The 56,238-nt window shown below is 70.4% G+C and carries 51 protein-coding genes, 3 tRNA genes and 3 pseudogenes (1 of these 57 only partly in view); 29 read left to right on the top strand and 28 right to left on the bottom strand.

Features of this window, described 5'->3' with window-relative positions:
• Window positions 1-241: 241 nt before the first annotated feature.
• Window positions 242-332 (top strand) — tRNA-Ser (locus ACWCXX_RS07700).
• A 109-nt stretch (window positions 333-441) separates the two neighbouring features.
• On the opposite strand, the gene ACWCXX_RS07705 is transcribed toward ACWCXX_RS07700, so the two are convergent.
• Window positions 442-1,839, bottom strand: coding sequence for a DUF7507 domain-containing protein (locus ACWCXX_RS07705; protein WP_451125385.1), 1,398 nt, complete (start codon window positions 1,837-1,839; stop codon window positions 442-444).
• Between the two features lie 652 nt (window positions 1,840-2,491).
• Between ACWCXX_RS07705 and ACWCXX_RS07710 the strand changes: the two genes are divergently transcribed.
• A tRNA-Arg gene (locus ACWCXX_RS07710) sits at window positions 2,492-2,564 on the top strand.
• Window positions 2,565-2,713: 149 nt separating this feature from the next.
• On the opposite strand, the gene ACWCXX_RS07715 is transcribed toward ACWCXX_RS07710, so the two are convergent.
• From ACWCXX_RS07715 to ACWCXX_RS07725, 3 genes are all read right to left on the bottom strand, one after another.
• The gene (locus ACWCXX_RS07715; protein WP_451125639.1) at window positions 2,714-2,968 is read right to left on the bottom strand and encodes a tyrosine-type recombinase/integrase; all 255 of its coding nucleotides are present in this window, start codon (window positions 2,966-2,968) and stop codon (window positions 2,714-2,716) included.
• Window positions 2,969-3,016: 48 nt separating this feature from the next.
• Window positions 3,017-4,768: an NHL repeat-containing protein gene (locus ACWCXX_RS07720; protein WP_451125387.1), complete on the bottom strand. Its 1,752-nt coding sequence runs from the start codon at window positions 4,766-4,768 to the stop codon at window positions 3,017-3,019.
• Window positions 4,769-5,163: 395 nt separating this feature from the next.
• Window positions 5,164-5,637: a hypothetical protein gene (locus ACWCXX_RS07725; protein ID WP_451125389.1), complete on the bottom strand. Its 474-nt coding sequence runs from the start codon at window positions 5,635-5,637 to the stop codon at window positions 5,164-5,166.
• Between the two features lie 768 nt (window positions 5,638-6,405).
• On the opposite strand from ACWCXX_RS07725, the gene ACWCXX_RS07730 reads away from it, so the two are divergent.
• The 7 genes from ACWCXX_RS07730 (at window position 6,406) to ACWCXX_RS07760 (ending at window position 15,194) form a co-directional block, all read left to right on the top strand.
• Entirely contained in the window at window positions 6,406-6,774 is a 369-nt protein-coding gene (locus ACWCXX_RS07730; RefSeq protein WP_451125391.1) for a hypothetical protein, read from the top strand.
• A 126-nt stretch (window positions 6,775-6,900) separates the two neighbouring features.
• Entirely contained in the window at window positions 6,901-7,830 is a 930-nt protein-coding gene (locus ACWCXX_RS07735; protein WP_451125393.1) for a DUF2797 domain-containing protein, read from the top strand.
• 118 nt (window positions 7,831-7,948) lie between these two features.
• A complete protein-coding gene (locus ACWCXX_RS07740) occupies window positions 7,949-8,827 on the top strand; it encodes an amidohydrolase family protein (protein ID WP_451125395.1) in 879 nt (292 codons plus the stop codon).
• Between the two features lie 90 nt (window positions 8,828-8,917).
• The gene (locus ACWCXX_RS07745; protein ID WP_451125397.1) at window positions 8,918-9,715 is read left to right on the top strand and encodes a response regulator transcription factor; all 798 of its coding nucleotides are present in this window, start codon (window positions 8,918-8,920) and stop codon (window positions 9,713-9,715) included.
• 49 nt (window positions 9,716-9,764) lie between these two features.
• Entirely contained in the window at window positions 9,765-11,291 is a 1,527-nt protein-coding gene (locus tag ACWCXX_RS07750; protein WP_451125399.1) for an ATP-binding protein, read from the top strand.
• A gap of 244 nt (window positions 11,292-11,535) precedes the next feature.
• Window positions 11,536-12,912, top strand: a complete 1,377-nt coding sequence (locus ACWCXX_RS07755) for a glycosyltransferase (protein ID WP_451125401.1) — start codon at window positions 11,536-11,538, stop codon at window positions 12,910-12,912.
• Window positions 12,909-15,194, top strand: a complete 2,286-nt coding sequence (locus ACWCXX_RS07760; protein ID WP_451125403.1) for an ArnT family glycosyltransferase — start codon at window positions 12,909-12,911, stop codon at window positions 15,192-15,194. The genes ACWCXX_RS07755 and ACWCXX_RS07760 overlap by 4 nt, the downstream gene beginning before the upstream one ends.
• A 60-nt stretch (window positions 15,195-15,254) precedes the next feature.
• Here the strand turns inward: ACWCXX_RS07760 and ACWCXX_RS07765 are convergent, their stop codons facing one another.
• On the bottom strand, window positions 15,255-16,154 hold the full coding sequence (locus tag ACWCXX_RS07765; protein ID WP_451125405.1) for an endonuclease/exonuclease/phosphatase family protein: 900 nt from the start codon (window positions 16,152-16,154) through the stop codon (window positions 15,255-15,257).
• Window positions 16,155-16,285: 131 nt separating this feature from the next.
• On the opposite strand from ACWCXX_RS07765, the gene ACWCXX_RS07770 reads away from it, so the two are divergent.
• Window positions 16,286-17,809: an MFS transporter gene (locus ACWCXX_RS07770; protein ID WP_451125407.1), complete on the top strand. Its 1,524-nt coding sequence runs from the start codon at window positions 16,286-16,288 to the stop codon at window positions 17,807-17,809.
• Window positions 17,810-17,997: 188 nt separating this feature from the next.
• Window positions 17,998-18,756, top strand: coding sequence for a TetR/AcrR family transcriptional regulator (locus tag ACWCXX_RS07775; RefSeq protein WP_451125409.1), 759 nt, complete (start codon window positions 17,998-18,000; stop codon window positions 18,754-18,756).
• A 126-nt stretch (window positions 18,757-18,882) separates the two neighbouring features.
• On the opposite strand, the gene ACWCXX_RS07780 is transcribed toward ACWCXX_RS07775, so the two are convergent.
• The 3 genes from ACWCXX_RS07780 to ACWCXX_RS07790 form a co-directional block, all read right to left on the bottom strand.
• Window positions 18,883-19,698 (bottom strand): YceI family protein, encoded by an 816-nt coding sequence (locus tag ACWCXX_RS07780; RefSeq protein WP_451125411.1) that lies wholly within the window; start codon window positions 19,696-19,698, stop codon window positions 18,883-18,885.
• 203 nt (window positions 19,699-19,901) lie between these two features.
• Window positions 19,902-22,394: an MFS transporter gene (locus ACWCXX_RS07785; protein WP_451125413.1), complete on the bottom strand. Its 2,493-nt coding sequence runs from the start codon at window positions 22,392-22,394 to the stop codon at window positions 19,902-19,904.
• A gap of 23 nt (window positions 22,395-22,417) precedes the next feature.
• Complete coding sequence (locus ACWCXX_RS07790) at window positions 22,418-22,939, bottom strand: MarR family winged helix-turn-helix transcriptional regulator (protein ID WP_451125640.1); 522 nt, start codon at window positions 22,937-22,939, stop codon at window positions 22,418-22,420.
• A gap of 511 nt (window positions 22,940-23,450) precedes the next feature.
• Between ACWCXX_RS07790 and ACWCXX_RS07795 the strand changes: the two genes are divergently transcribed.
• Entirely contained in the window at window positions 23,451-23,660 is a 210-nt protein-coding gene (locus tag ACWCXX_RS07795; RefSeq protein WP_148837043.1) for a hypothetical protein, read from the top strand.
• Between the two features lie 48 nt (window positions 23,661-23,708).
• Here ACWCXX_RS07795 and ACWCXX_RS07800 read toward each other — a convergent pair whose 3' ends face one another.
• The 10 genes from ACWCXX_RS07800 to ACWCXX_RS07845 form a co-directional block, all read right to left on the bottom strand.
• On the bottom strand, window positions 23,709-24,488 hold the full coding sequence (locus ACWCXX_RS07800) for a hypothetical protein (protein WP_451125415.1): 780 nt from the start codon (window positions 24,486-24,488) through the stop codon (window positions 23,709-23,711).
• Window positions 24,489-24,555: 67 nt separating this feature from the next.
• Entirely contained in the window at window positions 24,556-25,419 is an 864-nt protein-coding gene (locus tag ACWCXX_RS07805) for an RNA polymerase sigma factor SigF (protein ID WP_451125417.1), read from the bottom strand.
• A 235-nt stretch (window positions 25,420-25,654) separates the two neighbouring features.
• Entirely contained in the window at window positions 25,655-26,560 is a 906-nt protein-coding gene (locus tag ACWCXX_RS07810) for an RNA polymerase sigma factor SigF (RefSeq protein WP_451125419.1), read from the bottom strand.
• A gap of 270 nt (window positions 26,561-26,830) precedes the next feature.
• Window positions 26,831-27,124 carry a Dabb family protein gene (locus ACWCXX_RS07815; protein WP_451125421.1) on the bottom strand — a complete coding sequence of 98 codons (294 nt, stop codon included), beginning with the start codon at window positions 27,122-27,124 and terminating at the stop codon, window positions 26,831-26,833.
• 10 nt (window positions 27,125-27,134) lie between these two features.
• On the bottom strand, window positions 27,135-27,299 hold the full coding sequence (locus tag ACWCXX_RS07820; RefSeq protein WP_451125423.1) for a hypothetical protein: 165 nt from the start codon (window positions 27,297-27,299) through the stop codon (window positions 27,135-27,137).
• Between the two features lie 482 nt (window positions 27,300-27,781).
• Entirely contained in the window at window positions 27,782-28,708 is a 927-nt protein-coding gene (locus tag ACWCXX_RS07825) for an FAD-dependent oxidoreductase (protein WP_451125425.1), read from the bottom strand.
• A gap of 103 nt (window positions 28,709-28,811) precedes the next feature.
• Window positions 28,812-28,896: transfer RNA gene (locus ACWCXX_RS07830), tRNA-Ser, on the bottom strand.
• Window positions 28,897-29,010: 114 nt separating this feature from the next.
• Window positions 29,011-29,511 carry a tRNA adenosine(34) deaminase TadA gene (gene tadA / locus ACWCXX_RS07835; RefSeq protein WP_451125427.1) on the bottom strand — a complete coding sequence of 167 codons (501 nt, stop codon included), beginning with the start codon at window positions 29,509-29,511 and terminating at the stop codon, window positions 29,011-29,013.
• A gap of 9 nt (window positions 29,512-29,520) precedes the next feature.
• Window positions 29,521-30,102, bottom strand: a complete 582-nt coding sequence (locus tag ACWCXX_RS07840) for a tRNA adenosine deaminase-associated protein (RefSeq protein ID WP_451125429.1) — start codon at window positions 30,100-30,102, stop codon at window positions 29,521-29,523.
• A gap of 252 nt (window positions 30,103-30,354) precedes the next feature.
• A complete protein-coding gene (locus ACWCXX_RS07845) occupies window positions 30,355-30,582 on the bottom strand; it encodes a hypothetical protein (RefSeq protein WP_451125431.1) in 228 nt (75 codons plus the stop codon).
• Between the two features lie 105 nt (window positions 30,583-30,687).
• Here ACWCXX_RS07845 and upp point away from each other — a divergent pair, with 105 nt between their 5' ends.
• On the top strand, window positions 30,688-31,323 hold the full coding sequence (upp, locus tag ACWCXX_RS07850; protein WP_451125433.1) for a uracil phosphoribosyltransferase: 636 nt from the start codon (window positions 30,688-30,690) through the stop codon (window positions 31,321-31,323).
• A gap of 104 nt (window positions 31,324-31,427) precedes the next feature.
• Here upp and ACWCXX_RS07855 read toward each other — a convergent pair whose 3' ends face one another.
• Window positions 31,428-31,580: a hypothetical protein gene (locus ACWCXX_RS07855; RefSeq protein WP_451125653.1), complete on the bottom strand. Its 153-nt coding sequence runs from the start codon at window positions 31,578-31,580 to the stop codon at window positions 31,428-31,430.
• Between ACWCXX_RS07855 and ACWCXX_RS07860 the strand changes: the two genes are divergently transcribed.
• A complete protein-coding gene (locus ACWCXX_RS07860; RefSeq protein ID WP_451125641.1) occupies window positions 31,507-31,689 on the top strand; it encodes a DUF1272 domain-containing protein in 183 nt (60 codons plus the stop codon). The two genes, ACWCXX_RS07855 and ACWCXX_RS07860, sit on opposite strands and share 74 nt — an antisense overlap.
• A 49-nt stretch (window positions 31,690-31,738) precedes the next feature.
• On the opposite strand, the gene ACWCXX_RS07865 is transcribed toward ACWCXX_RS07860, so the two are convergent.
• Complete coding sequence (locus ACWCXX_RS07865; protein WP_451125642.1) at window positions 31,739-32,332, bottom strand: LytR C-terminal domain-containing protein; 594 nt, start codon at window positions 32,330-32,332, stop codon at window positions 31,739-31,741.
• Between the two features lie 236 nt (window positions 32,333-32,568).
• On the bottom strand, window positions 32,569-32,865 hold the full coding sequence (locus ACWCXX_RS07870) for a type II toxin-antitoxin system VapB family antitoxin (protein ID WP_072488263.1): 297 nt from the start codon (window positions 32,863-32,865) through the stop codon (window positions 32,569-32,571).
• 425 nt (window positions 32,866-33,290) lie between these two features.
• On the opposite strand from ACWCXX_RS07870, the gene ACWCXX_RS07875 reads away from it, so the two are divergent.
• A complete protein-coding gene (locus ACWCXX_RS07875) occupies window positions 33,291-34,112 on the top strand; it encodes an eCIS core domain-containing protein (protein ID WP_451125435.1) in 822 nt (273 codons plus the stop codon).
• An 88-nt stretch (window positions 34,113-34,200) separates the two neighbouring features.
• Here ACWCXX_RS07875 and ACWCXX_RS07880 read toward each other — a convergent pair whose 3' ends face one another.
• On the bottom strand, window positions 34,201-35,523 hold the full coding sequence (locus ACWCXX_RS07880) for a COG1470 family protein (protein WP_451125437.1): 1,323 nt from the start codon (window positions 35,521-35,523) through the stop codon (window positions 34,201-34,203).
• A 209-nt stretch (window positions 35,524-35,732) separates the two neighbouring features.
• Between ACWCXX_RS07880 and ACWCXX_RS07885 the strand changes: the two genes are divergently transcribed.
• The 7 genes and pseudogenes from ACWCXX_RS07885 to ACWCXX_RS07915 all read left to right on the top strand — a co-directional run bounded on the left by ACWCXX_RS07885 (window position 35,733) and on the right by ACWCXX_RS07915 (window position 44,314).
• Window positions 35,733-36,359 carry a response regulator transcription factor gene (locus tag ACWCXX_RS07885; protein ID WP_451125439.1) on the top strand — a complete coding sequence of 209 codons (627 nt, stop codon included), beginning with the start codon at window positions 35,733-35,735 and terminating at the stop codon, window positions 36,357-36,359.
• 372 nt (window positions 36,360-36,731) lie between these two features.
• Window positions 36,732-38,705: an HYR domain-containing protein gene (locus ACWCXX_RS07890; protein ID WP_451125441.1), complete on the top strand. Its 1,974-nt coding sequence runs from the start codon at window positions 36,732-36,734 to the stop codon at window positions 38,703-38,705.
• Between the two features lie 28 nt (window positions 38,706-38,733).
• Window positions 38,734-39,465: pseudogene (locus tag ACWCXX_RS07895) on the top strand (DUF4255 domain-containing protein); the annotation flags it as partial.
• 167 nt (window positions 39,466-39,632) lie between these two features.
• Window positions 39,633-41,747, top strand: a complete 2,115-nt coding sequence (locus ACWCXX_RS07900) for an ATP-binding protein (RefSeq protein ID WP_451125443.1) — start codon at window positions 39,633-39,635, stop codon at window positions 41,745-41,747.
• A 118-nt stretch (window positions 41,748-41,865) separates the two neighbouring features.
• A complete protein-coding gene (locus tag ACWCXX_RS07905) occupies window positions 41,866-42,651 on the top strand; it encodes an alpha/beta fold hydrolase (RefSeq protein WP_451125445.1) in 786 nt (261 codons plus the stop codon).
• Window positions 42,648-42,956, top strand: a pseudogene (locus tag ACWCXX_RS07910) (cytochrome P450); the annotation flags it as partial. The gene ACWCXX_RS07905 and the pseudogene ACWCXX_RS07910, both read left to right, overlap by 4 nt.
• A 335-nt stretch (window positions 42,957-43,291) precedes the next feature.
• Window positions 43,292-44,314 (top strand): MarR family transcriptional regulator, encoded by a 1,023-nt coding sequence (locus ACWCXX_RS07915; RefSeq protein WP_451125447.1) that lies wholly within the window; start codon window positions 43,292-43,294, stop codon window positions 44,312-44,314.
• A 15-nt stretch (window positions 44,315-44,329) separates the two neighbouring features.
• On the opposite strand, the gene ACWCXX_RS07920 is transcribed toward ACWCXX_RS07915, so the two are convergent.
• From ACWCXX_RS07920 to ACWCXX_RS07945, 6 genes and pseudogenes are all read right to left on the bottom strand, one after another.
• Window positions 44,330-44,530 carry a DUF397 domain-containing protein gene (locus ACWCXX_RS07920; protein ID WP_451125449.1) on the bottom strand — a complete coding sequence of 67 codons (201 nt, stop codon included), beginning with the start codon at window positions 44,528-44,530 and terminating at the stop codon, window positions 44,330-44,332.
• Window positions 44,487-44,657: pseudogene (locus ACWCXX_RS07925) on the bottom strand (XRE family transcriptional regulator); the annotation flags it as partial. The gene ACWCXX_RS07920 and the pseudogene ACWCXX_RS07925, both read right to left, overlap by 44 nt.
• A 226-nt stretch (window positions 44,658-44,883) precedes the next feature.
• Window positions 44,884-45,201 carry a helix-turn-helix domain-containing protein gene (locus ACWCXX_RS07930; protein WP_451125451.1) on the bottom strand — a complete coding sequence of 106 codons (318 nt, stop codon included), beginning with the start codon at window positions 45,199-45,201 and terminating at the stop codon, window positions 44,884-44,886.
• On the bottom strand, window positions 45,198-45,581 hold the full coding sequence (locus ACWCXX_RS07935; protein ID WP_451125453.1) for a type II toxin-antitoxin system RelE/ParE family toxin: 384 nt from the start codon (window positions 45,579-45,581) through the stop codon (window positions 45,198-45,200). The genes ACWCXX_RS07930 and ACWCXX_RS07935 overlap by 4 nt, the downstream gene beginning before the upstream one ends.
• Before the next feature lie 692 nt (window positions 45,582-46,273).
• Window positions 46,274-46,969, bottom strand: a complete 696-nt coding sequence (locus ACWCXX_RS07940) for a hypothetical protein (RefSeq protein WP_451125455.1) — start codon at window positions 46,967-46,969, stop codon at window positions 46,274-46,276.
• Window positions 46,970-46,987: 18 nt separating this feature from the next.
• Window positions 46,988-50,464 (bottom strand): hypothetical protein, encoded by a 3,477-nt coding sequence (locus tag ACWCXX_RS07945; protein ID WP_451125457.1) that lies wholly within the window; start codon window positions 50,462-50,464, stop codon window positions 46,988-46,990.
• Window positions 50,465-50,699: 235 nt separating this feature from the next.
• On the opposite strand from ACWCXX_RS07945, the gene ACWCXX_RS07950 reads away from it, so the two are divergent.
• From ACWCXX_RS07950 to ACWCXX_RS07980, 7 genes are all read left to right on the top strand, one after another.
• Window positions 50,700-52,250, top strand: a complete 1,551-nt coding sequence (locus ACWCXX_RS07950; RefSeq protein WP_451125459.1) for a phage tail sheath family protein — start codon at window positions 50,700-50,702, stop codon at window positions 52,248-52,250.
• An 83-nt stretch (window positions 52,251-52,333) separates the two neighbouring features.
• Window positions 52,334-52,777, top strand: a complete 444-nt coding sequence (locus ACWCXX_RS07955) for a phage tail protein (protein WP_148833117.1) — start codon at window positions 52,334-52,336, stop codon at window positions 52,775-52,777.
• Window positions 52,777-53,238: a hypothetical protein gene (locus ACWCXX_RS07960; protein ID WP_451125462.1), complete on the top strand. Its 462-nt coding sequence runs from the start codon at window positions 52,777-52,779 to the stop codon at window positions 53,236-53,238. Before ACWCXX_RS07955 ends, ACWCXX_RS07960 begins: the two co-directional genes overlap by 1 nt.
• Window positions 53,235-53,378 carry a DUF6760 family protein gene (locus tag ACWCXX_RS07965; protein WP_093896703.1) on the top strand — a complete coding sequence of 48 codons (144 nt, stop codon included), beginning with the start codon at window positions 53,235-53,237 and terminating at the stop codon, window positions 53,376-53,378. The genes ACWCXX_RS07960 and ACWCXX_RS07965 overlap by 4 nt, the downstream gene beginning before the upstream one ends.
• A gap of 29 nt (window positions 53,379-53,407) precedes the next feature.
• Window positions 53,408-55,237: a hypothetical protein gene (locus tag ACWCXX_RS07970; RefSeq protein ID WP_451125464.1), complete on the top strand. Its 1,830-nt coding sequence runs from the start codon at window positions 53,408-53,410 to the stop codon at window positions 55,235-55,237.
• A 75-nt stretch (window positions 55,238-55,312) separates the two neighbouring features.
• The gene (locus tag ACWCXX_RS07975) at window positions 55,313-55,750 is read left to right on the top strand and encodes a phage tail protein (RefSeq protein WP_148841589.1); all 438 of its coding nucleotides are present in this window, start codon (window positions 55,313-55,315) and stop codon (window positions 55,748-55,750) included.
• Window positions 55,751-55,754: 4 nt separating this feature from the next.
• A protein-coding gene (locus tag ACWCXX_RS07980; protein WP_451125466.1) for a CIS tube protein crosses the window boundary here: on the top strand, window positions 55,755-56,238 show its 5' portion. The gene runs 323 nt beyond the window's last position; the window shows 484 of its 807 coding nt (coding positions 1-484); the start codon lies at window positions 55,755-55,757; the stop codon falls past the right edge of the window.

A 56,238-nucleotide genomic window follows, 5' to 3' on the forward strand; every position in this document is an offset into this window, starting at 1 on the left:
CAGTCAAGCCCCCACCCTCCGGATAACGCATACCACCGGCATATCGCAGGGATCATGAACCGTCACTACCCGACGACAACCCGAAAACCTCAGTAACGGTCCGCACGCCGCGGCGTTGCGCAACCGCAAACGCTTTGCCCTCGTGCCCGACTGCCTAGTACCGTGGGCGGCGATTGGTGACAGGGCGCTCAGCTGTGTCATCATCTGCACACACGGCTCGCGCTCGCGCGAGAGGTGTACTGGAGGCGTCGCCTAGTCCGGTCTATGGCGCCGCACTGCTAATGCGGTTTGGGTCTTAAAGCCCATCGAGGGTTCAAATCCCTCCGCCTCCGCTCTCTGCTCGGGGAGTTCGGCCCACTTCGGCCGAACTCCCCGAGTCGTTTCCGATTGTTTCCGAAGCCGTTTCCGGAGCTGTCCCGCCGGCCCTGCGCCGACCGACGGCTACTTCCGTGCGGCACAGGGGTCGCAGCAGGTCGGGGCCGGCTCGACGCAGATGGTGACGGTGTCGGTGTTGTCGCCGGGGTCGGGGTCCTTCTCGTTGCCGGTGACGGTGGCGGAGTTGTGGACCGGACCGGGGGCGGTGGCCTTGGCGCGCAGCACGAGGGTGGCTCCGGCGCCGTCGTCCAGGGCGCCCACGGCCCACCGCCCGGTGGCCGGGTCGTAGCTTCCGGGGCCGTCGGCGGACAGGAGGGCGAGGCCGTCCGGGAGCCGGTCGGTGACGGTGACGCCGGTGGCCCGGTTCGGCCCGGCGTTGCGAACGGTGATGCGGTAGGTCACCGTCTGGCCGACGGTGACGGTGCTCGCGTCGGCCGCCTTGACCACGGACAGGTCGGCGGCCGGGTCGACCTGAGTGACCTGTTCGTCGGAGGTGGACGTCAGCGGCTCCGGGACGTCGCCGAGCCGGTTCTCGTAGGTGGCGGTGGCGGTGTTCCTGATCTGCTTGCCGCCGGCGGCGCGGTCGATGGTGACCCGGTACTCGGCCGTGGTTCCCCCGGGCAGGGTCTCGGTGTTGGGCAGACTGCCGCCCTCCCCGGCGGTGGTGGTGTTGCCGAGTCTGAAGACGACCTCGTCGGCCGCGGCGTCGTAGTACGCCTGGTCGCCGTCCTGTGCGTCGGTCTTCACGCCGGCGTTCGGGCCGTCGACGATGCGCAGGGAACCGGGCAGATACGTCGTGCCCGGCGGGATGACGTCGGTCAGGACGAGGTTCTCGGCCGCGCCGCAGCCCTCGTTCCTGGCGTTGACGCGGTAGGTGATGACGTCGCCCACCTCCAGCGGTCCCATGGGCGCGGCGGTCTTGGTGAGCACCACGTGGGGGGCGGTGCCGAAGAAGATCCCGTCCAGGAAGTTGCCGATGCTCTGGTTGCCGCCGGCGGCGGAGACGGAACGGAAGGCGAAGCGCGTCAGCGTCTGACCGGCCGGGACGGTGTAGGTGCCGGTGTAGTGGCCCCAGGCGGTGTTGCCGTCGGTGAAGCGCCGCTGCTGCACCGCGGCGCCCGGCGCGCCGATGTCCAGCGCCATGGTGTCGTCGCCCTGGCGGCCGCGGTGGTACAGCCGCCAGTACAGCTTCGTTCCGGGGGTGGTGGGCAGGTCCTGGTAGAGCGTGGAGACCTGGTTGGCGTTGAGCTCGGCGAACTGCGCGCCCTCGGCCGCCGCCACCCCGTTGAAGCCCGAGTGCCACAGCTCGATCAGGTGGTCGGAGGCGGTGGTGCGCCAGCCCGGAACGTGCTTGGGTGCCTGCGTCTGCGAGGCGTCCGGCAGGAATTCCATGCTGGCGACGGCGGGCTGTTCGAAGCTGCCGTTGGCCAGGTTGACCCGGAGCGGAGCAGGAGGTGTGGACATGGTTCTTCCCCTCAAGTCGACGCTGCTGGAATGCACCGCCGTCCGGCCGCACGCCCGTGCGCCGCGACGGAACCGACACACCCGGTAGCGCAATACATTCGGGGAGCTACGTAAAGTGACGATCGGAGTGGTTCGGTCAATCCCGCACGACGGGTTTACGCCCCCGCCCCCCGGCCGACGCCCGCCGCGCCGCCACCCGGCCCGCCCCCCGTCGCGCCGCACCCATCGCGCAGGCCCCCTGAACCCCTCCCGTCCACCCCGTCATGGCCGGAAACCTTCACCACACCTCCGGCGCCCACCCTTGCGCAGGGTGAAACCTTCCCCAACGGAGTTGACGCTTCCGACGCCGCGACGACACCCGCGCGGAGAGGTCCGTACGGAAACGGCGCCACGATCGCGGCCTGCCGCGGCCTTCGGCGTTCCGGTCCTGGTGGCGACTCCGCGAGGGCCTCGAGTCGGCCCCGCGCGGCACCCCGGACCCCGCAGCGCAGAGACCCGCCCGAGCCGCCCGCCAACCGCCCCGCGTAGTCGCGAATCGAGGCGTTTCTGCAGGTAGGGGTGGGTTTGGTTAATGGATTTCGCGCTACGGCGCAGGTCATGTAATGTTGTTCTCGCAACGCCGACCGGGAAGAAAAAAGCCCGGGACGCACAAGCACTCGTAGCTTAACGGATAGAGCATCTGACTACGGATCAGAAGGTTGCAGGTTCGAATCCTGCCGAGTGCACAACAAATCAGAGGCCCTGTGGAGTGATCCACAGGGCCTCTGGCTTTTGCCGTGACGGCAGTGTTTGACGGCAACCGCCTCAGGGGGGCGGGAGTGCGTTCGATCAGATGGCTACCGGGACGCCCGCCGCGCCGTCGTCATCGTCCGGCTCATTGCCGTCGCCCCTCGGCAGATCCCCGACGCGGTCGAAGGCGGAGCGCTGGGGCCGGCCGTACGAAGGTGTAGATGTCCATGGTCACCCGGATGGAGCTGTGGCCCAGGACTTCCATGATCATGCGGGTGTCGGCGCCCTGCTCGTGGAGGAGCGAGGCGCACGTGTGGCGCAGGTTGTGGAAACGCACCTCACGGACGCCGGCGCGGGCGCACAGCGCCTCGAAGGAGCGGTTCAGGTCGGGAAGCTTCAGTCTGACGAGATGGCCTCATGGACGTGGGTACAGCCGTGCCGCCGCACCTTACTTCGGGCAGGCGTTCGTGCTTGTTGACGAGGGGCGCACGGGCAGTGGGGTCAGGGGGGTGCAGACCGGGGCAGCGACGCCGACGAGTTCGACCAGTCCCACGCCGCCGGTGGGCGGGACAATTTTCGACCAGTTGTTGGCCACCCAGACGTTGCCCGAGGGGTCGACCTGCACCGCGGTGAGGTGCTGGATCGCCTTGTTCTTGAAGCCTCGCGCGGGAGACAGGACGGTGCCGGCGGAAGCCCCGGGCGGGCAGGCTGCGCTGTTCACTCCGCACAGGAGTGACACGGAGGAGTCACCGAAACCGGCGACCCACACGCGGTCCTGGCCGTCGATGGCGATCGACCAGGGGAGAACCCTTCTGGGCAGAGGGTGCACGCCCGCCACCGTTCCGTTCGGTCCGATCTCGGTGACCGTGCTGCTGAAGAAGCTGGGGACCCAGGCGTTTCCCTTGGAGTCCAGGGCGAGCCCCAGCGGGCCCTGGAGCGAGCTGCCGGTGGTGGTCTTGATCGGCTTGAAGTCGGGACCGATGATCGTGACACTCCCCCCGACGTTGTTCGGGCGTCGTGATTGCCGGATTTCTTCCAGGGAGAAGTGGCTGTTGGTCACCCAGGCGCGCCCTTGGCCGTCGATCTGGACGGCGAACGGGTGGTTGAAGCTCTTGTCGTTGATGACGATGGCCTTGTCCGGGTCGCCGTGGGGGTAGACGACGACGCTGCCCACCCCGGGTTTTCCCTTGAGGCCGTAGGAGTTGGCGATCCATACGTTGCCTCGTTGGTCGACGGCGACTCCCTGCGGCTTGTTCAGTCCGCCGTTCGTCCAGCCGTTGGCGGGGGACAGTGGCGTGCCGGAGGAGGAGTATTTCGACATCGCGTTGCCGCCGTAGCTGGGTGCCCACACGGAACCGTCGTGATCGATCGCGAGTCCCCACGCTCCGCCCTTCATGCCGCCGCCGCTGATGGGACTGCCCAGGGTCGGCCGGCCGGTTGGGTCCTGCACGGTGACGTACCGGCTGGGATCCCGTGTACCCGGCTTCCAGTTGTTCGACGCCCATATGTTGCCTTTGGCGTCGAACCCGATGCGGCCCGGCGCGTAGACCTGCGGCGCGCTGTGGCGCAGGGCAAGGATCCAGTCCGCAGGAGCTGAAGCGAGGGCGGGCGTGAAGACGTTCGCGGAACGCGCCAGGGCCTCCAGGCCGTCTGGGGACAGCGTCGGATTGTGTACGAGGTTGAGAACCGCCTGCACCGTGTCGGCAGGCCTGGTTCCGCCCTGGGGAGTCGCCATTTGGAGGAGCTTGGCGCAGCGCGCGTCGTCCGTCGCGCAGAGGGAGACGAGGTTGGCCAGTGTGTTCTGTGTCGCCAGCGTGTCGCTGTTGGCGCTGTCGCCGGTAATGGGACCGCCGACCTTGCCCGTTGCTGGATCCGCCAGGTTGAACGAGGTCGCGGCGGCGTTTTGCAGCCCCGGGCTGGGCCCGGTGATACCACGCTGGTCACTGAACTGGGCAAGGGCGTACGTCGCGGCGACGGTGGTCAGTTCGTTGACCGTCACCTTGCTCAGTGTCCGCTCGGGCACCGCGCCGCCCGCACCGAACCCCACGACCGAGCGCAGCCGGAGCTTGTGCGCCTGCGCGGGCGTGGCCTCGACGTACAGCACGCCGTCAGCAGGATTGGTGTACGTCATCCGGAAGGAACCGTGCGCGTCGGCCGTTGCCTGGCCCAGCTTCGTGACTCCGGAACGTGAACCGGCCATGAGCGTGATCTGAGCACCTCCGAGCGGCTTCCCTGCCCCCGTGACGGTCCCCTGCACGGCGACCGGCGCGGCACCGAGAGCAGGTGCCGCAGTGCCGGCCGCCGGCAGGGCGAGGGCCGCGCAAGCCGCTGCGGTGGTGGTTGACGTCCACCGCAGAGCCCTGGACCGTCTTCTTGCCCCTCGCCTCAACGGGGAGGCCGACCTGCGAGCACGTATGCCTGGAGTGCTCATCGTTCTCGAACCCTTCGCTCTGAATTCCTGAACTGGGAAGAGAATCGGCGCAGCGCTTCAACCGTCCGAAAATTCCTCGTATCGGCATCTGCGTACACCTGGCGCCTGCAGTGTCGGCGAGGATGCCGGCGTTCCGCATGAGCGCCGCCGGCCGATCGGCCGAATCATGCGGTTTCGGCTTCCTTCACTGCGGTTGCTTCGGCGCTTTCCGGCACCCTCAGTGAGAACCAGGCAACCCTGGCGCCCAGCAGCCAGACCACGCCCAAATACAGTCCAGGACTCACTTCGCGCATTTCATCGCGAACCCCGCGGGCAACCAGTGAGATTTTGGAGTAGTCGATGACGATGCAGTCCTGACTGTCCACCAGGCTCGGCCCGATATAGACCTGGGCCACGATGCCGAGGACGTCGAACGCGGTCAACCGGTTGCTCAGGTAGCCCTCGGGGACGAAGACCTTTCCCCGCCACAGGACCAGGGGCACCAGTCGGGTGAGAGACCTGGCCGGCCGGCCACCCCACCGGACGATGGCGGTGCCCTCCAGTGGTCCCTTCGGAATGTCCCCCGGCGGACTGGAGCGGAACAGCTCCACCAAACCGGCATCGTCGATCTTGAACAGATCCGTTTCGGTGAGTGCCACGGTCGACCTCCCGGCCGTCGTCAAGACGCATGATCCGCGCCTGAACGCCGATCCGACTCCTGTGGTGACGAACTGCCCATGGCCACTCCGCCGACTCACACCGGCCCGTGGAACGGATTGTCGGAGACGCGAATATTCTGGGAATGGTGGGTGCTAATCCGTAGCCCGAGCCTCCTACCGATGACGACTTCCATCGCGCAAAGCATCGCTCGGCATGGCATCCGGCCATCAACCTCCATTGTTGAGGCTCCGGGACGAAACCGCCAACGCTACAGGGACGAACGGCCGTACCGCTTGCTCCAGATCGTTGCCCCGGTTTCGTCGACCGCGGCGAGCCAGTCGGTGCCACCGTTCAGCGCTGACGGCAACCCTGACGGCAACGACGGCGCACAGAGACCGTTGATCACGACCATCAGCGATCAGCGGAGAGGAAGGCGGAGCCCCCGCCCAACCGCCTGCCCGATCCTACGGATCAGAAGGTTGCAGGTTCGAATTCTGCCGAGTGCACAGCAAGCAAGAGGCCCCGGAGAAATCCGGGGCCTCCTGCGTTGGTCGTACGGTGATGGCCACGTTGATCAGGGCGGTCGGCGCACGGGGAGCGGACTCTCCCGGTGCCGGGGTGCCGCGGCTCGATGGTGTCGGGGGAGCGGTCATGTCGGACGCCATCTGCGGCGGCACGGACACGCGTCCCGGCTCGCGGTGGTGGACCCGGAGAACTCGGCCCACTTCCCGGCGTGGGCGAGCGGGTGCGGTGACTACGCCACGGGGATGCCCTCGCGCATACCGGGCATCGGCCGCCCGCGGACCGAGCCCGGTTTCCTGCCGACGGTGATGGATCTGGTCATCCCGGTACCGGACGCGGCGTCCATCGCCGCCACCCGGTGGCTTCGCACCGTCACCGGGATCGAGGCGGGGCCCGCCACCGGCACCAACCTCTGGGGGATCTGTCACCTGACGGCCCGTATGCGGGAAGAGGGGGTGCGGGGCAGTCTGGTCACCGTCATCGGCGACACCGCCGACCCGTACCGGAAGACGTGCCTCGACCCGGACCGGGCGCGGGGGCAGGGGCTCGACTGCGCGCCCCACGAGGCCGGGCTCCAGGAGTTCGCCCGCACCGGGCGGTGGCAGGGCGTGTGATGTCGTCGGCCGGCCGGCCGGGCGGGAGGCAGGGGTCAGGAAGTGTGGTCCCCCGGGGTGGAGTTCTCCTGGGAACCTTGGGGTTCTTCTTCATCGGCTTCATCGGTCCTGCGCGGGAGTTCGTACATGGGATGGCGGTGCACCGGGCTGCGGTGGCCCGAGGCGCAAGGAGCGCCCGTGCTGGGGTGGCGGCGGGGCGGGGAGGTGCGGGCGAGCGCGTTGGCGTACGGGACGGAGCTGGGGTTCCGGGCCGAGGGGGAGCGGGGCTGTGTGGGGGCCCGGGGGAACGTGTGTCCGGTGGGGGCCGTGGTGCCGGGGCGGAGCACGGGGGCGCGGTGCCCGGAGTGCACGCGGCTGGACCGGGCGCACTCGGTGGCCGCCGACACGATCATCGACGACCCGAGGACGTACCGCGTGTATCTGGCCTGGTTCGGGCCCGGCATGGTGAAGGTCGGGATCACGGCCGAGGAGCGGGGAGCGGCCCGGCTGCGGGAGCAGGGGGCCGTGGTGTTCAGCTGGCTGGGCCGGGGGCCTTTGATGGCGGCGCGCCGGACCGAGGAGGTGCTGCGGTCGGCGCTCGGGGTGCCGGACCGGATTCCGTACGCGAGGAAGCGCGCCGTGCGCGGGGCGTTGCCGGGGGTGGCGGAACGGGGTGCCGAGGTGGCGGAGCTGTACGGGCGGGCCGCGGCGCTGGAGGGGGCGGGGTGGCCGGAGTCGCTGGAGCGGTTGCCGTTCGAGGCGGTCGATCACGCCGGGGTGTTCGGGCTCGACGACGGGGTGGAGGTGGCGTGGGCGGTCACCGAGCTGGTGGACGGGGGCGCGGTCGTGGGGCGGCTGGTGGCGGCGGCCGGGCCCGATCTGCATCTGGAGACGGCGACGGACGGGCCCGTGGTGCTGGACACCCGGCTGATGACCGGGTGGGAACTGGTGGCCGTCGGCGCACGAGCCGGGGCGCGGGGTGATGTACGGGCCGACCTGCGCGGTGACGTACGGGGCGGGGTGCGGGTGCCGTTGACCGACATCGGGGGTGGCGGGGTGCAGGGCGGGCTGTTCTGAACAGCTGGACAGCTGGACAGCTGGACAGCTGGACAGGGGCGGTGGGGCGAGGGGCCGGGTGTTCTGAGATCGTCGGTCCAGGGCGGTCCGTCCGACGGCCGGGTGAGAGGGGCACAGGATGAGCGGTGACATCGACGACGTCGTGCGGTTCCGGGAGCGGCTGGGGCTGCCCGGACTCATCGACGTCCACACGCACTTCATGCCCGAGCGGGTGCTCCGCAAGGTGTGGGCGTACTTCGACTCGGCCGGGCCGCTGACCGGGATGGAGTGGCCGATCGCCTACCGGCACGACGAGGACGAACGGCTCGCGCTGCTGCGCTCGTTCGGCGTTCTCCGGTTCACCTCGATGCTGTACCCGCACAAGGCCGGCATGGCGGCCTGGCTGAACGGCTGGGCGGCCGATTTCGCGCGCCGGGTGCCGGACTGCCTGCACACCGCGACCTTCTTCCCGGAGGAGGGCGTGGAGCGGTACGTGCGCGAGGCCGTGGAGGCGGGGGCGCGGGTCTTCAAGTCGCACGTCCAGGTCGGCGCGTACGACGCCAACGACCCCCTGCTGGAGCCGGTCTGGGGGCTGCTCTCGGAGGCGGGCGTCCCGGTGGTGATGCACTGCGGCTCGGGGCCGGCGCCCGGGAAGCACACGGGGCCCGAACCGGTCGGCCGGCTGCTCGCCCGGCATCCGCGGCTGCCGCTGGTCGTGGCCCACATGGGGATGCCGGAGTACACGGAGTTCCTGGACCTCGCGGAGAAGTACCCGGGGGTGCGGCTCGACACGACGATGGCGTTCACGGACTTCACGGAGGACTTCACCCCGTTCCCGGCGGCCGAGCGGGGACGGCTCGCGGCGCTCGGCGACCGCATCCTGCTGGGCACGGACTTTCCGAACATCCCGTACCCGTACGTGCATCAACTGCACGCGCTGGAACGGCTGGAGCTGGGGGACGACTGGCTGCGGGCGGTCTGCCACGACAACGCGAGCGCGCTGTTCGCCGTCGACTGAGCCGCCGGGGCGGTCCGTCTTTCGGTTTTTCTCAGGGAATTCACAGAATCGGGAAAGATCCCTCTCAGAGGGGCCTCACAGGGTTGGGGCATGACGACGACGACCTCGCCCCGGACGACGGCTCCGCCCCGGACCACCACGGCTCCGCCCCGGACGACGCCCTCGCCCCACGGGCGTACCGAACTGCTGAGGGCGGACCGCAGCCCCGTCCGCGTGCTGGTGGTGGACGACGAGGCACCGCTCGCCGAGCTGCTGTCCATGGCCCTGCGCTACGAGGGCTGGGAGGTGCGCAGCGCCGGGGACGGTGCCGGGGCCGTCCGGATGGCGCGCGACTTCCGGCCGGACGTGGTGATCCTCGACGTGATGCTGCCCGACACGGACGGGTTCGCCGTGCTCGGCGGGCTGCGCCGGGAGCTCGCCGAGGTCCCGGTGCTGTTCCTGACCGCGCGCGACGCGGTGGAGGACCGGATCGCCGGTCTCACGGTGGGCGGCGACGACTACGTCACCAAGCCGTTCAGCCTGGAGGAGGTCGTGGCGCGGCTGCGCGGGCTGATCCGGCGCTCCGGCACGGCGACCGTGCGCAGCGGCTCGACGCTCACCGTCGGCGACCTGGTGCTCGACGAGGACAGCCACGAGGTGAGCCGGGCCGGTACCTCCATCCACCTCACCGCGACCGAGTTCGAGCTGCTGCGTTTCCTGATGCGCAACCCGAGGCGGGTGCTGAGCAAGGCGCAGATCCTCGACCGGGTGTGGAACTACGACTTCGGCGGACAGGCGAACGTCGTCGAGCTGTACATCTCGTACCTGCGCAAGAAGATCGACGCCGGGCGGTCGCCGATGATCCACACCCGGCGCGGGGCGGGGTACCTCATCAAGCCCGGTGAGTGACGCGGCGCGAGCCACGGGACACGTGGGGCGGGCCGGGCGCCCGAGGCGGTTGCGGAAGGGCCCGTGGACGCTGCGGACCCGGCTCGTGGTCTCGGCGGTGACGCTGATCGCCGTCGTCGCCGCGGTCATCGGCTCGGTCACCACCATCGCCTACCGCAGCTACATGTACGGGAAGCTCGACGACCAGTTGAACGCCATCGCCGTACGGGCCGCGAAGCCGCCCGGCGGCGGGCTGCCGATGCCCGGCGGCGACGTGCCGCGGATCCACGACCCACTGGCCTTCGTCGACGCGCGCGGGCTGCCCGTCGGCGCCTTCGGAGCCGTGGTGACGGACGGCACGGTCACCGCGTCGCGGGTCGTCGTGGAGAGCGCCACCGCGCCGGGGCCCGGGGCCGAGGACGGCGGCCGGCCGATGACCGGCACCCAGCGAAACGCCCTGGCGGCGGCGGGCGTCACCGCCGGGGACGGGGCACGGAGCGTCGATCTGCCGGGGCTCGGCGCCAACCGGGTGCGGGCGGTCACGGACCCGGACGGGACGATCCTCCTCGTCGGGCTCCCCGCCGCCGAGGTGGGCTCCGCGCTCACCACCCTGATCCTCGTCGAGGTCTGCGTCACCGGAGCCGGTCTGATCGCGGCCGGCATCGCGGGCGCCGTCATGGTCGGCGTCGCGCTGCGGCCGTTGCGCCGGATCGCCACGACCGCCACCCGGGTCTCCGAACTCCCGCTCCACAGCGGCGAGGTGGCGCTCCTGGAACGGGTCCCGGACGCCGAGGCCGACCCGCGCACCGAGGTCGGTCAGGTGGGCGCCGCGCTCAACCGGATGCTGGGCCACGTCGGTTCGGCCCTGGAGGCGCGCCAGGAGAGCGAGACGCGGGTGCGCCAGTTCGTCGCGGACGCCAGCCACGAGCTGCGCACCCCGCTGGCCTCGATCCGCGGGTACGCCGAGCTGACCCGGCGCGGGCGCGAGGAGACCGGCCCCGACACCCGGCACGCCCTGGGGCGGATCGAGTCCGAGGCGGAGCGGATGACGGGCATGGTGGAGGACCTGCTGCTGCTCGCCCGGCTGGACGCCGGACGCCCGCTCGCCCTGGAGCGCACCGATCTCTCCCCGGTCGTCGTCGACGCCGTGAGCGACGCCCGCGCCGCCGACGGGGGCGGCCACCACTGGCGCCTCGAACTGCCGGACGAGCCCGCGACCGTGCACGGCGATCCGACCCGGCTCCATCAGGTGCTGGTCAACCTGCTGGCGAACGCCCGCGCCCACACCCCGCCCGGTACGACCGTGACCGTCGGGGTGCGGTTCGCGACCGGCCGGCCACGGGTGACGCTGGAGGTCCGGGACGACGGGCCCGGCATCCCGCCGGAGCTGCTGCCGCACGTCTTCGAACGGTTCGCGCGCGGTGATGCCTCGCGTTCGCGCGGCGCGGGCTCGACCGGTCTCGGGCTCGCCATCGTGCAGGCCGTCGTCACCGCGCACGGCGGCCGGGTGGAGGTGGAATCGGTGCCCGGACGCACGGTCTTCGCCGTGCACCTGCCGGCCCCGATGCGGCACGCGCCGACGCCGTACGTGCCGTAGCCCGCCCCGCCGACGCAGCACGTGCCGATGCCTGTCCCGCCGACGCACACCACGCCGTCGCAGCACGTGCCGATGCCTGTCCCGCCGACGCACACCACGCCGTCGCAGCACGCGCCGACGCCCGTCCCGCCTACGCCCGTCCCGCCGACGCACACCACGCCCATGTAGTACGCGCCGACGTACTCACAGGTGGGGGACAGGTTCAACACATTGGCATGACAGCACGGTTGGCGAACGTCGGGGCATGCGAACCGACACTCCCCGGAGCACCCTGCCCGCCCGGGACCACCTGCTCGCCGAGGCGGCCGACACGGCGGGTGCCCCCGTGCTCGACGTGGTGGTACCCGTCCACAACGAGGAGAAGGACCTCGAACCCTGTGTGCTGCGTCTGCACGAGCATCTGATGCGGACCTTCCCGTACGCCTTCCGGATCACCGTCGCGGACAACGCCAGCACAGACCGGACGCCGCAGGTGGCGGACCGGCTCGCGGCGGAGATGCCCCGGGTGCGGTCGTACCGGCTGGAGGAGAAGGGGCGCGGGCGGGCGCTGCGCACCGTCTGGTCGCACTCGGACGCCCCGGTCCTGGCGTACATGGACGTCGATCTCTCGACCGACCTCAACGCGCTGCTGCCGCTGGTCGCGCCGCTGATCTCGGGCCACTCCGACCTGGCCATCGGCTCCCGGCTGACCCGCAGCTCGCGGGTGGTGCGCGGGCCGAAGCGGGAGTTCGTCTCGCGCGCCTACAACCTCGTCCTCCGTTCGTCGCTGGCCGCCCGGTTCAGCGACGCGCAGTGCGGGTTCAAGGCCGTCCGCCGCGAGGTGGCGCAGCGGCTGCTGCCGATGGTCGAGGACACCGGGTGGTTCTTCGACACGGAGATGCTGGTCCTCGCCGAGCGGGCCGGGCTGCGCATCCACGAGGTGCCGGTCGACTGGGTCGACGACCCGGACTCCAGTGTCCACATCGTGCGGACGGCGACGGAGGACCTGAAGGGCGTGTGGCGGGTGGGGCGGGCGCTGGCGGTGGGCGCGCTGCCGCTGGACCGGCTGGCGAGACCCTTCGGGGACGATCCGCGCGACCGCACGCTGAAGGGGGTGCCCGGCGGTCTGGCCCGCCGGCTCGTCGGGTTCTGCGTGGTCGGCGCGCTCTCCACGCTCTTCTACCTCGCCCTGTACTCGCTCTTCCGGCTGGGCGGCGGCCCGCAGCTCGCCAACGGCGGCGCCCTGCTGGTCTCGGCCGTCGCCAACACGGCGGCCAACCGGAGGCTCACCTTCGGGGTACGCGGTCGGAGCGGGGCCGTCCGCCACCAGGCGCAGGGCCTCGTCGTTTTCGCCATCGGTCTCGCCCTGACCAGCGGCTCGCTGGCCGCGCTGGAAGCGGCGTCCGGATCGCCGTCGCACGGGACGGAACTCGCCGTGCTGATCGCGGCCAACCTCGCGGCGACGGTCCTGCGGTTCCTGCTCTTCCGCGCCTGGGTCTTCCCGGACCGGACCACTGGGGTCGCCGGGGCTGCTGAGGCAGGCCGGACTGTCGGGGCCACCGGGGCCACCGGGGCCGACCGGACCGCCGGGACCACCGGCGCCGCCGTCGGCACCCAGCACGAACAGGGGAACGTCCGATGACCACACTGCCCCCCGACGGTTTCCCGCTCCCGCAAGGAGCTCCAGTACCCCCACCGGGAGCACCGGAGGCACCGGCGGGAGCACCGAAGCCCCCGTCCCCGCCGCCGTCCTCGCCCCTGCCCGCCGCCGCGCCGGGCCACGGGCGTCCGGGCGGCCCGGCGTACCGCCGTGTCCTGCGGGGCAGGCCCGAGGACCCGCGCTGGGCGCGCCCGGCCTTCCTCGGGCTGCTGCTGGTCGTCGCGCTCGCGTACTTCTGGAACCTCAGCGCCTCCGGCTACGCCAACTCCTTCTACTCCGCCGCCGCCCAGGCGGGCAGCCGCAGCTGGAAGGCCCTTTTCTTCGGCTCGCTGGACGCGGCCGGCGCGATCACCGTCGACAAGCCGCCCGCCGCGCTGTGGCCGATGGCCCTCTCGGTGCGGGTCCTCGGCCTCGGCTCCTGGGCGATCCTTGCCCCGCAGGTGCTGATGGGGGTGGCCACGGCCGGGGTGCTGTACGCGGCGGTGCGGCGCCGTTTCAACGCCGTGGCCGGGCTGATCACGGTGGCGGTGTTCGGGCTCACGCCGGTCGCCGCGCTGATGTTCCGCTTCAACAACCCGGACGCGCTGCTGGCGTTGCTGATGACCGTCACCGTCCACTGCGTGCTGCGCGCGATGGAGAACGGCCGGACGGCGTGGCTGGTGGGGGCGGGGGCCGCGGTCGGGACGGCCTTCCTGACGAAGACCCTCCAGGCGTTCCTGATCCTGCCGCCGCTGGCCGTGCTGTACGCGGTGTGCGCGCCGGGGCCCGTCCGCCGGAGGTTCGGCCGGCTGGGGCTCTCGGCCCTGGCGGCGGTCGTCGCGGGCGGCTGGTGGGTCGCGGTCGTCGAACTGTGGCCCGCCTCGTCGCGCCCGTACATCGGCGGCTCGCAGAACAACTCCTTCCTGGAGCTGACCTTCGGATACAACGGCCTCGGCCGGATCAACGGCAACGAGACCGGCAGCGTCGGAGGAGGCGGAGGCGGCCGGGGCGGCGGCCCCGGTGGCGATTTCGGCGGTGGTGGCGGCCAGTGGGGGGAAACCGGCATCGGCCGGATGTTCAACTCCGAGACCGGCGGCCAGATCTCCTGGCTGCTGCCCGCCGCGCTGATCCTGCTCGTCGCGGGCCTCGTGCTGACCTGGCGGGCGAAGCGCACCGACACCGCCCGCGCGGCGTTCCTCGCCTGGGGTTCCTCGCTGCTGATGACGATGGCCGTCTTCAGCTTCATGGCGGGCATCTTCCACCAGTACTACACGGTCGCCCTGGCCCCGTACCTCGCCGCGCTCGTCGGCATGGGCGTCACGGTCCTGTGGGAGGAACGGGCCAGGTGGTGGGCGCGTGGGGCGCTGGGCGGCTCGGTCGCCGTGACCGCGCTCTGGGCGTACGTCCTGCTGGGCCGGACCCCGGACTACCTGCCGTGGCTGCGCTGGGCGATCCTCGTCGGCGGTCTGGTGGGCGCGACCGGGCTGCTGTTCGTCGCGCGGCCGGGGCGCAGGCCGGCGGTCGTGGTGACGGCGGTGGTGGCGGTGAGCTTCGCCGCATCGCTGGCGGGCCCGGCGGCGTACACCCTCAGCACGCTGAACACCGGGCACCAGGGCTCGATCGTCACGGCGGGACCGCCCGGTGGCGGCGGCCCGATGGGCGGTCCCGGCGGGCGCGGGGACGGCGGCTTCCCCGGCGGCATGCGGCCCCCGGGCCAGGGCAACCAGCAGGGCGGCACGGGCCGGTCCCAGGACGGCGGCTTCCCGGGTGGCTTCCCCGGCGGGCAGCAGGGCCGGACCCCCGGCGCCTTCCCCATCCCCGGCGGCGCACCCGGTGGCATGGCAGGTGGTATGCCCGGCGGCACGTCCGAGGGCGGTTCCGGCAAGGGAGACGGCGGAGGCGGAGGGGGCGGCATGGGCGGTCTCCTCAACGGCTCGTCCGTCGGCTCCGCGGCGAAGAAGCTCCTGGAGAAGGACGCCGGAAACTACACCTGGGTCGCGGCGGCCATCGGCTCGCAGAACGCCGCGAGCTACCAACTCGCCACCGAGGAGCCGGTGATGGCGATCGGCGGCTTCAACGGAAGCGACCCGTCCCCGACGCTCTCCCAGTTCAAGAAATACGTCGAGGACGGCCGGATCCACTACTTCATCGCGAGCGGCACGGGCGGTATGGGCGGCATGGGTGGTGGCGACAGCACCTCGTCCTCGATCTCCTCGTGGGTGGAGGAGAACTTCGAGAAGGTCGCGGTCGGCAGTGCCACCTTCTACGACCTGACCACGACCTGACCACGACCTGACCACGACCTGACCGCCGGTCCGAAGAGCGACGCGTAGGAGCTCAAGGGCTCAGCGCCGCAGCAGCAGGTCCGCGACGACCGGGCGGTGGTCCGAGGCGAGCGTCTCGGCCACCGCCGCGTCGCGTACCCGTACGGAGTCCTTCGACACCGCCACGTAGTCGATCCGCTGCGCCGGGGCCGATGCCGGGTACGTCGGCCCGCCCGGATCGACGTCCGTCAACTTCTCCCACAGCGGGGCGAGTTCGGGGGCGGTGGGCGCCGCGTTGAAGTCGCCGAGCAGGATCTGCCGGGCAGGCCCCCGGCCTGCCCCCGGCCCGGCCGCCCCGCCCCCGTTCTCGTCCGCGGCCATGATCCGCCGGGTGTCGGTGACCTGGGCGGCCCGGACGGACGGATCGGCCCGGTAGTCGAGGTGCGTCACGTACACGTGCACCGGCAGCCCCTCCACCCGCAGGGTCACCTCGCCGAAGCCGGGGGCGGGGGCGGGCACCGGGTCGGGGTCCTGGGTGGAGAGCCGGGTGATCTCGTGGTTCTCCGCGCTCACGATGCGGTACCGGGACAGCACCGCCACCCCGAACTCGCGCCGGGGCGCCCCGGCGGTCTGCGGATCGAGGCTGTAGATCGGGGCGAACGACACCCGCATGTCCAGCCGTTCGGCCAGCTCGGTCGCCAGATCGCGCCACTCGCTGCGGGCGCCCCAGTGGGAGTCGACCTCCTGGAGCCCGATCACATCGGCGTCCAGCGCGCGCAGTTCGGCGGCCTGGCGGGCCACGTCGAAGACGTTGTCCGCGCCCGCGCCCGCGTGGATGTTGTACGTCACCACGCGCAGCGGCACCGCATGCCCCGAACCCGAGCCCGCCCCCGCCTCCGCGGCCGATGCGGGAGGCGCCAGAACGGCCCCCACCAGCCCTGCCGCGACGAGCACTTCCACCGTACGACGACGCAGTGACATACCACTCCAGCCCTTGTCGGATCAGCGGCGAGCACGGTACCGCGAACAAAGGAGTCGTACACCGTACAAGAAGTCTTGTACGGTGTACGACTGCTGCCTCCTATACGCCGTACAAGAAAGCAGGGACCCGTATGACGGCGACTGCCGCAGAGCAGAGCCCCCTCTCGTCGCCGAGCCATCCGCAACGCTGGCTGATCCTCGGCGTCATCTGTCTCGCCCAGCTCACCGTGCTGCTGGACAACACCGTCCTCAACGTCGCGATCCCCTCCCTCACCCGGGAGCTGGAAGCCTCCACCGCCGATGTGCAGTGGATGATCAACGCCTACTCGCTCGTCCAGTCGGGCCTGCTGCTCACGGCCGGCAGCTCCGCCGACCGCTACGGCCGCAAGAAGATGCTGATCACGGGGCTCGCCCTGTTCGGCATCGGTTCGCTGGTGGCCGGGCTGTCCCAGTCGTCCGCACAACTGATCGCGGCCCGCGCCGGCATGGGCATCGGCGGCGCGCTGCTGATGACCACGACCCTGGCCGTCGTCGTGCAGGTCTTCGACGACGGCGAGCGGGTCAGGGCGATCGGCATCTGGTCGACCGTCAGCTCGCTCGGCTTCGCCATCGGGCCGCTGGTCGGCGGCGTGATGCTCGACCACTTCTGGTGGGGATCGATCTTCCTGATCAACATTCCGGTCGCGGCCCTCGGCCTGGTCGCCGTCGCCCGGCTCGTCCCGGAGGCCAAGAACCCCGGCGGCGACCGCCCCGACCTGCTCGGCGCCCTGCTCTCCACCATCGGCATGGCGGCCACCGTGTACGCGATCATCTCCGGCCCGGAGCACGGCTGGACGTCGGGCCGGGTGCTGCTGACCGCGGCCGTCGGCATCGTCTTCGTCGTCGGCTTCGTGCTGTGGGAGCTGCACATCCCGTACCCGATGCTGGACATGCACTTCTTCCGCGACGAGAAGTTCATCGGGGCGGTCGCGGGCGCGATCCTCGTCGCCTTCGGGATGGGCGGCTCGCTCTTCCTGCTCACCCAGCAGCTCCAGTTCGTCCTCGGCCACGGGCCGCTGGAGGCCGGGCTGCGCACCGCCCCGCTGGCACTGAGCGTCATCGCCCTCAACCTCACCGGCCTGGGCGCCAAGCTGGTGCCCAGGCTGGGCACGCCGGTCACGATCGCGGCCGGAATGAGCCTGCTGGCCGCGGGCCTGGCCGCCGTCGCGCTGCTCGGCGGCAACGGCTACGGCGGGATGCTGCTCGGCCTGGTCGTGATGGGGGTGGGCATCGCGCTCGCCATGCCCGCCATGGCCAACGCGATCATGAGCGCCATTCCGCCGGAGAAGGCGGGCGTGGGCGCCGGGGTCAACGGCACGCTCGCCGAATTCGGCAACGGCCTGGGCGTGGCCGTGCTCGGCGCGGTCCTCAACTCCCGGTTCGGGGCCCTCGTGCCGGCCGCCGTCGGGACCGCCTCGCTGCCCGTCGCGCTCGCCTCGGCCGAGGACGACGGCGAACGGGCGCGGATCACGGACGCCTTCGCCTCGGGGCTGGAGACCAGCCAGCTCGTCGGGGCTGCCGCGGTGCTGGCCGGCGGCCTGCTCGCCGCCCTGCTCCTGCGCCGTGCGGAGCGGGCGCAAACGGCTCGGGGAGCTTCGGCCGGGGCCGCGGCATAGCATCGTGACGGGGCGTGCGGGACCTGCCGCGGGTTCCACCGCGTACACGTGCGCGCGCAGGCGTACGCGGCGGGGCCGCCCCGGAGGCAGGGTTCCGTGTCCCACGGACAACGTCCCGCGGGCAATGTCCCCCTGGGCAACATCCCCACGGGCAGGGTCCCCCACGGGCAAGACGAGGAGAGAACGTCATGGTGTCCGCGACCGAGCGCGTGAAGAACCCCGCCAGGCCCAGTGTGTGGCTGGACCGGTCGACACCGTCGCGCACCCGCAAGGCGGACCGGCAGCCCGGCCTCGACCGGGACAGGATCACCGCGGCCTCGGTCCGGCTGCTGGACGCCGAGGGCCTCGCCAAGTTCTCCATGCGCCGGCTCGCCGCCGAGCTGAACGTCACGGCGATGTCCCTCTACTGGTACGTGGACAACAAGGACGACCTGCTGGAACTGGCCCTCGACGCGGCCTTCGGCGAACTCCCGCCCCCGTGCGAGGACGCGCACTGGCACGACCGGCTGCGCGCACTGGCGACCGAGTACCGCAACCTGCTGGTCCGGCACGTCTGGGTGTCCACGCTCGCCGGGCACTACCTCAACATCGGCCCGCACGCGCTGCTGATGTCGCACTCCATCCAGGACGTGATCCGGGCGACGGGCCTGCCGCTGGAACGCCAGGCCGGCGCGCTCTCCGCGGTCTTCCAGTTCGTGTACGGATTCGGCACCATCGAGGGGCACTTCGCGCAGCGCAGCTCGGCCGCGGGCATGACCCAGGAGGAGTACTACCGGTACGCGCTGGGGACCATCCGGGACCAGCCGCAGGCGAGCCGGATCATGGAGTCCTCGCAGGAGCTGATGGAGGCCCGCGGCGACGACACGGTCGAGGAGATCCGCGACCGCGACTTCGTCGTCGCCCTGGACCTGCTCATCGCGGGCATCGAGGCGCTGCGGGACCGGTAGAGGGGGCGGCGGCGCCGAGAGCCGACGGCCGAGGGCCCCGGGTCTCCGGTTGTCGGCCGTCTGCCGGCCGTCGGCCGTCGGTGTCCGCGGACACCGACGGCGGGAGCCCGCCCCGCACGGCCCGGGTCAGGACGGCAGGGACTCGCCCTGCACGGCCTGGATGTCGAGGTCCACCCGCAGCTTCGTACCGATCGCCGAGATGCCCGCCCGCACCACCTGGTTGTAGTTCATCGCGAAGTCCTCGCGGTGCAGTTCAGCCGTCGCGTTGAAGGCCGCGCGCACCCCGCCCCACGGGTCCGGACCGGTCCCCAGGTAGCTCAGGTCCAGGTCCACCGGGCGCACCACGCCGTGCAGCGAGAGTTCGCCGTGGACCAGCCAGCGGTCGGGGCCGACCGGGGTCAGCCCGTTCGAGCGGTACGTGATCTCCGGGAACCGGTCCACGTCCAGGAAGTCCGGCGAGCGCAGGTGCTTGTCCCGCATGCCGTTGCCGGTGTCGATGCTGGCCGCGCCGATCACGGCCTCCACCCGGGACAGCTCGACGTCCTTCGAGATCTCGATCCGGCCGCTGAACTCGCTGAACCGGCCGCGCACGCTGGAGATCCCCAGGTGCTGCGCCGACGCGCACACCGAGGAGTGCGCCGGGTCCAGCGACCAGGTGCCCGGCGCCGGCAGTTCCACACCGCCCTGGCGGGCCAGCACCACCGTGCCTGCCTCGATCCGCCCGCTCGCCGTGACGAGGGCGGTGGAGGCGGCGGGGGCGTACCCGATCGCCGTGACGATCACCGTGTACGCGCCTGCCTGGAAGGGGGTGTCGGTCCGCACCGCCCCGTCCTCGTCGACCGCGGCCCGCAGCACCTGCGCGCCGGTCATGTCGGTGACCGTCACGACCGCGTGCTGGACCGCCCAGCCGTCCCGCGTCCGTACCTGTGCGCGAAGTCCCATCCGTTCTCTCCCTGCTCTCCTTGCTCGTACTGCTGCTCGTCGTGCTCGTCCCGCCGGCCCTGCTCGCCCCGCCCGGTGACTCCATGAGTCGGGCCCCGGGGCGACGACGGCAGGCCGTCCCCTGCCTGCCGTCCCGCCACCGGGGCCCTTTTCCACCCGCGGGTCGGCGCCTCCGCTCGAAGCGCCGGCCCGCCGGAGGTCCGTTACTCGCCGGGGTGGGCGAGCTCGATGTCGTGGCCGTCGACCCCGTGACCGGCCACGGTCAGCGCGCCGGCCACCGGCGGGTAGCCGGTCGCGATGACCGAGTACTCGCCCGCGTCCAGGTCGGCGAAGGCGTACGCCCCGTCCTCCCCGGTCGTCGCGGTGGCGACCACATTGCCTGCCGCGTCCACCAATGTCACCCGTGCGTCCGGCAGCGGTCGCCCGGCGGCACCGGCCCGCACGACGCCCCGCACCAGGGCGCCGGTCTGCAGCGCGGCCTCGATCCGGGTGACGCCCTGGCTGCCGATCTCCACCGGCAGCGCCAGCGGACGGAACCCGGCGGCGTTCACCGCGACGGTCACCGAACCGGGAACCAGTTCCCCGAAGACGAATTCGCCCGTCTCGCCGGACGTGCCGGTGGCCAGCACGTCGCCGCGCACATCGGTCACGACGACCATGGCGTCCCGGATCGGCGCGGCGGTCTCCGCGGTCCGCACGGTCCCGGCCAGTCCGCTCGTACCGGAGAGCAGGATGTCGAACGCGACCGGCTCCTCGCCGACGACCACGGTGGACGCCTGCGGCTGGAAGCCGTCGGCGGACGCGATCAGGACGTAGCTGCCGGAGCCCGGCGCGTCCAGCTCGTAGCCGCCGTCGGGCCGGGCGACGGAGCGCCCCAGCTGCCGGCCGGCCAGCGAGATCAGTGTGACGGCGGCACCCGCCAGGGGCGCGCCCTCGGCACCGCGGACCACACCGCGCACGGCCGTGCCCCGCAGGGTGGCGACCGGGGCCTCCACAGCAGTGACCGTGGCCTCCGCCGCGGCGGCGACGGGGACCAGGTCCGTGACGGTGGCCTCGACGGCAACGGGGGCCCCGTCGACAGCGGTGGCCTCGTCGGTGGCGGGGGTCTCGCTCACCGTGCTCGACTTCAGCGCGACCTCCTTGATGAAGATCGTGATCAGGAAGGCGATCAGCGCGGCCGGGGCGGCGTACAGGAAGACGTCGGCGACCCCGTGCCCGTAGGCGCTCTCCACGACCGTGCGGAACGGCTCGGGCAGCTTGTCCAGGTCGGGGATGCCCCCGCCGCCGGTACCGCCGTGGCCCATGGCCGCGCCCTGGGGACCGAGCTCCGCGAGGCCGTCCTTGACGTAGTGGGTGACGCGGTTGGCCATGACGGCGCCCAGCGCCGAGACGCCGATCGCACCGCCGAGGGAACGGAAGAAGGTGACGACGGAGCTGGCGGCACCGAGGTCGGACGGGGCGACCTGGTTCTGCGTGGCGAGCACCAGGTTCTGCATCATCATGCCGATGCCGAGCCCCATCACGGCCATGTAGACCGCGATGTGCCAGTACTCCGTGTCGTACCGGATGCTGCCCAGCAGTCCGAGCCCGGCGGTGACCAGGAAGCCACCGCTGACCAGCCAGATCTTCCAGCGGCCGGTCTTGGTGATGATCTGGCCCGAGACGGTCGAGGAGATGAACAGGCCCGCGATCATCGGGATCGTCAGGACACCGGACATCGTCGGCGACTCGCCGCGCGCCAGCTGGAAGTACTGGCTGAAGAAGACGGTGCCCGCGAACATCGCGATGCCGACGAACAGCGAGGCCAGCGAGGCCAGCGTGATGGTGCGGTTGCGGAAGAGGCGCAGCGGGATGATCGGCTCGCTGGCCCTGGTCTCGACGGCGACGAAGATCGCGCCGAGGACGACGGAACCGATGACCATCGCGGCGGTCTGCCAGGACAGCCAGTCGTACTTGTCACCCGCGAAGGTCACCCAGACGAGCAGCAGCGACACGGCGGCGCTGATGAAGAACGCGCCCCACCAGTCGACCTTGACCTCACGCTTCACGACCGGGAGCTTCAGAGTCTTCTGGAGCACGATCAGCGCGATGACGGCGAACGGCACACCGACGTAGAAGCACCAGCGCCAGCCCATCCAGCTGGTGTCGGTGATGACGCCGCCGAGCAGCGGGCCGCCGACGGTGGCGACGGCGAACACCGCACCGATGTAACCGCTGTAACGACCGCGCTCGCGCGGGGCGATCATCGCCGCCATCACGATCTGCGCCAGGGCGGAGAGCCCGCCGACGCCGATGCCCTGGATCACGCGGCAGGCGATCAGCATGCCGCTGCTGGTCGACAGGCCGGCCACGACCGAGCCCGCGACGTAGATGACGAGGGCTATCTGGACCAGCAGCTTCTTGCTGAACAGGTCGGCGAGCTTGCCCCACAGGGGGGTGGTGGCGGTCATCGCCAGCAGTGAGGCCGTGACGACCCAGGTGTAGGCGCTCTGGCCGCCACCGAGGTCGGAGATGATCTCCGGAAGAGCGTTGGAGACGACCGTCGACGACAGGATCGCGACGAACATGCCGAGCATCAGCCCGGCCAGGGCCTCCATGATCTGCCGGTGTGTCATCGGCGCGCCGGACGAGGGGTCGGGCGACCCCCCGTGCTTGGCGTGGCCGCCCCGCACACCGGTGGGTGTGGTCGTAGCCATTGAGTTCCTTGTCTTTGCTTCTGTTACACGGGTGTACGGGTGTGCACGTCGTTGTCGCTGCCGGCATGCCGGGAACGGCGGTCGCCGCCGTGCTTTCCGGGGCCGTTCACACCGGGACCGCGACAGGCGAAGCTGTCGCGCAGCCGGGCCAACAGCGTGTTGAGCTGTCCGACCTCGTCGTCGGACCAGTCGGAGAGGTGGTGGGCGAACATCTCGGTGGTCCGCCGGTTCAGATCGCTGAGGACGGAGATCCCGTCAGGGGTCAGCCGCAGGATGCGGGACCGCTTGTCCGCCGGGTCCGGCGACCGTTCGATCCAGCCACGCTCGGCCACGTGGGCGACATGACGGCTGGTCACAGACATGTCGACGTCCAGCAGCTCGGCCAGTCGGCTGATCCGCATCTCGCCGTGCCGCTGGAGAAGGGCCAGTACGGCGGCGGAGCCGCCCGGACAGTCGGCGGGCAGACTGCGGACGAGTCCCCGCTTGACGGCCCCTACGGCGCTGAGCTGCCGGGCCAGTTCTTCGTACTGACTCCGTGCGGCCACGGGGCCCCCAGACATCTCGTCATCTCATCTTGTTGCTTAGGGCAACCATATGGGCCATTGGTTGCTGCAGGCAAACGAAAGGGGGCTTGCAGAAGTAAAGGAACGCAAAAGGCTCCGTAGGGCGCGGGTCAAAGGCGCAGCGTGCGAGGGGCGCCTCGGGGCGGGTGTGTCTCGTGCCACAGGAGGGGCGCCGGGGGCGACGGCAGGAGGCTTCCGCGCTGACCCGGGGGGCTTTTGCACGGCGCCCCGTGCGTGAGGGGCTTCCGTATCGACCTGCGGGGGCTTCCGCGCCGACCCGTGAGGGGCTTCCGTATCGACCCTGCGGAAGTCCCTTTTACCGCCCCCGGGGGAGGCTTCCATGCCGACCCTGCGGGAGGCTCTCGTGCCGCCCCCCCCGCGGGGGCTCCCGCACCGGGTCCCGAGGTTTCCCGTCCCGGCCGTCGGGCCCGGCTCCGGCCCTTCGTGGACCCGGGGTTGGGCGGTTGTGCCGAGTTCGCTAGGGTCCTGGCCCATGGCACACAACCCCCACGCCCCGCAGGGCCCCGAGGGCAACCACGACCCGGCCGGCAGCACCCAGATGTTCCGCGCCTTCGTCGACGAGGGCGAGCCGCAGCGTCGGCAGCAGCCTGCCGCGTCGAGCGGACCGAAGGTCGGAGTGATCGCCGCGGTCGTCGCGGTGGTCGTCGTCCTCGGCGCGGTCGCCTGGCTCGCGCTCGGCTGACCGGAGCCGGACCGCTCCACCCACTACCGCCCCGCCCGTCCCCATCCGTCACTCCGATACGGCGGTGACCTCCCTGGTCTCGACATGCATTCCCAGGGGCACCCGCCAGGCGTCCACGCAGACGGTGTACGTCTTCGTCCGCGCCGCTCCCGCGTCGATCGGCGCGGGCAGCGGCCCGCTCGACTCGATGGTCCCCCAGTCGATTCCCAGCCCGCCGATGATGTGCGTGGCGAAGGTGACCGTCCCCGAGCGCGCCGGAGATCCTCCGGTGTTCCGGAACTCCACGGTCACCTTCTCGCACCAGCGCTCGTCCGCCGCCGCCCGCACGGGGGCGCCCACCATGAGTACGGCGGGCTCCGCCGGGGTGGTGGGCCCGGGGCCGGGACGAGAGGGGGACGGGGGCCCGTTCCCGGACCCGGGCGTACTGGGAGCGCTGGGCGTGCCGGAGACCCCGCCGCTCGCGGTGTCCTTGCCGTCCCCCGCACCGCCTGTCGGCCCGCCGCCCCGCGCCGACGGCCCCGGCGAGGCCTCCGGCCCCCCGGAACGCCCCTCGGTCCTCCGGTCGCCGTTTCCGTCGCCCCCGCTCCTGTCGCGGTCGCTTCGGCCGTCCCGGTCCAGCGGGATCAGCGTCACCTTCCCCGACGGCGCCACCGCCCCGGCGGGAGCCCGCTCGGGACCCGCTCCCGCCGCGCCGACCGCTGTGTAGCCGTCGCCCGTCGCGCCGCCGCAGCCGGTCAGCGCACCACCCAGCCCCAGACACAGCACAGCCGCCGAGGCGGCTGTCACGGTGCCTCGGCGGCCGTTCGAATCGAGCATCTGACGTCGCATCGCGCCAGTGTGGCTGACGGATCGTCAAATCTGAACCCTCGTGCTCCGGTACGGGAGTCCACGGTGATCAGTCGGCGATGAGTCCTTCCCTGAGCTGGGCGAGCGTACGGGTCAGCAGGCGCGAGACGTGCATCTGCGAGATGCCGACCTCCTCGCCGATCTGCGACTGGGTCATGTTGGCGAAGAACCGCAGCATGATGATCTGGCGCTCGCGCGGCGGCAGCTTGGCCAGCAGCGGCTTGAGCGATTCGCGGTACTCGACGCCTTCCAGCGCCGAGTCCTCGTAGCCGAGCCGGTCCGCGAGGGAGCCCTCGCCGCCGTCGTCCTCCGGGGAGGGCGAGTCCAGCGAGGAGGCGGTGTACGCGTTGCCGACGGCCAGCCCGTCGACCACGTCCTCCTCGGAGACCCCGAGCGCCTTGGCCAGCTCGGGCACGGTCGGCGACCGGTCGAGCTTCTGGGCGAGCTCGTCGCTGGTCTTCGTCAGCGCGAGCCGCAGCTCCTGGAGCCGGCGCGGGACGCGCACCGACCACGAGGTGTCGCGGAAGAACCGCTTGATCTCCCCGACGACGGTCGGCATCGCGAACGTCGGGAACTCCACGCCCCGTTCGCAGTCGAACCGGTCGATCGCCTTGATCAGCCCGATCGTGCCGACCTGGACGATGTCCTCCATCGGTTCGTTGCGGCTGCGGAAACGCGCCGCGGCGTACCGCACCAGCGGGAGGTTGAGCTCGATGAGTGTGTCCCGTACGTAGGCACGCTCCGGGCTGTCCGTTCCGTCGGGTTCGGCAGGGCCCAGCGCGGCGAGCCGCAGGAACAGGGAGCGGGACAGAGTGCGGGTGTCGATGGCTTCCGGCGAGCTGGTGAGCGCTGCGGGTGCGGGTTCGTGCTTGGTGAGCGTGAGCACCTTCGAGCTGCCCTGTTCTTCGGACATGCCACCCCCTTGAGGTCGCGGACGGTCGCGTCGAGCCGCGACCATCGGAGGAACGCAGCCTCCACCTGAATACCGGAGGCGAGGCCACGGCAAACGCGGTTCCCGCAGAATGTCACATGTCGGCAACACGCTGTAGTGACAAGTCGACAAGTCTTTGTGGCGTCTGCGCAGTTAACAGGGGGTGTGGCGGATTCTGGTCGCCCGAAACAAACTTGGGGAGCTCTAACCGATCCGGTTAGGCCTCGATCCTGTTTGCGGATCGGAGTCGGGCAAAGCTTCTGGCCAACAGTCTTGACACATGCATCTGGGATACGCCCAGTTCGGCGCTGATCTGTGACTGCGTCAGGTTGCTGTAGTAGCGCAGCAGGAGGATGCGCTGTTCGCGTTCGGGGAGCTGTACGAGCAGGTGCCGGACGAGGTCGCGGTGTTCGACCCCGGCGAGGGCGGGGTCCTCGTAGCCGAGCCGGTCCAGCAGTCCGGGCAGCCCGTCGCCCTCCTGGGCGGCCTCCAACGAGGTCGCGTGGTACGAGCGCCCCGCCTCGATGCAGGCGAGCACCTCGTCCTCGGAGATCTTCAGCCGTTCGGCGATCTCGGCGGTGGTGGGGGAGCGGCCGTGGGCGGTCGTCAGGTCCTCGGTGGCCCCGGTGACCTGCACCCAGAGCTCGTGCAGCCGACGGGGGACGTGGACGGTCCGCACGTTGTCGCGGAAGTATCGTTTGATCTCGCCGACGACGGTCGGCATCGCGAACGTCGGGAACTGGACGCCGCGGTCGGGGTCGAACCGGTCGATGGCGTTGATCAGCCCGATCGTGCCGACCTGGACGACGTCCTCCATCGGCTCGTTGCGGCTGCGGAAGCGCGCCGCGGCGTACCGGACGAGGGGGAGATTCGCCTCGATGAGCGCCGCCCGTACCCGACCGTGCTCGGAGGTCCCCGGCTCAAGCTCCTTGAGCTGGCCGAAAAGCACCTGTGTGAGGGCCCTGGTGTCCGCTCCCCGACTCCTGGCGGGCGCAGCCACCTCGCCCCGCTCGTCGAGAACGCTCTGACTGCCCTGACTGGTCCGACTTACCTGACTTGCCTGACCCGCCTGGCTTGCCTGGACGGACTGGGGAGGCACTTGAGGCGCTGTACTGGCCGGCATGATGAGGCCACCCCTTTGCGGTCAACTTTGGTCAACTCATCCGTCAAAAGCGGTCATAGCATCACAAGACATGTCCACTGTGTGCAAGCACCGTATAACATCGTGTTGGGGTCAACCTGTTTCAACTTGGTTTAAATGCCAAAAAAGCCTCTCACCGTGATGGTGAGAGGCAGAGGGCGGCGACGCCCCGTCAGGCGTATCGCCCATTGGGCTCATCGGGCTCATCTGGGCTGCGGGTCATCCGCCCGGCCCCGTCCCGACCCGTCCGGATCAGAACGGATAATCGGCGATCACCCAGGTGGCGAACTCGCGCCACTGCCCGGCGGCGGCCTGGTGGGCGGGGTGCTCGATGTACCGCTTCAGGGCGTCCTCGTCGGCGACCGCGGAGTTGATGGCGAAGTCGTAGGCGATCGGCCGGTCGGTGATGTTCCAGGCGCACTCCCAGAACTCCAGCTCGGGGATCTGCCCCTCCAGCTCGCGGAAGGCCTGCGCCCCGGCCACGACCCGCGGCTCGTCCCGCTCGACGCCGTCGTTCAGCTTGAACAGGACCAGGTGGCGGATCATGGGGGTACTCCTAATTCACGAGCGCGGACATGAAATCGCCGACGCCCTGCGCGGCACTCGAAACGCCTTCGAACCCTACCTGGACCAGATCGGCCGCCCGTGCCGGAGAGGTGATGATCGTGTACAGCACGAAGACGACTATCACGTAGAGAGCTATCTTCTTCGCTTGCACCATCAGCCCCTGCCTCCCCTTCGATCCCCTGTGCAGTCGGGCGATTCTATCCGTACGTATGACCGGACCCCCGTGAGGATTCCGCCCCTCACACGACCTTTAAGGACGAAGGACCCCCCGATCAAGGCCCTTCGCCCGCCCGCCGGCCATCTCCGGCGCAGCAGGATGGGGAGTGAGCCCGACGGGTCCGGCAGGAACCCGAAGGGCGGGAACAGGCCCTCACCACGGGACCCCACCGCGAGATCCCCCCTGACCGCGCCAGGGCCCCGAGAGCCCAGTTCCCCGGGGGAAGCGGCTTGTCCCCCCGATACCGCTTCCCCCGCCCCGTTCTTCCCCGCCCGCCAGCGGGGCCCACCCTGCGGGCTCGGCGACCGCAACCAGGAGCACGGGACCACCTCCGCACGCACGGGGACCACCAGAGGTCGCCGAGAACAAGGTGTGGGTCAAGTTCACCCCGTGCGCCCGAGGCGTCCCGTACGTCCCGTTCACCCCGTGCCCCCGGCCGACAGGTCCCGCGCCGTGTAGTAGGCCTGGAGTGCGGCCTCGCTGCCGGAGCCCATGGCCGTCATGATGCGTTGGTAGCGGGCCGAGCGGAGGTTGCCGGCGACGATGAGGCGAGGGTGCTGGGTGGTGGGAGGGCAGTAGCCGGAGGGGGCGTGGATCAGGTCTCCGGGTGGGGACGCGGGGGTGCTGCCGAGGGTGAGGAACACGTCGTCGGCGCTCAGCGGGTGTCGATTGCCGTTCCGGTCCAGGAGTCCCGCTGTCACGGACATGGTGTCCGACGGGTGCAGCGTCAGATGTTCGGTGGGGAGCAGGGTGACGCGGGGGTCGTCGCGGATCTCCTCGACTTTGTAGTCGTCGGCCGCCGGGTACGCCACCAGCAGGCGCGTATCGGTGTCCGGGTGGGCGCGCAGGAACGTGCCGATCGGGCGGTCGCCGCCCAGGACGAGGAGGGTGCGCCCCTCCGCCTCCTCCGCTTCGGCCCGCCAGAGCGGGGGCAGGGTGAGGCCGGGCGGGGCGGTGATCCAGGGGACGTCGCGGGGTTGGAGAGGGCCGACTCCGGTGGCGACGATCGCGTGGGGCGCGGTCAGGTGGCGGCCGTCGTCGAGGGTGGCGGTGACGTGGTCGTCGGAGGCGCGCAACTCGGTGACGTAACGGCCGAGTTCGATGCGGCACAGCTCGGTGCCGTGCAGTTCCGCCGTGATGGCGGTGGCCAGGGAGGCGCCTTCGGTGTGGCCGCCGAGGACGTTGTTCAGCGCCGGGATCCGGTACAGGTTGCGGCACAGGGCGTCCGGCTCGACCAGGACCGAGCCCATGCCCACGCTCGCCGCCGTACGGGCCGCCGCGCAGCCGGCCGGCCCTCCGCCCACTATGAGGAGGTCGGTGTCGAAGGGGCGGGACGGGGAGGGCATGAGGTCATTCCAGCACCTCGGTGCCGGTGGGGCGGGCCGTTCCGGGGATGCGTGAGGAGAAACTCGAAGGGCCCGACGCCATGCGCCGGGCCCTTCACAAGAGCGGTAGCGGAGGGATTTGAACCCTCGGTGAGTTTCCCCACACTCGCTTTCGAGGCGAGCTCCTTCGGCCGCTCGGACACGCTACCGAGAGAGAGCTTAGACCATCCCGGGCCGTGGACAGAAATCGGTTCTCGGGGGAGGTGGGAGAAGGGGGTGGGGAGAGGGGGAGGGAGGGTGCCAGGGGGTGCGGAAGAAGGGCGTCAGGGCGTGCGGAAGAAGGTGGTCAGGAGGCTCGCGCACTCCGGTTCCAGGACGCCCTGGATGACTTCGGGGCGGTGGTTGAGGCGGCGGTCGCGCACGAGGTCCCAGAGGGAGCCCGCCGCGCCCGCCTTTTCGTCGCGCGCCCCGTAGACCACCCGGTCCACGCGGGACTGCACCAGTGCGCCCGCGCACATCGTGCAGGGTTCGAGGGTGACGACCAGGGTGCAGCCGGAGAGCCGCCACCGGCCGAGTGCCGCCGCGGCCCGGCGTACGGCGAGGACCTCGGCGTGCGCGGTCGGGTCGCCGGTCGCCTCGCGTTCGTTGTGGCCCGTGGCGAGCAGGGCGCCGTCCGGGCCGAGTACGACGGCGCCGACCGGCACATCGCCGGCCCGCGCCGCCAGGTCGGCCTCGGCCAGGGCGCGGCGCATGTGCGCCCGCCACGGGTCTCTCACGGGGTCGTGCGGTTCCGACGGTCCTTGCGGGTGCGGTGCTTCGCTCACCCGCGGACCTTAACGGACGGTCTCCAGGACCTCGGCCGCGCCCAGCGCGTCCGCGATCTCCGCCAGAGCGTCCGTGCGCAGCATCAGAAGTTCCGCCTCGGGGAGTCCGAGGTCGGCCAGGATCCGGGTGTCGCCGAGGGGCCCCGCCGGTACGGCGTCGGCGTCGAATCCGTCATCGGTATCGGTGTCGGTATCGGTGTCGGTGTCGGTGTCGGTGTTGTTGTCGGGGGCGGTGTCCGGGTCGCCGTCCTCCGTGCCGTCGAGGCCGACGAGCTCCTCGAGGGCGGCGATCGTGTCCTCGGCCCCGGGTTCGCGGCCGAGCAGTTCGTCGGTGAGCAGGATCTCCCCGTAGGAGGAGCGGGCGGCGGCAATGGCGTCCGAGACGAAAATACGGGGGTCGTCCTCACCGTCCACCCGGACGACGCCGAACCAGGCGTCCTCCTGTTCGATGAAGACGAGCACCGTGTCCTCGTCCGCCGAGGCGTCGCGGGCCAGATCCGTCAGGTCGGACAGGGTCTCCACATCGTCGAGTTCCGTGTCGCTCGCTTCCCACCCGTCTTCGGTGCGCGCGAGCAGTGCGGCGAAATACACCGTGACTCTCCCACTTGTCTTAGGGGTGTCGGTCCGGCGGGAGGGCATCCGGTGGCCCGGCTGTCCTGTGCCCCGCCCATCGGAATCGTGGCAGAAACATGGGCTTTGCGAGAGGAGTTCGGCCGTTGAGTCGGCCATCAGTTCTGTCGGACGCCGCCAGCAGGGGGACACGAGCGGCCATTGGGCTCACCAGGGAGGGTGTGCGCCGCACGGTCCGGGTCGCCAGGGGAGGGTGTGCGCCGCACGGCCCTGTCACCAGCGGAAGGTGCGCATGCGCATGGCCTGACGCATCCGGGCGGCCCTGGCCCGGCGTGGCTGGACCCGGTCGCGGAGTGCCTTCGCCTCGTGCAGCTCGCGCAGGAACTGGGCACGCCTCCTGCGGCGCGCCGCGTCGCTCTCCTGATCGTCCTGCGGGACCTGTGTGTCCTGCGGGGCCGGTGCGTCAGGCTGGTCCCGCTTCGACTTTTCCGCGTCGGGCATCGGCTCATCACCCCAAGGCTGGGTCCGGTATGCCCCCACCTTCCCTCCGAACGTGTGGTTGATGCCAGCGCACGAGTGCGGAGGGGCCCGGTTACTGTTGAACGCATGCGGATCCACGTCGTCGACCATCCACTGGTCGCGCACAAGCTCACCACCCTGCGCGACAAGCGCACCGACTCCCCGACTTTCCGGCGGCTCGCCGACGAGCTGGTCACCCTGCTCGCCTACGAGGCCACCCGGGACGTGCGCACCGAACAGGTCGACATCGACACCCCGGTCACCCCGACGACCGGCGTGAAGCTGTCGCACCCGCGCCCGCTGGTCGTGCCGATCCTGCGGGCAGGCCTCGGCATGCTCGACGGCATGGTGCGACTGCTGCCGACCGCCGAGGTGGGCTTCCTGGGCATGATCCGCGACGAGGAGACGCTCCAGGCGTCCACGTACGCGACGCGGATGCCGGAGGACCTCTCGGGCCGCCAGGTGTACGTCCTGGACCCGATGCTGGCCACCGGCGGCACGCTGGTCGCGGCCATCAAGGAACTGATCGGGCGCGGCGCGGACGACGTCACCGCGGTCGTGCTCCTCGCGGCGCCCGAGGGCGTCGAGGTGATGGAGCGCGAGCTGGCCGGTACGCCGGTGACCGTGGTCACCGCCGCGGTCGACGAGCGGCTCAACGAGAACGGCTACATCGTTCCGGGGCTCGGTGACGCGGGCGACCGCATGTACGGCACGGTGGACTGACCGACCGACAGGACTCACTCCGCCGGCACTGTTCGGGACCGCCGGTCCCGGCAGTGTCGGCGGATTTTTTTGATGTGTCCGAAACATCCGGGCTGTTCGGTCGATCAGGCCGGGCGGCCCGGCCCCGTTGGGAGAGCCGTGGCCCTGGAGATGCGCGACCGCTGCGAACGGTGCGGGAGCGCGGTGCCGCCGCAGGACGCGGCCGCCCGCATCTGCTCGTACGAGTGCACCTTCTGCGTGCCCTGCAGCGACCTCATGCGGAACATGCGCCCCAATTGCGGCGGCGAACTCGTGGCGCGCCCCCGGCGCGCACCGGCCCCCGCCACGGCATGGGGAACGGAATCAGGACGGCCGAGGGCCCGGTGACCGTCGGCGGGCCGGCTGTCGGTCAGGACGGTCGGCGGCAGGGTGGTCGTCAGCAGGACGGGGCGGGAGCCGGCTTCGTCAGGGCGGCGAGGGCTGCGGCGGCCGACTGCGGCGTGTTGAACGCCTTGAACTTCGTACCGAGGATCAGGTCGACGTCCGCCGTCTTGCGGGCGTCCGTCTTCGGGGTGGCGCCCTGCAACTGCGTACCGAGGACCGGGAACGAGCCGCTCGTCGCCGACGGGGCGCCCAGCAGCACTCCGGGGCCGGGGACCTTCTTGTCGTACGCGGCCGAGGCGTTGCCCACCTTGCCGATGGTGAAACCGCGCTTCTTCAGTTCGTCGGCGGCCTTCTTGGCGAGCCCGCTGCGGGGCGTCGCGTTGTAGACGTTGACGGTGATCTTCGCGGGCTTCGGCAGCACCTTCGCGGGTGCGGACGGCTTGGCGGACGGGCAGTCCGTCTTGTGGTCGGCGGCACTGGCCTTCGGGTCGCCGCCGGTGAAGACATCGATGAGCTGCATCGTTCCCCAGCCGGCCAGCCCGAGAGCGACCACGGAAGCGGTGGCAGCGAGGATCAGTTTGCCGCGACGCCGGGGGCGGCGCATCCGGGGGTACTTGTCACCCGTGATGCGGTACTTTCCGCCCATGCCGGGGGGAGTGAGCATGCTCATGGGCGCAGCGTAGTGCGACCCGGTGATGATGCCTACTAAATGATCAATGGATCGCGCCCGTCCGAGTGCGAAAGCACCCGAACGAACCCCGGGGGTCCGCGGAGGCGTGCAGCCGCCGTGGTCCGTACGTCTCGTGGCCCGTATGTCTCGCGGGACGTACGGGCCTGCCCGAGGGGCGGTGGCCGGGGGCCGGGGGCGGAAGCCCGCTCCGGTCAGCCGAGTTCGAGTACGCGGGCGTGCAGTACCTGGCGCTGCTGGAGCGCGGCGCGGACCGCGCGGTGCAGACCGTCCTCCAGGTAGAGGTCGCCCTGCCACTTCACGACGTGCGCGAACAGGTCGCCGTAGAACGTCGAGTCCTCGGCGAGGAGGGTTTCGAGGTCCAGATTGCCCTTGGTGGTAACCAGCTGATCGAGGCGGACCGGGCGCGGCGCGACGTCCGCCCACTGCCGGGTGCTTTCCCGGCCGTGGTCGGGATAAGGCCGCCCATTTCCGATGCGCTTGAAGATCACACGGAAAGCCTACCGGGCAGGAGCCTCCGGGCGCAGCCGCGGGGTGGCACTGCGCCGTCGGCGGCAACTCCGCAAAAGCACCCATTGCGGCCATTCCGGGGTGGGGTCCGGGACGAGTGAGGGCGGCGGCACGGGAGGAAGGCGTGCTTCCGGACGAGGGTGACGGTTCCGGCGCGGAGTCGACGCCGGGCAGCAGTTCGAAGAGCAGTGGTTCGAGAGGCGGCAGTGCGACCCCGTCTTCGGGCGGTGATCACGGTCCTGGGCGAGCACGGTGCCCCGTCCTGTCGCGATCCCGGTGCCCGAAGGGGCAGTGGTGGCTGCCCCCGGCCGACGGGGTCCGGGCTGGACGGGGCGTCGGCCCGTCGTGAAGGTGGAGTGGTGAGGCCATCGCGACGTGCCCTCGACCGGGGGCGCGGTCAGGGGAGATGACGATGCACGCACAGGAATGGGACCAGGAGCACGACCACGAGCGGGATCCCGGACATGATCACGACCACGACCACGACGAGGCGCTGCACGCGCCGAGGGCGTCCGAGGAGCGGGGGGCGGCGGACACCCCGCACCTCTACCGTGCCGCAGCCGCGGGGCGGTCCGATGTGGTCGGGACCGGCGGCATGAGCGTGCTTCAGCGCGCCGTCGGAAACAGTGCCGTGGGGGCGATGATCCAGCGGAAGGAGGAGGAGCAGGAGGAACGCTCCCCCGTGCACGACGTGGTCTCCTCCGGCGGAGGGCAGCCCCTGGACACCGACACCCGTGTCGACATGGAGCAGCGGATGGGTGCGGACTTCTCCGACGTGCGCGTCCATACGGACTCCGCGGCGCACGAGTCGGCGAAGGGCGTGGGCGCCCACGCGTACACGGTCGGCAACAACGTGGTCTTCCAGCGGGACGCCTACGACCCGTCCTCGTCGCAGGGCCGCACCACGCTGGCCCATGAGCTGACCCATGTGATCCAGCAGCGCAACGGCCCGGTGGAGGGTACGGAGGCGCCGGGCGGCATCCGGGTGAGCGACCCCTCCGACCGGTTCGAGCGGGAGGCCGTGGCCAACGCCGACCGGGTGCTCTCGGACCCGGCCCCGGCCTCTGATCCGGCCCCGCCCGCGACGGCGGGTCCGGCCGCCGCCCCGGCGCCCGCCGTGCAGCGGGCCGCGACGGAGGACGAGGACGAGCAACCGGCCGACGTGCAGGGCTCGTTCGTCCAGCGGGAGAAGAAGGGCACCGAGGAGGAAGAGGTCCCGCCCGAGTGACGGGGCTTCGGGCGGGCTGCGGCACCTCGCGGTCCGCCCGCCGTGTCCGTTCGGTGCGCAGGTTCGGGACTTCGGCCCGCCTGCCGCGTCAGTCCGCCGTGTCCGTCTTCATCGTGCCGCCGAGGAACAGGGACTCCGCGCACCGCGAGGGGGTCGGGGCGTTCACCGGCTTGCCCACCTTGTGGCAGTCGACGGTCATCGTGACCTTGCCGCCCGCCGGGACCAGGATCGGCGTGACGAAGTGGTAGTCGGAGTCCCGGAAGTTCTCCAGCGCCAGCCGGAGCACGGGCGCGTCCCGGCCGGAGGAGACCACGAGCGTTCCCGCGTCGCCCTGCGGGTTCTGGACCACGATGTCGGTCAGCCGGAAGGTGTGCCCCGCGGGCACCTGCAGCGCCGTCGAAGTGTTCGACCCGCCACCCACCGAGTCCCTGACCTGCACCTGCGCACTGGTCGGGGCCGTGCCCGCGGCGTCCGACGAGCCGTCGGAGCTCGACGAGGGGCTGGGCTTCGGCGAGCCCCCGTTCGCCCCCGAGGAGTCGCCGCCGCCCGACCCCGTCCCGGCCGAGGAACCCTTCTCCGGGGCCTTGCTCTTGTCGGCCGCGGCGGCGGACCGGACCACGTCCGGCGTGACCGCTTCCCGGGCCGCCGACTTCACGGTGGGGCGCAGCAGCGCGTACCAGAGCCCGACCAGCGCGATCAGCAGGACGGCCGCGGTGATCAGGGCCCGGGGCAGCCAGCGCGGCAGGATCGGTTCCTGCTGGTAGGAGCCGTCCACGAGCACCGCGGCGGCCGGTTCCTGACCCTCCGCCACATCGGGGGTGGCGACCACCTGGAAGGGGTGCGTGACCGCCGTGCCGCGCCACACGCGCTTGGCCGGTCGTATCCGCACCTTCCCGAACTCCGCCCGGCCGGCCTCGATCCGCAGCTCGTCGGAGGCGAACGAGACCCGGGCCCGTTCCGTACCCGACCGGGACCCCAGCCGTACCGTGACCGGGGCGTTTCCCCGGTTGTCCACGGCGATCCGGTGCCGGCCCCGCCAGGCGCCGTGCGAACTGCGCGGCACCAGGTCGGCGGTCGTCTCGATGAAGGGCAGTACGGTCACCCGACCCTCGGGCACCACCGTGTCGCCCTGCTCGCTGGTGGGCACCACCCGTATCCCGAAGGGCGTGTCCCCCGCGGGCACGGTCGAATCGCGGGGCGGGCGCAGCACGAAGGAGACCGTCTGCGAGTCGCCCGGATACAGGGACAGGGTCGCCGGCTCGACCGTCGACCAGGCGGCGCACGCGCCGACCACCTCGAAGCGGTACTCCTCGACGGTGCTGCCGGAGTTGAGGATCCGCAGGGGGATGGCCGTCTCCTCGCCCGGTGCGGCGGTGACGGACGAATCGTCGAGGCTTGCCGTGAGACTCATAGGGCGCACCGTAGGATCGCCGCAGAACGCCGCCATCGGCCGGGAAGGAACACTTCCGGGCAGATTCTGTGCCCGGATCGGCTTTCTTGTTTCCCTGTAGGGATACGCGGGCATCTTTTGACCGCCTCAGATGATTGAGGCATACGAAAACAGCCGTGTCGGTTGTGTTCGCTGTGACGTCATGGCTGTTGCCCAGGGGGAGCATTGCCATGGAGCGAACAACTGTCGCGTTGAGAGCCCAGGACCCGATTTCGCAGGCGGGCGTGGCCAGCCAGTTACGTACCCGACCCGAGGTAAGTGTCACGGAATGGGGGGAAGGCGATGCCTCCCCCCAGATTGTTGTTGTCGTCGTGGACGCGGTCGACGAGGAAGTGCTGACGATGCTGCGCCACATCCAGCGCACCAGCACCTCGCGCACCGTCCTGGTCACCACGGACATCGACGAGCAGAAACTGGTGAGCGCCGCCGAGTGCGGGGTCGCCGGTGTGGTCAGGCGCTCCGAGGCGACTCCGGAGCATCTGGTGCAGGTCATCGGGACGGTGGCGCGGGGCGAGGGCCATCTTCCTTCCGACCTGCTGGGAAGACTGTTGGAGGAGGTGGGCCGCCTCCAGGGACAGGTGCTCGGCCCCCGCGGGCTGCATTTCACCGGGCTCGCGGCGCGTGAGGTGGATGTGCTGAGGCTGGTCGCGGAGGGGTACGACACTGCCGACATCGCGACGAAGCTGGCCTACTCCGAGCGCACGATCAAGAACGTGCTGCATTCGGTGATGACCCGGCTGCAGCTGCGGAACCGGTCGCACGCGGTGGCGTACGCGATGCGGCAGGGGCTGATCTGACCCCCATCTGCACACCCGCCCGCACGCCTGTCCGCGCGCCCGTCCACGCGGGTGCGGGCGGTACTTCGGCAGGTCCCGTGGTAGGCCCCGTTGCCCTTTCGTGCAGCGGGGCCTACCCAGGGATGTGACTCCCGCACCGCTGTGCGCGGGCCGCGCCTGCGGGACCGTGAGGTCCGGTATGCCGGTCGGCGAGGGTGGGGGAGGACTTCCGTGCGCTGGTTCCAGCCACTTCAGCGGGGACCGCGGCCGGGTCGGCCGGCCCGGCCTCGACTCCGGCCTCGGCCTCGGTCTTGGTCCTGGACCCGGCCCCGACTTCGCTCCCGGCCGTCTGCTTCGCGCCGCACTCCTGCCGCGTTCCGTGTCCCGGCCCTCGTGCTGCTTCTCGTGGCGACCGGGATCGCTCCCGGATCGGCCGTCACGCCCGGGGTGCCGACGGTCGCGGTGCCCGAACCCTGGGTCACCCCGGCCGAGTTCACCGACGCGGTCGACCCGGGCGGCTCCACGGGCGTGGACAAGCAGGTGCGTACCCCGGCGATTCCGCCGAGGCCGGACGTGATCCTGCTGGTGGACGGCACGGGCAGCATGGATGTCCCCATCCGGCGGGTGAAGGAACGGATCCCCGAGATCACGAAGGCGATCCGTGACGAGCAGGAGGATTCGCGCTTCGCCGTGGCCACCTTCGGCGACGAGAAGGCGGACCCGCCCGAGGCCGGCTTCAAGGTGCTGCAAGGGCTGACCTACGACCTGGGCGAGGTGCAGACGGGCGTCAACCAGCTCAAGGCCGACATGGGCGCCTACAGCATCGGTCCGCCCGAGGACTGGATCTACGCCCTGTGGAAGCTGGCCAACGGCGGTGACGGGAAGACCGTGTTCCGCCCCGACTCCAGCCCCGTTGTCGTGCTGGTCGGTGACGCCTCCAGTCACGAACCCAGCAACGGCCGGTCGTTCAGCGAGGCCGAGTTCGCCCTTCAGGACGCGGGGGTGCGGCTGATCGCGGTCGGTCTGACCAGCGACAAGGGCGACGGCCTCAACGGAAACGGCCGCATACCCCAGTACCCCAACGACAAAGAACACCCGCCGGACCAGGCCCGGCGCCTGGTGGCCGCCACCAACGGCCGGATGCTCGAAGGCATCGAAGGCAACGACGTCGTGGACGCCATCATCGAGGGGCTCAGCAACCTCCCCACCAACGTGAGTTACCGCCTGGACAACTGTGATCCGCATCTGTCCATCAGCCTCGAACCGCCCACCCAGCGGCTCACCAGCGGGGAAGCGGCGCACTTCGCGGAGAACATCGACGTCTCCGCCGACGCGCCCCAGGGCACCCGGCTGAGCTGCACCGTCCAGTTCCTGATGGGCACCCAGGCCCCGGGCACGGACACCATCGGCCCGGCCGCCGCGGCCGACCCGGACTTCCAGGAACAGATCCACATCGACGTGAACGACATCGACGCGCCCGTCGTCACCGTGGACGACCTGACCGTCCGGGCCAAGGACGACGAGGGCGCGCGCGTGACGTACGGGGCCACCGCCCAGGACGCCACCGACGGCACGCTCCCGGTGACCTGCACCCCCGCCTCCGGTTCGCTCTTCCCGGTCGGCCGCACCACGGTGACCTGCTCGGCGACCGACTCGGCGGGCAACACGGGGACGGACACGGCGGAGATCGAGGTGCTCGAAGCCCCCGTGCCGCCCTCGGCGGACGTGGCGGTGAAGGTGGACGTCGGCCCGGACCGTACGTACACCGGCCGTCCGGCCCGTGCACGCTTCACCCTCACCAACGCCGGCCCGGACCCGGCGACCGGGGTGGTCCTCGGCTCCACCTGGCCGAAACCGTCCAGGGCGAAGGACCGCAGCCTGCCCGCCCTGTCCCGGTGCACGGCCGCCGCTCCGTGCACCGTCCCGGCCGGGGGCCGCCTCGTGGTGACCCAGACGGCGACGTACGAGGCGGCGATCACCGGTGACGTACGGGCCACCGTGCGAGGCACGCTGCCGGACCGTCGGAAGGCCGACAACCGGGACACCGACCGGCTGCGCGTGCTGAAACCCTCGCTGACCGTCACGCCCCAGGTCGTCAAGCCGGGTCAGGTGGTCCTGGCGCGCGGCAAGGACTATCCGCCGGGGCAGACCGTACGTTTCACGTGGAACATCGGGATCACCGCCGAGATGTCCGGTGCGATCGTGGGACGCGACGGCACCTTCGAGGTCCAGATACCGGTCCTGCGCAAGGACAAGCTCGGTCCGCGGAAGCTCCGCGTGGACACCCGGGACATCGACCGGCTGCAGAAGCCGGTCCTGGTGGTCCAGCGCAATCTGCAGCCACCGGACTTCGCGGGCCGCGCATGAGCGCCGGTGACCGTACGGGAGTGATCAGGTGATCCACGAGGTCGACGACGTACTGCGGGCCCTGATCAGGTCGGAGGTGCTCGAAGGCGGCCAGATCGCGGTGGTCTTCGACGCCCCGACCCGGGAGTGGGCGGCGAAGGTCAACGCGCCCATGGTCAACCTGTACCTCTACGACATCCGCGAGGACATGCGCAGGCGCGAGCGGGGCCTGCACAACGACTACGACGAGCGCGGCGTGATCGTCGCGCGCCGCCGCCCGCCCCGCTTCTTCAAGCTGTCGTACCTGATCACGGCATGGACCAAGCGCCCGGAGGACGAGCACCGGCTGCTCTCGTCGCTGCTCGGCTGTCTGCTGCGGCACGAGGCGCTGCCGCCGGAGCGGCTGACGGGCACTCTGGCCGAGATCGGGGCGCCCGTCCCGATGTCGATCGCGCTGCCGCCGCCGGAGGACCGCTCGTTCGCCGATGTGTGGAGCGCGCTGGGCGGGGAGCTGAAGCCCTCGCTGGACCTGGTGGTCAGCGTGCCGGTGACCGCCTCGCCGAGCTATGTGGCCGGTCCGCCGGTCGGGGACGAGGGGGTGCTGGCCCGCTTCGGGGACGTGCCCGAGAGGGCCGAGCCCGTATCGGAACCGATGCCGGGGCGCGGGGGCCTCCCGGTGTACGGAGGCCGCCCGGGACGACCGGGCGGGGACACCGCGTCGCGCGCGCGTGATGCGGACCGACGACGCGGCCTGTCCCTCCGCATCACGGAGACCCGGAAGGCCCGTACGACCCGTGCGACCCGTACGACCCGTGCGGAGGGCAGCGCGGAGATCCGTGCGGCCCGTGCGGAGGACAGTGCGGAGATCCGTGCGGCCCGTGCGGAGGACAGTGCGGAAGACCCGTACGAGGCACAGCGCGGAACGACCACTACGGAGGACAGCGCGGAATGACCACCCCGGGCGACCCGAACCTGCGCCACCTCCTCGCCCGCGCGGTGGCGGTGGAGCAGCGCATCCGACGAGCGGTCGAGGCCCGCCGGCTCACCGATCCGGACCCGGACGACGCCTTCCGCGGCCTCTACCTCACGGACGAGAACATCGCCCGCCTGCTGGACGCGGACGAGGCCCGCGCCTATCCGTCCCCCGTCCCGGACTCCGGTGAAGTGCCGACGGGACCGGACTTTGGTGAGGTGCCGGTGGGGCCGGACTCCGGTGGAATGCCGGTGGGGCCGGACTTTGGTGAGGCGTCGGGGGAACGGTCCAGACTGACGTCCCTGGCGGACGAGTTCGGCCTCACCCCCCTCGACGTCGAGATCCTCCTCATCACGCTCGTACCGGATCTCGACGACCGTTTCGAGGCGTTCTACGGTTACCTGAACGACGACGTCACCCGCCGCCGCCCGTCCATCGGCCTGGCGCTGGGCCTGTGCGGGCTGTCCCCCGCCGACCAGGAGGCACGCGGCCGGCTGGCGGCCCTCGCACCCCTCCGCGAGGGCCGCCTCCTCCTGGTCGAGGACCTGGACCGCCCGTTCCTGAGCCGTGCGCTCCGCGTCCCCGACCGCGTCACCGCGCACCTCCTGGGCGACGACACCGCCGACCCGCGCCTGACCGGTCTCCTCGCCCCCTGGCACGCCGTACCGGGGGTCGGCGACCCGGCCCCGCTGGCGGCGGCCCTCGCCCACGGCGCCTCGCCCGCCTATCTGCGCGAGGACCAGGGCGGCGCGGGCACGGCCCTCGCGGCCTCCGCGCTGACCCTCGCGGGCCATCGGGTCCTGGGCCTGGACCTGGCGCGGCTGGCCGAGGACCCGGCCCCCGCCGAGGCGGTCCGTTCCCTGGTTCGCGAGGCCCGGCTGACCGGCGCCGGGGTGGTCTGCGCCCCGCTCGACGCGGTCTGCCGCGAGCACCCGGAGCTCCTGCGGCTCCTCACCGGCACCCCGGTCCCCACGATCCTGGTGGGCCGGGCGCCCTGGGACGCGTCCTGGTCCGCCGCCCCGCCCCTCCTGCTGCACGCGCCCCGCGTGGAACCCGCGACCAGAGCCGCCCTCTGGACCGACGCGTACGCCGCCCCCGTCCCCGGAACCATCGACGTGGACCGGCTGCTCTCGCCGTTCCTCCTCACCCCGGAACAGATCACCCGCGCCGCCCGGGGCGCCGCCCGCACCACCCATCTGGACGGCGGCACCCTCACCGCCGACCACGTCCGCCAGGGCGCCCGCGCCCAGAACGCGGCGGGCCTGGACCGGCTGGCCCGCCGCATCGAACCCTCCGTCACCTGGGACGACCTCGTCCTCCCCCCGGACACCCACGCCCAGCTCCGCGAACTCACCGCCCGCGCACGCCACCGCGACCGGGTCCTGGGGGAGTGGGGCATGCGCCCCGGAGGCGGCAGGGGCCGGGGCGTGTCGGCGCTCTTCGCGGGCGACTCCGGCACCGGCAAGACGATGTCCGCCGAGGTGATGGCAGCGGACCTGGGCCTGGACCTCTACACGGTCGATCTGGCGACGGTGATCGACAAGTACGTGGGCGAGACGGAGAAGAACCTGGAACGGATCTTCTCCGAGGCCGCGGGCGTGAACGGGGTCCTCCTCTTCGACGAGGCGGACGCGATCTTCGGCAAACGCTCGGACGTGAAGGACGCCCATGACCGCTACGCGAACGTCGAGAGCGCGTACCTCCTCCAGCGCATGGAGTCCTTCGACGGCCTGGCCATCCTCGCCACCAACCTCCGGGCCAACCTGGACGACGCCTTCACCCGCCGTCTGGACCTGGTCGTCGACTTCCCGGTCCCGGACCCCGAACAGCGCCTCCTGCTGTGGGAACGCTGCCTGGGGCCGGTGCTTCCCCGGGGGCGGGACCTGGACCTGGACTTCTGCGCGGAGAACTTCGAGCTGGCGGGCGGCAACATCCGCTCGATCGCAGTGACGGCCGCCTACCTGGCGGCGGACACGGACGGGCCGGTGACGATGGCGACCCTGATCCACGCGGTCCAGCGCGAGTACCAGAAACTGGGCCGGCTGACGCTGGCCTCGGAGTTCGGGCCGTACCTGGAGCTGCTGACGTGAGGCGCGGGGCCCCGCCCGGCCGGTGTGTGCCCTTGCGCCGAGCCGGAGTTGGCGCGACCGTGGTCGGGGCCGACGGGCGAACCGCCCCGGCCCTCTCCGTACGGTGACGGGAGCCGGTGTGACCGCAACGCTCGTTCTGCCCCACGAACTGCACGGCGACGGACCGCACAAGGTGATCGCGGTGCACGGCTGGCTCGCCGACCGTTCCGCGTATGCCCCCGTGGTGCCGGACCTCGACCTCGCCTCGTTCCAGTACGCGGTGGTGGACCTGCGGGGATACGGCGAGGCCAGGGACGCGGGCGGCGCGTACACGACGGCCGAGGGGGCCGAGGACGTGATCGCGCTGGCCGACCGGCTCGGCTGGGAACGGTTCTCGCTGATCGGCCACTCGATGGGCGGCTCCGTCGTCCAGCGGGCCCTGGCCGCCGCACCGGACCGGGTGCGCAGGATCGTCGGGGTCTCGCCCGTCCCCGCCTCCGGTCTTCCCTTCCCGCCCGAGCAGTGGGAACTGTTCGCCGGGGCGGCGCACGCCCCGCAGAATCGGCGGATCATCCTCGACATCACTACCGGAGGCCGACGCCCGGCGGGCTGGCTGGACCGCATGGTGCGCCGCTCGCTCGAACGCAGCGACGCCAAGGCGTTCCGGGCCTGGCTGGACTCCTGGGCGGGTGAGGACTTCCACGAGCAGGTCGAAGGCTCACCCGTGCCCGCGCTGGCCGTCGTGGGCGCGCTGGACCCGGCGCTGTCCGCCGAGTTGCAGCGCGCCACCTGGATGCGCTGGTTCCCGCGGGCCGAACTGGTGGAGCTGCCCTCGTGCGGCCACTACGCGATGGACGAGTCCCCGCTCGACCTGATCCGCGTGGTGGAGGACTTCCTGCGGGCGGACGCGGGCGAGGGCGCGTGAGCGGTTCCGCGCCTGCCCCTGTTCCCGTGCCGGACGTCTTCGACCCGCGGTTGTACGGCCGGGGCATCCCCCACGACCGTTACCGCCTCCTGCGCGACCACCACCCCGTGGCGTGGCAGGAGGAACCGGAGGTGCTCGGCTGGCCCGCGGGCCCCGGCTTCTGGGCGGTCACCCGGCACGCGGATGTGGTCCGGGTCCTGAAGGACTCCGCGACGTACTCCTCGTACCTGGGCGCCACCCAGATCCGCGACCCGGACCCCGCCGACCTGCCGTTCATCCGCCGCATGATGCTCAGCTCTGAGCCCGAGCTTCGAGAGTCGGGATTCGGCTTTCGAGTCTCGGGGAGGGCTTGTTCACTCGTTCGTGGGTATGGGAGGGGGCTTGGGGGCGGGGCTTGAGCTTCGGGCTTCGGGCGTCGGGATTCGAGCGGTGTTGGTCAACCGATGGGGGAAACAAGGGGGTCGGGGAAACCTTCCCGCCCTCCCAGACCCGTTACGGCGAGCAAGTATGACTAATTTTGACCGACTTGCGGCGCGGAGTTGCGGGTGCTTACGGTGCCCAACGTAACGACCCCGGACGCGGTGTTAGACGCACCGGCCGGGGTCTGACCCCAAGATCGAACACCTTAGAAAGCGATCCCGTGGCTGTTGTGAACCTTAGCCGTGCCCTGCGCGCGCCCGCATCCCTGCTCCCCCATTCGGCCTTTCATCCGAAGGCCCGGCCCGGTTACGGAAAGCGTTCCGTTCCGGAGCAACGTCCGCCGCTCGAAGGTGATTTCGCGTTTCTGCCCGAACGTGAGCGGCACATCGCGGGTTACGTCGACGCGCTGCCGGACGGTGCGGTGATGGACATCAAGTCGCTGGCCAGGAACCTGCCGCTGTACGGGCAGATGGCCGTCAGCAGTGCGCTGCGGGCGCTGGGGGCTGCCGGTCACCTGCGGCGTGTGCGGTGCCTGAGCGGCGGTGGCGAGAGCGGCGAGGGCGGCGGCCGGGTCCGTTGGGTCACCCGTACGTTCTGGTCCCGGGTCGCCCACGACAACGAGTGGTGGGACGCCTTCCTCACCGCCGAGGAGCACCACCCCGCGCCGCAGGAAGCCGTGGAGGCCGTAGGGGCTGTGGGGGCCGCCGTGCCCCCGCCGCCGTGGGTTCCCGCCACCCCCGAAGCACCCGCACCCGCGCCGGTACTGGCGCAGCCGCCCGTACCGGCAGCAGTACCGCAGCAGCGCACCGCAGGGCGGGAGTTGGGGCCGCAGCCGGGGGCGGAGCCTGAAGCGGCCATGGACCGGCGGCCCTCGGCCGCCTTTCTCGCTCTGGCCGGTCTCGGCCGTGCCGATGCCCGGCTGGCCCTTTCGGCGGCGGACTGTGCGGCGCTGGAGCAGTTGGCCGCCGAGTGGTTCGCGCGGGACGTGGACGCCGACTACCTGACGCATGCCCTGACCGCCGGGCTTCCCGCCTCCGTCAGCTCGCCCTTCGGCCTGGTCCGCCGCCGCCTGCGCGACAAGCTGCCGCCCCGCCTGCCCGCCACCGTGCCGCCCGCGCCGGGAACTCCCGTACGCCGTCTGATGGTCGAGTGCACCGAATGCGGCGTTCCCGGAAGGCCGGAAGCGTTCCGCGACGGCCTGTGCGGGCCCTGCCGCCGGCCCGATCCCGGCCCGGCGGCCTGACTGCTGTCCTCCGGGCTATGCCTTGACGGACTCCACGAACGGCGTCCATGCGGACGCGTTCACCACGAGCACCGGCCCCTCGGGGCGCTTGGAGTCGCGGACGGGGACGATGCCGGGGTGGCCGTCCGCGACTTCGAGGCAGTCGCCGCCGGAGGTGTTGCTGTGGCTGCTCTTACGCCAGGTGGCGGCGCTCAAGTCGAAGTGGTTGTACACCATTTCGGTAGTCCTCTGCCGCTTCCTCGATCATGGTGAGGGACGTCTCTGGCGGCAAAGCGGCGGCCCTCAGGAAATCGCACGACCTGCGGTACTGCTTCACGAGGCCCGGATCGTCGACGGTACTTCCGTACGAGGAGACGTGCCGCACCCTGCCGCCGAACCAGCTACAACTCGCGGCTCCACCGAGCCGGTTGGTGTCGAATTTCATCAACGGGGTGAAGTCGTTGCCAGTGAGGGTGACCGACTCTTGAGGCGCGGATGCCCGTGCAGGACGACGAGCAGCGGAGCGCTGTCCATGAACATCCACTGGAACCATGTGGTGACTGCGACGAGGTCGTGTGCCTTGTGCTTCTTCAGGCAATCACCACGCGGGAACCATTAAAGTTGGCCACGAGTTCGAGCTGTCCCCCCAGAGCCGCAATGTAGGCCGCGATCGTTCCCACTTCCGTGGCCGTCGTCCGCCCACGTTCGATGGCGGACACGCGCTCCTGACGCACGTGCATACGGTCGGCCATATCGCTCTGTGTCAGCCCGAGCTCCTTGCGCATCTCGACCAGTCGGTGTGCTCGAGCCTCAGCGACCATGCGCCTCGCACCGATCTCGATCTCTTCGAGGTCCTCGGCATCGAAGACCTCGTGCTTCACTTCGTCCCAGGAGTGGAAAGTAGTCATTCCGAAGTACCTTTCTGCCGCTGTGCGATGTGTGCCAACCATTCGTCGTACCGTGCCTCGGCCACAGGGACCGACCGGCGATACCACTGGTCCCATTGTCCCGACTTGTCCCCGGCGACGAGAAGTACGGCACAGCGCTCAGGATCGAAGACGAACAGAATCCGGATCTCGCTCCCGCCCGTGGAACCCGGCCGGAGCTCTTTGAGATGGTGGAGCGACGATCCTTTGATCCTGTCCACCAGCGGGCGTCCCAGGTCTGGCCCCTCCTCGACAAGCGCCTGAATCGCCTGCCCCACGAGGCGAGCCGTGCCGCGATCGTCTTTCCTGAGCCGGAGCAACCATTCGCGGACCTCTTCCACCATCTCAAGACGCCACAGCATGGGACCTCATCCAGCAGTATGTACGCATACTAGGACGCTGGCATACTGAGGGCGAGGTGAGACTCAGAACCAGCGTTCATGCCCTGAAAGAGTGAGGTGTCGATACGCGGGTCAAGCCCCGGCCCGGCTTGCGCGTATCCGAACGGAACAGAGAGCCGCCGCGTGCCTCGCGGTGCAGGGAATACGAGTGTCCGTGCAGACGGCCCCAGCATGGAAGCCTGTCGGGAGGGGGGGGACAACCTCTGACGTGGAGTTGACCGCGTACCCTGTGGCGGTTGCGGAGACACGGCCCACAGGCCACCGGCGGCGGGGCGAATACGCGACACCCTTCGCCACATACCTTGGAGCGTTCGCCAACAGTGCTTACCCGGCAGATCACGGGAAACCTCGGCTGCTCGTCCCCCGTGTAGCGTCGGTCTGCGTCACGATGGCGGGATGGACAGCTCAACCGCAGGTGCGGCGGCGCTGAAGAGGCTGAGGAATCGACGCGGCCGGTCGCTGGCCGACATGGCGCGTGCCTTGACACAGATCGCTCAGGATCTGGGCATGCCAGGCTGCCGCAGGTCGCGAGCGTCCAGCGCTCGACCGCACGCTGGACTCGATGGAATCCCCTGACGCGACGTTGATTCCGCTACTGGGATTGAAGCGGCGATGGTTCCCCTGCCTTCACAGATGGTCAATTGCTACGTGAATCATTCCGCAGGGTCGGCGATTCCCAGGCTGCGCAATTTTTCAATGGCGCGGACAAACAGGTCTGAATCCGGCCTCAAGCGCGGAGTTACCAATACGACGTCATCGTGATTTGACTTCATCATGGAGTCAATGGTCCGGTCCCACCACGTTCCAGCGCACGCAGATCTCCACTTGTTATGGCTCGGCACCATGCTTCGGCGCACGACTGCCTGAGTCTGTTGATCTATCCGCACACGGCTCGCCGGAATTCCTCGCAAGGTCAGCTCCAGTGCGTAAGCATTCGATAGATCGAGTGCCCAATCGTTGGGCGTATGAAATGCGTTGGCCTTCCTGAACTCCTCGGAATCGCCCATAGGGATCGCTGGAGGATTCACTCTGGAGTTAATTACGAGTCTGTCGAAATTTCCGGCGAGTGTTACGTTGGAAAACTTTGCTCCCCATACAAAAAGCGGTTCGTCTCCGGTGCTGAGGTTCTCCACCCGCACATTCGTGAGTGCGACGCTGTATACGTTGCAGTTGTCCGCCTTGCAGTTCAGTAGAGTGGTGTTGCTGATCCGAGTTCTTAGGTCAGGATGGCGAGCTGCTGAAAGAACGCAATTATAAAAAGTGCACCCCTCGACGTGGAGGTCACTCAAGTGCAGTGCCGAGTTGCGGTCAATCAGATTATTGAAATTGACGCCGTTTAGTTCCTGCACGGTAGCCCCTTCGGTCAGTTATGAGGAGTTACTGAAGAAGAATTTTATCATCGGGCGAGGCATTCGAGGTGACTGGATGAGGAGCGCCTTGTTTCCCGCCGCCTTCCACCACTTGCGTCCCAAGTGCTTCGCCACTGTTTCCGGGTGGTCTGTGGTGAGGTCGAATATGCATCCCTCGATGGCTCCAATTCCGTACCAGTCTGGGACCCCTGCCCCTCCGGCATGACGTAAGTGTTTGTTTAGTGCAGGCTCCAACTGGATGTGTGAATTGACAGTCCTCTCCATGGCCTTCCCGAAATTCATCCAGGTCAGGAAGATTTTATCCTTGATGGTTTGACGGTCTTTCAGTGTGGCGGCCTCTGCGTCGCTGAGAACTTCGTACACATCACCCATGTTTGTGGTGAGGTGCTCCCATACACTCAGTGCGATTATTTCCAACCTTTCTGCGATTTCCTTGCCCAGCTTCTTTCTGTCTCTATGGGTGAGGCTGGGGACGAGGTCATTTTCTCTGTAGGATGCTGCGTAGGATTCCAGTTCCTGTCGCAATGCGACCAAGGCTGAGGAGAATCCCGGAAACTCGTGCAGTGCGTCATCCTTGTTCTGTCGCTTGGCCTGCGCGCTTATGTTGTCCAGCTTTTCTGCTTTTTCGATGATGCGATCTATGGCGGCTATCTGGTCTGTCGGCGCGCTGTCTGAGGATTGTATCCTCTGTTTTGCTGCCTTTGCTTTCCGGACGAGTTTTCCTCGTCGGCTCGCCATGTCTACTGTAGGAGTGGCGCCTCTGGTGTCAACGATTATTTGATGCCCGGCGCCCTCCATGGAGAATTCTTGGGTGACGGGCTCAGGGGGTCCCGGTTTCTTTTTCTTGTCGTCTCCCTTGCCGTTCTTGTTCTTGTCTTTCCCCTTGCCCTTCAGTTTGTTCCAGAGGGCTTTGCCCTTCTTGGTGATGAAGTCGACGATTTTGTCGATGGCGCGGTTGACGGGTTTGGACACCGCGTGGAAGACGGATTTGACCTTGTTGGCCAGGCTGCCGATGCCGAGGAGGGAGGCGAGGAAGCCGATCAGTAGCGGGACGCTGGCGGCGAGGGCGGTTTCGACCATCTTCGGGACGCCTGCCGATCCGCCGTTGGCGATGGCGATCACCGAATCCAGGACGGCGTTGACGAACTCCACGATCTGGGCGCCCTGGTTCACGACGAACGTGACGATGTCGATGATTCCCTTGACCGCGCGGACGAAGGCGGAGGCGGGGTTGAGGAGGGAGATGATCCAGGTGATCCCGGCGATGATGACGGTGGGGATCAGGTAGCTGGTGAGTTTTTCGAGGATGGTGGCCTTGAGGTCGCCGGCCTCGGCCTCGATTTCCTTGACGGCTCCGGCGGGGCCCTCGGTGGCGAGTTTCTTCGCGACGGGGACGGACGTTTCGACGGCGGCCACGGCCTCGTCGGGGACGCCCTTGCGGGTGATGCGGGCGCGGATGTTGTCCCAGGTCAGGCCGAGGAGGGAGGCGATGAGCTGGATGATGCCCCTGAGGTCGAACTTCTGGGGGAGTTCGAGTCCGGCCTTGACCGCCGTGCCCAGGAGCCAGGAGACGAGACCGGTCTTGAGGTGGGTGGCGATGTTGGTGACGAAGAGGTTGAGCCCGGCGCCGACCGCGCGGACGAGGTTGCCGAGGAACCCGATGGGGTCCTTGATGATCTTCATGATCGCGGAGGCGGCCTTGGCGAGGATGCCCAGCAGGAGGTTCTTGAGCTCGTTGATCGTCTTGAGGACGCCGACGATGGCGTCCTTCGCCTTGTCGACCAGGCCCTTGTTGGCCTCCTGGAGCTTCTTGATCTCCTCGTCGACCTTGTTCAGTGCGGCGGTGTACTTCTGCGCGAGGTCCTGGACGAGCTGTTCGGACTTCTCGTTGACCGTGGTTTCCAGGTCGTCGAACTTGCCCGCGAAGTCCTTCGCCGCGTCCTGGCCGAACTGCTTGAGGTCCGCGGGGAGTTTGTCGACCTCGGCCTTGAGTTCGGTGCGGCCCTTGGCGATGCGGGTCTTGGCCTTGCCGAGTTCGGTGCCGATGAGGTCGGCGACGGAGGAAGTGACGGTCTGCATCTTCGCGACGTAGAGCTTGCGGGCCTCCTGGAAGAGGTCGTTGGCCTCCTCCGGCATGCCCATCAGCTTGTCCTTGGCCCACTTCGCGCCGCCGAACATCCCCGAGTAGCGCTTGTCCTTGTACTTCTTCATCCGGCGCTTGTGGTCGGCGGTGAACGCGTCCCGTGCGGCCTTCTCGCCCTGTGTGAACGCTGTGTCGACCTTGGTGTCCAGGCCGGACAGGGTGGCCTCGACGTCCTTCTTCGTGGCGTCGTAGACCTTCTGGAGCTTCGCCGTGACCTCGGCGCGTTTCTTCTCGTCCTTCGTCTTCGTCTCGCCCTTGCCGCCGTCGACCTGCTTGCCCGCCGAAGCACGGGTGGCGGTCAGGGTGTTCATGGCCTGCGCGCCGGACGCGGCAGCGTTCGCCTTCGCCGCGTTCAGCTGCTGGTCCTCGGCCGCCCTTCCCTTGGCGGGGGCCTTCGCGGAGTCCGCCTCGGCGGTCTTCTTCGCGGACAGGGCCTGGTCGAATTCGGGCTCGTTGCCCTTGGCGAGCTGGTCCTCGGTGACCTCCGCGTCCGCCATGGCCCGGTCGTTCGCGGCCGGGCCCTGGGAGAAGTCCGTGACCGCGGTGGGCTGCTTCTCCGGGATCGCGTCCGCGGCGGAGGGCGCACCCGGGTTGGCGGGCGGCTGGTCCGGGGTCATCGGGGTGACCTGTTTGTCCTTGGCCGCGGACGTGTCCGGCGGGGCCTTGGTGGCGGTGTCGATGTCCTTGGCCGAGGACTCCTTGCCGTCCTTGACCTTGCCGTCGACCTCGGACTTGATCTGGTCGGCCTTGCCGGACTTGGAGAACTTGTCGGCCTGGTCGAGGTTCTTCGGGGCCTGGGCGTCGATCGCCTTGTTGACCGCGTCGATGAACGCCTGCTTGTCGAACTCGCCGGGCTTGGCGGCGTTCATCTTCTCCGCGTTCGCCGCCTTGCCCTGGGCCTCCTTGTCGTCGGGGGGCGCGACGGCCGCGTCCTGCGCGGACTTCGACTCGGCGGCGGCGGGGGCGTGCGCGGCCAGGCGGACCTTCTTCCCCGCCACATCCGCCTTCACCTTGCGGAAGCCGGGGGCCTGGGCGGGGGACGGTTTGACCGGGGCGGTGTAGCGCTGGGCGACCAGGCGGGAGACGGCCGCATTGCCCGCCGCGCGCTGAAGACGTTGCAGGCTGCGGGGATCCGGAACGGGGCGGTCGGCGAGGGGGCGTTCCGGTGCGGGGGCCGTCGTACGCGAAACGTCCGCCCGTGGAGCGTCCGCCCGTGGAGTCTCCGTACGCGGAACGTCCGTGAGTGAAGCGGCTGTATGTGAAACGTCCGTACGCGGAGGAGCGGTACTGCCACGGGTCGGCGCGGGGTCCTTCTCCGGAACCGCCTTCATCCGCCCTCCCGGCCGCACCTGCGCCTTGTCGCCGTCCCCAGGGTGTGTGCGGCACCCGCGGAGTGCGCAGGGCATGTGCACCGCGGTCGGGGGCAGCGCCTGCCGGTACGTACAGCGCGGGGGCGTTGCCTGATCGGGCAGCGGCCGGTGCACGGGTGGGCGGCCGTGTGTCCGTTCCCGGTGATCGCGGCTGTCGCAAGAATTGCGGGCGTTCCCCGGCCAAGGAGAGACTCACATGCCGTCGTACCTGTCCCCGGGCGTCTACGTCGAAGAGATCGAGTCCGGGTCCCGGCCGATCGAAGGGGTGGGCACCTCGGTCACCGCCTTCGTCGGCTTCGCGCAGAAGGGCCCGTTCGACGAACCGACCCTGATCACGAACTGGAGCCAGTTCGCCGGCACCTTCGGCGACTTCGTGGAGGGCGCGTATCTGGCCTCCGCCGTGTACGGGTTCTTCGCCAACGGCGGCGGGGTCTGTTACGTGGTGCGCATCGACGACGGCACCGAGCACGTGGTGGACGACGAGGGCGGCCGGGCCGCGGGGAGACTGCCCGCCGGGTCGGAGACGCAGCTCGGGCCGTACGCGGTGAAGCCCCGCCCCGGCGTGACCGGGGAGATCAGCGTCGAGGTGGCCGAGGTGGAGGGGGAGGACCCGCCGTCCGACGTCTTCCGGCTGATCGTGAAGCGGGACGGGCAGGCCGCCGAGGAGTACCCGAGCGTCACGACCAAGCGCAGCAAGGAGAACGTCGCCACCCGGGTCAACGCCAGGTCGGAGCTGATCGAGATCCGCGAAACGGCCCGCGGCGCCGCCCCCGCCCGGCCCGAACCGCAGAGCGTGACCCTGGCCCCCGCCGCTCCGGCGGCACCCGGCACCGGGGCGCTGACCCCCGAGCTGTACGTCGGCGACCCCGACCGCCGGACCGGGTTCGGCGGGCTGGAAGCGGTCGAGGAGATCACCACGGTCGTCGTGCCGGACCTGATGAGCGCGTACGAACGCGGGCTGCTGGACCTGGAGGCGGTCGTCGCCGTGCAGCAGGGGCTGATCAGCCACTGCGAGCTGATGGGCGACCGGGTCGCCGTCCTCGACCCGCCGCCGGGTCTCAGCCCGCAGCAGATCCGGGCCTGGCGCACCGACCACGCCAACTTCGACTCCAAGTACGCCACGCTCTACTACCCCTGGATCCGGGTCGCGGACCCTTCGTCCGGGCGCGCCCGGCTCGTCCCGCCGAGCGGCCACGTGGCCGGGGTCTGGGCGCGCAACGACGAGTCGCGCGGCGTGCACAAGGCACCCGCCAACGAGGTCGTGCGCGGGGCGGTCGCCCTCCAGACCCAGCTGACCAAGGGCGAGCACGACATGCTCAACCCGATCGGGCTGAACTGCATCCGGTCCTTCCCCGGGCGGGGCATCCGGATCTGGGGCGCGCGCACGCTGGCCTCCGACCCGGCCTGGCGCTACCTGAACGTCCGGCGCCTCTTCAACTACCTGGAGGAGTCCATCCTCGCCGGTACGCAGTGGGTCGTCTTCGAACCGAACGACGACGCCCTGTGGGCGCGCATCCGGCGCACGGTCTCGGCGTTCCTGGTCAACGAATGGCGCAAGGGGGCACTGTTCGGGCTCACCCCGGAAGAGGCGTTCTACGTCAAGTGCGACCGCGAGACCAACCCGCCGGAGAGCATCGACGCGGGCCAGGTCATCTGCGAGATCGGGGTGGCACCGGTCCGGCCGGCCGAGTTCGTCGTCTTCCGCCTCTCCCAGCTGACCGGGGGGACTGGCGGCATCGACGAATGACCCCTCCGCGCCGGGTGGTTGGGCCGGACTGCGCGTACCACCGGAGATCCCTGTAGGCGGCAAGAGCGGTAAAGGAGCCTGTTGTGCCACTTCCCGATCTCGACAGCACCGTCGGGGCGTCGTTCGGCCTCGAATTCGACAGCGTCGTCATCAAGCAGATCACCGAGGTCAGTGGTCTGAAGATGGAGCAGGACGTCATCGAGCTGAAGCAGAACACCGCCGACGGCCGCTACGCCATCAAGAAGCTCCCCGGCAGGCCGAAGGCCGGTGAGGTGACCGTGACCCGGGGCCTGACCGAGGACAACAGCTTCGAGCGGTGGATCAAGGACTCCCGCTTCGGCCGGATGACCACGGCCCGCCGCAACGGCGCGGTCATCGTGTACGACCACGAGGGCATCGCCATCAAGCGCTACAAGCTCATCAACGCCTGGCCGAAGTCCCTGGAGATCGGCACCCTCAAGGCCGGTGACACCTCGGTCCTGACGGAGAAGCTCGCCATCACCTACGAGAGCATGGAACTCGACTGATGCGACGCACGGCACAGGCGGATGCTCCCGAACGGCCGAACACGCACCACCACCCGTCCGGCGGGGACGGACGGATCGGTCAACGGGACACGCTCCGCACCGAGTTCGGCTTCGAGTTGCCCCGGGGCTACGTGGACGAGGCGGGTGTCGTGCACCGCAGCGGCGTCATGCGGCTCGCGACCGCGCGCGACGAGCTCGTGCCGCTGCGGGACGACCGGGTGCGCGAGAACTCCGCGTACCTCTCGGTGGTGCTCATCGCCAGGGTCGTGACCCGGATCGGCACGATCGACGACATCCACCCCGGCATCATCGAGGACCTGTTCGCCTCCGACCTGGCCTTCCTCCAGGACTTCTACCGGCGGATCAACGCCGAGGGCCACACCCGCGCCGCCGTCAGCTGTCCGTCGTGCAAGGAGGAGTTCGCGGTGGACCTCGCCGGTGGCCGCCTGGGGGAATCGTGACGTACGCGGCCGACCTGCTCTACGAGGAGGTCGCGTACCTCGCCTACCACTTTCACTGGCCGCTCGATGAGCTGCTGGACCTGGAGCACCCGGAACGACTGAGGTTCGTCGCCCAGATCGCCCGCCTCAACGGGCAGTAGCGGACGGCGCGGGGAGGGCGGAGGAATCCATGGGCCTGATGTCCTGGCTGCGCGGCGGCGGACGTACGGGTACGGGCACCAGTGCGGGTACGGACGCGGCTGCGGGGGCCGGAAGCGCGGGGGCCGCTCTGCCCGCCGTGCCGCGCGAGCGGGTCGATCCGGCCGAACTCCCGCCCCTGCAACGGACCCTGGGCGCCCAGGGCCTGGTCATCGACCCCTCCGGCTTTCAGGGATCGCTCTCCACCCGGCAGGACACCGCACTCGGCACCCCGCTCGGGCACCTGGTGAGCCCGGACGCGCCCACCGGGCTGGTGCACGGAATCACCGCCCCGGCACCCGCGGACCCCGCGCCGGTGCCGCGGTCCGTCCAGCGGTCCGCGGAACGTCCGTCAAAGCTGCCGGTACGGGCGGTCGGGCCCGTGCCGTTGCCCGTACCCGTCCAGCGCGCCGCCACGGCCGGGGCACCCACGATGACGTCGGCCGGGGGACCGGCCGTGGCGGACCTTCCGGTACGCCGGCTGGTGGGTGAGCAGCCGCTCGTCACGGCCGTGGAATCGGCCCCGGACCCGGCCACGAACCCGGCTGTGGAGCCGAGTCCGGGAACGCCGTCGGGACCTTCCGTCCAGCGGTCGGGGCCGCCTTTGGGCGGGGACCGGCCCCGGCGGGTGCCCGGTCTCGGCGCGCCCCTGTCCGCGCTGCCGCCCACGGCGCAGCGCCGCGCCGCGTCCGACGGCCCGGCGGGAGGGACGGCAGGGGAATCGGCGGGGGAGTCGGCCGGGACGGTTCCGCTCGCGCGGGGCGTCGAGGGCGACGGGGGTGGTGGGGTGCTTGAGGCTGCCGGGGCGCCTGCGACCCCGGAACCGGTACCCGGGCCCGGTTCCGATGCGCCCACCGCCCCGCTGCTCGGCGACGACCCCTTGCTCCCCGGCCCGCAGGAGCCGACGTCCCCGGCCGAGCCCGCGTCCTCGTCCGCCTCCATGTCCATGCCCGCGCCCGCGTCCCCGTTCTCGTCCTCGGCTGCTCCGGCGGTGCAGCGGCTGCCCCTCGTACCGGAGCCCCTGGCGCCGCCCCCGGCCACCGGTCCGGTCGTACCGTTGCTCGCCGACCGGCCCCTGGCGCTGCGTTCGGAACCGGGCAACGGGGTGGGCGCCGTGCAGCGTTCGGCCGTGGACGGTGCGCCGGTGTCCGGGGCATCCGGTGCCGGGCCGGTACCCGGTCCCGTACCGCCGCCCGTACCGCCGTCGGTGCCGGACGCCGTTCCGGTGCGCTGGACGTCCGCGGGGGAGGGGCTGCGGGCCGCGACGGTGGCCCCGTCCCCGCCGACGGCTCTGCAACGCACCGCCACGCCCGGGGCAAAGACGCCGGGCGCCCCCGGACCGCCGCTTCCGGCCCTGCAGCGCGGGGTGGGCGAGGGGCCACCGGTGCCTCGCTCGCTGACCGGTTCCAAAAGCCCCGCGTCGTCCCCGTCCTCCTTCACCTCGGCGGGTTCGGTCGCCGTGGCCGCCGGGGTGGCCCAGCGGGCGGCCGACGGCAGCGTCGTCTTCGGGACCCCGCCACCGGCGTACTCGTCCCCCGTCGTCCAGCGCGAGACCGGGACCGAGGAACCGCCGCCCCCGGACCCGCCCCGGGAACCCGACCCCGAACCCGAACCTGCCCCCGGGCCCACCGCCGACGACCACGGCGCACCCGGAGCCCCGGCCTCCGGCGGACCGCCCGGCCAGGGCGGCCGGGAGGGCGGCGCGCCCGTGGTCACCGACGAGCTGGTGCGCGCCCTGTACCCGCCGCTCAGCAGGCTCTTCAAGGCGGACCTGCGACTGGAACGCGAACGGGCCGGATTCCTCATCAACACCCGGCACTGAGATCAACATCCGGCACCGAGACCGACATCCGGCACCGAGACCGACGCCCGGCACCGAGACCGAGAGGCAGGCACCATGGCCACCGCCCAGGACGACGACCCCGCAGTGAGCGTCTGCTTCGTCGTCACGATCGACGACATCGAGCTCGGGTCGTTCAACACGTGCGACGGGCTGGGCTGCGAAGTGGTGCTCGAAACACGTGAGGAGGGCGGCAACAACGGGCATCTGTGGCAGCTGCCGACCCGTCTGAAGTACTCGAACGTGAAGCTCTCCAGGCCGCTGACCAAGGAGACCGAGAAGGTGGCCCGCTGGTTCGCCACCATGACGACCGGGTTCAGCCGCAAGACGGCGCACATCGAGGCGCGGACCGGGGACGGGCGGAAGGTGGCCCAGTGGGGGCTGCTGGAGGTCGTGCCCGTCCGCTGGACCGGCCCCTCCTTCACCCCCGAATCGCCCAAGGTCGCGATGGAGACGATCGAGATCGCCCATCACGGCTATGTGATGGAGGGCTGAGCCCGTGAGCGGTGCGGGTCCCATCGCCTTCAGCGCCGCCGGTACGTCCGGGGCGTCGGCGGCCACGAGGACGGGCCGGGGAGGTTCGGCCCGGCCCAAGCTGGAGCACGCCTACCTGGAGCTGCGGACCCCGCCGACCGGCGGCGGCCTCACCCCCGGCGGCCCGTGCGGGCGGATCGACTTCCAGTTCAACCCCAAGGAGCTGAGCCTCACCAAGGCCGCCTCCTGGAAGCGCAGTCCGGCCAAGGGCGCCAAGAGTTCCGGCCCGCCGGAGTACCAGGGCTCGCAGCCCAGCAAGCTCACCGTGGAGATGTTCTTCGATGCCAGCGACACCCAGGACACCCGGGTGGTGACCTCGGTGGAGCAGCTCTTCGCGTGCTGCGTGCCGACGAACGAGACCCGCCAGCAGCAGCGTTCCTCGCCGCCGTGGGTGGTCTTCCACTGGGGAGGGCTGACCGGGTTTCCCGGCTACGTCAGCCAAGTGCAGG

It is taken from the genome of Streptomyces sp. NPDC001732, from assembly GCF_053596315.1.

Coding starts and splice junctions, on each gene's coding strand:
- ACWCXX_RS07705 (WP_451125385.1), bottom strand. CDS start 1,839: ATGTCCACACCTCCTGCTCCGCTCCGGGTCAACCTGGCCAACGGCAGC.
- ACWCXX_RS07720 (WP_451125387.1), bottom strand. CDS start 4,768: ATGGCCGGTTCACGTTCCGGAGTCACGAAGCTGGGCCAGGCAACGGCC.
- ACWCXX_RS07730 (WP_451125391.1), top strand. CDS start 6,406: ATGCCCTCGCGCATACCGGGCATCGGCCGCCCGCGGACCGAGCCCGGT.
- ACWCXX_RS07735 (WP_451125393.1), top strand. CDS start 6,901: ATGGGATGGCGGTGCACCGGGCTGCGGTGGCCCGAGGCGCAAGGAGCG.
- ACWCXX_RS07740 (WP_451125395.1), top strand. CDS start 7,949: ATGAGCGGTGACATCGACGACGTCGTGCGGTTCCGGGAGCGGCTGGGG.
- ACWCXX_RS07745 (WP_451125397.1), top strand. CDS start 8,918: ATGACGACGACGACCTCGCCCCGGACGACGGCTCCGCCCCGGACCACC.
- ACWCXX_RS07755 (WP_451125401.1), top strand. CDS start 11,536: ATGCGAACCGACACTCCCCGGAGCACCCTGCCCGCCCGGGACCACCTG.
- ACWCXX_RS07760 (WP_451125403.1), top strand. CDS start 12,909: ATGACCACACTGCCCCCCGACGGTTTCCCGCTCCCGCAAGGAGCTCCA.
- ACWCXX_RS07765 (WP_451125405.1), bottom strand. CDS start 16,154: ATGTCACTGCGTCGTCGTACGGTGGAAGTGCTCGTCGCGGCAGGGCTG.
- ACWCXX_RS07770 (WP_451125407.1), top strand. CDS start 16,286: ATGACGGCGACTGCCGCAGAGCAGAGCCCCCTCTCGTCGCCGAGCCAT.
- ACWCXX_RS07775 (WP_451125409.1), top strand. CDS start 17,998: ATGGTGTCCGCGACCGAGCGCGTGAAGAACCCCGCCAGGCCCAGTGTG.
- ACWCXX_RS07780 (WP_451125411.1), bottom strand. CDS start 19,698: ATGGGACTTCGCGCACAGGTACGGACGCGGGACGGCTGGGCGGTCCAG.
- ACWCXX_RS07785 (WP_451125413.1), bottom strand. CDS start 22,394: ATGGCTACGACCACACCCACCGGTGTGCGGGGCGGCCACGCCAAGCAC.
- ACWCXX_RS07795 (WP_148837043.1), top strand. CDS start 23,451: ATGGCACACAACCCCCACGCCCCGCAGGGCCCCGAGGGCAACCACGAC.
- ACWCXX_RS07800 (WP_451125415.1), bottom strand. CDS start 24,488: ATGCGACGTCAGATGCTCGATTCGAACGGCCGCCGAGGCACCGTGACA.
- ACWCXX_RS07805 (WP_451125417.1), bottom strand. CDS start 25,419: ATGTCCGAAGAACAGGGCAGCTCGAAGGTGCTCACGCTCACCAAGCAC.
- ACWCXX_RS07810 (WP_451125419.1), bottom strand. CDS start 26,560: ATGCCGGCCAGTACAGCGCCTCAAGTGCCTCCCCAGTCCGTCCAGGCA.
- ACWCXX_RS07815 (WP_451125421.1), bottom strand. CDS start 27,124: ATGATCCGCCACCTGGTCCTGTTCAAGCTGAACGACGGCGTCGAGCGG.
- ACWCXX_RS07820 (WP_451125423.1), bottom strand. CDS start 27,299: ATGGTGCAAGCGAAGAAGATAGCTCTCTACGTGATAGTCGTCTTCGTG.
- ACWCXX_RS07825 (WP_451125425.1), bottom strand. CDS start 28,708: ATGCCCTCCCCGTCCCGCCCCTTCGACACCGACCTCCTCATAGTGGGC.
- ACWCXX_RS07845 (WP_451125431.1), bottom strand. CDS start 30,582: ATGCCCGACGCGGAAAAGTCGAAGCGGGACCAGCCTGACGCACCGGCC.
- upp (WP_451125433.1), top strand. CDS start 30,688: ATGCGGATCCACGTCGTCGACCATCCACTGGTCGCGCACAAGCTCACC.
- ACWCXX_RS07855 (WP_451125653.1), bottom strand. CDS start 31,580: ATGAGGTCGCTGCAGGGCACGCAGAAGGTGCACTCGTACGAGCAGATG.
- ACWCXX_RS07865 (WP_451125642.1), bottom strand. CDS start 32,332: ATGGGCGGAAAGTACCGCATCACGGGTGACAAGTACCCCCGGATGCGC.
- ACWCXX_RS07875 (WP_451125435.1), top strand. CDS start 33,291: ATGACGATGCACGCACAGGAATGGGACCAGGAGCACGACCACGAGCGG.
- ACWCXX_RS07880 (WP_451125437.1), bottom strand. CDS start 35,523: ATGAGTCTCACGGCAAGCCTCGACGATTCGTCCGTCACCGCCGCACCG.
- ACWCXX_RS07885 (WP_451125439.1), top strand. CDS start 35,733: ATGGAGCGAACAACTGTCGCGTTGAGAGCCCAGGACCCGATTTCGCAG.
- ACWCXX_RS07900 (WP_451125443.1), top strand. CDS start 39,633: ATGACCACCCCGGGCGACCCGAACCTGCGCCACCTCCTCGCCCGCGCG.
- ACWCXX_RS07920 (WP_451125449.1), bottom strand. CDS start 44,530: ATGGTGTACAACCACTTCGACTTGAGCGCCGCCACCTGGCGTAAGAGC.
- ACWCXX_RS07930 (WP_451125451.1), bottom strand. CDS start 45,201: ATGACTACTTTCCACTCCTGGGACGAAGTGAAGCACGAGGTCTTCGAT.
- ACWCXX_RS07935 (WP_451125453.1), bottom strand. CDS start 45,581: ATGCTGTGGCGTCTTGAGATGGTGGAAGAGGTCCGCGAATGGTTGCTC.
- ACWCXX_RS07945 (WP_451125457.1), bottom strand. CDS start 50,464: ATGAAGGCGGTTCCGGAGAAGGACCCCGCGCCGACCCGTGGCAGTACC.
- ACWCXX_RS07950 (WP_451125459.1), top strand. CDS start 50,700: ATGCCGTCGTACCTGTCCCCGGGCGTCTACGTCGAAGAGATCGAGTCC.
- ACWCXX_RS07960 (WP_451125462.1), top strand. CDS start 52,777: ATGCGACGCACGGCACAGGCGGATGCTCCCGAACGGCCGAACACGCAC.
- ACWCXX_RS07970 (WP_451125464.1), top strand. CDS start 53,408: ATGGGCCTGATGTCCTGGCTGCGCGGCGGCGGACGTACGGGTACGGGC.
- ACWCXX_RS07975 (WP_148841589.1), top strand. CDS start 55,313: ATGGCCACCGCCCAGGACGACGACCCCGCAGTGAGCGTCTGCTTCGTC.